Below are 57,671 nucleotides of genomic sequence, written 5' to 3'. Positions count from 1 at the left end.
TATGCAGATTAAGTTAATAAAGAATAGTATAATACCTTTAAGCCTTGACACTAATTTTCGTTCACCATACATCCTGCTGTGCGATCTGAAGAAATAAAATATAGTATAAATAATTGTAACCGCTACCGTAATGGAATTTATAGTATCGCTAATACCTTCAGAAACATATAATAAAGGAATACTTATAAGCATATTGATAGTACTTACCAGCAATAGCAACGAAAAGTAATGTAATGTATAAATGCCATGATCAAAAAACAGCCAGCGCTTTTTGCCATGAAACAGCCATAACCAAAAAGCAAAGATTGGCATATAAATAAATAATATTTTGGGCAGTGTATGAAAAAAGGTGTCGTTCACTTTTTCCCAGGATATATCCTTATTTCTGAGCTCTATCGCTTTTTTGCTTAACCAGTATTCCGAAGCATTCATGTTTTTATCATGCTCCTTTATAGAATCAAGCTGGGCAATCGTTGTGGGTAGCCGCTGTCCATCGTTTTTATACTTTTCATTTGAAATGGAATCGGTTATAGAAGAAAAGCTCTCTTCCTTTGTTGCGGTATGTTCCTTCTCAAGACTGTTATTGTGTTTATCATCCTTACTCTCATGTATTACACCTTCTTTTGGCATAAAGCTGAGGAGCAGGAAAGTAACAAAACTTATAAAAATATACAGTTTTACCGGAGGAACATAGATTTGCCTTTTTCCGGCAAGATATTCTTTAGTAAGCTTGGCAGGATTAAATAGCAATGCTTTAATGGTGCGCCAAAAACCACTGTCATAATGGGTTAGGTCTTCGGCAAAGTGTGTAATTAAATGATGAAAGCTTTGGCGCGTTTCTATGTTTTTTTGCCCGCAATTAGTGCAAAAAATTTGTTCTACGGTATGTCCGCAGTTTTGGCATACTGTATCATTACGCAGTTTGTCGTGTCCCATAAGGTAAAAAAAGTAAAGGCTCTGTTAAGAGCCTAAAACTATTAAAAAAATGCGAATATTTTACTTACTGTTAAAAATTTCCTTTAAAAAATCTGTAAAATAGACCCAGGATCTTTTGTCTGCTTTTTCGTTATAGGCCGCACCTTTGCTGTTGTCGTTGCCTGCTTCTTTCTCAGTAAAGGCGTGTACAGCATTGGGTAAATATACCAGTTGCCAGTCGGCTTTGGCTTCTTTCATTTCGGCAATAAAACCATCAATATCTTTTTGAGGTACAAACGGGTCATCAGCACCATGAAGCACTAATACTTTAGGCTTAATAGTACTGCCTGTCCTTGCAGCATCTTTACCCAAACCGCCATGAAAGCTTACAACACCTTTTATATCAAGACCGCCTCGGGCAGCTTCAAGAGCACCCGTACCACCAAAGCAATAGCCTATAACCACAATATTATTAGCATCGGCACCACTTTTTACAAGTTCTTTTAATGCAGCAGAGATCCTGCTTTGATACCTGTCGGCATTTTTTTTGTAGTAGCCCGATTGTTCCCCGGCTTCTTTAGTTGTTGCAGGATATTTGCCCTCGCCATAAATATCGGCAATAAAAGCATGGTAGCCCATGGCCGATAGCTTTTGTGCCACCTCTTTAGAATGGTTGTTTATACCCATCCAGGCAGGCAATATCAGTACCCCGGGCTTTTGTTTTAATGACTTGGCAGGCACTGAAGCAAAGCCATTTAGTTTTTGTCCGTTTTCAGAATATGATACTGCTTTTAGCTGTGCACTAAGCTGTGATGCAGTAAACATAAGTGTAATTGCAATAAATTTTTTCATTATGTATTTGTTTTATGTAAAGGTAAAAAAGAAAGCTTTTACGCCAATGGCATAAAAGCTTCTCTGCTGCATTAATAAATCAACCTTTACAATAACTTATTTAACTGTGTTGCAGCTCGTGTTTACCTTCTTTAATTTCTTCCACCAGTTTTTTATTAAAAGCAGGCAGGTCATCAGGGGTACGGCTGGTAACAAGGCCGTTGTCTACCACAACTTCTTTGTCTATCCAATTTGCTCCGGCATTAATAAGATCCTGCTTGATAGATGGGTAGGAGGTAAGCTCCCTGCCATCTACTACCCTTGCATTAATTAGTGTTTGCGGCCCGTGGCATATTGCGGCAACAGGTTTCTTTTGGTCAAAAAACTGTTTTATAAAGGCAACAGCATCTTCACTTAGCCTTAGCTTATCGGGGTTTATTACACCACCGGGCAGCACAAGTGCATTATAATCTGCTGCCGATGCCTGGCTAAGAGTTTTATCAACTTTATATTCTTTCCCCCAATCTTTATCTGCCCATGCTTTAATACTGCCGCTTTCGGGGCTGATAATCTCGGTTGTCCAGCCCTGTTGTTCTAAAAATTCTTTTGGCGATTTTAGTTCGCTTTCTTCAAAACCGTGGGTTGCCAGTATGGCTATCCTTTTGCTCATAACTTTAATTTTTTAGTTAGTAAAATAGCTTTATATAAAATTACAACAGCGCATCTGTAATAGCTTTAAAGGCATACTAAAGTTGTGCTAATGTTTGTTAACTAAGTATTTAACATTGCAAAATGGAGTATTTTTATGATTAAAACACATCTACTAAAATGAATGATATTTTTGAATGGAAACGCCTGTTTTTTAACGATCTCCCTATTAAGTTTTTGGCAGAGGTTATTTTTCGTACAGTAATAATGTTTATTGTGGTGCTACTCACTTTAAAGTTTGCAGGCAAAAGAGGGGTAAAGCAATTATCTGTATTCGAGGTGGTAATCATCATATCGTTAGGTTCGGCTGCCGGAGACCCTATGTTTTATGAAGACGTTGGGCTCGTTCCCGCAATTACTGTCTTTTTGATCATCCTCATAATGTACAGAACAGTAACCTGGCTTTTGGGTAAGAGCAAACGCTTTGAAAAATTTATTGAAGGCAGTGTGCAGTGCATTATAGAAGACGGGCAGTTTTCTATAAGCAGTTTTGAGCGTGAAGACCTCGCCCAGGATGAGTTTTTTGCCGAGATGCGTTTAAAATCTATAGAACATCTTGGACAGGTGCGCAATGCCTATATAGAAACCAATGGTACTATAAGTATCTATTTTTATGAAGATAAAGATATAAAATATGGCCTGCCTATACGTCCGCAGCTATTTGCATTAAAAAGCAGTATAATACCCAAGGCAGGTATTTATGCCTGTACTTTTTGCGCCAATACCCAAAAGCTTGAACCTACAGAAGGCACCTGCACAGTGTGCGGCAAAAAAGAATGGGTGCTTGCCATAAATACCCGGCGTATAGTTTAAAAAACAAGGGCAGCTTTAAATTGCTGCCCTTGCTAAACTAACTAACTGTAAACTAATCTAAAAATATTATCTGTTTTAATTGCCTCTCCTGCCACCACCTCTTTGGGTTGGGGCTGAAGGCGAAGCCTGTCTTTGAGGTGCAGCAGCCGGAGTACTCCTTACGGTTGGTGTGTTTTGAGACCTAACCGAAGAAGAAGGGTTACTCCTGACAGAATTGTTGTTACTTGCCGGGGTATAGCTCCTTACTGTTGATTGTTGGTTGCTTCGAACACTATTGTTATTTTGAGGGGCGCTATATGTTTTTGCAGGAGAACTGCTCCTAACTGTTGTACTATTATTGTTATAATTGCGAACAGTATTACTGTTATTGCTCCTTACATCAGTGCTGGAATTATCATTGAATTTCGTATTCCTCGATACTCCGCTATTTCCTGTTGATGGCGTGCTCCTTACAGAAGTAGAGGTATTATTTACCCTTACATTGTTGCCATTATATCTGCTGCTGTTGCTAAAGCCGTTTGTGCTTTTACTGCTGTGCAGTGTTGCATTGTTAAGAGACCTCGTGCCACGGTTTGTAACAGCGTTGCCTCTTGTTTGCTCTAATTGGTAACGGTTTACAGCATTATTATTCCTGCTGCTAAACGAATTGTTAGGGTGCTGTCTTTCATAGGCATTTGTCCTTCGGGTGTTGTAAATCGCTACAGCACGGCTACTTCTTCTTGTGTTTACATACACGTATGTATTTCTAACATTTATGTGGGTGTGTATGTGATTTCTGTACCTGTATGGTGCACATGGTGCCCAGTAGGTGTAATACGTAGGGTAGTAACCATAATACCAAGGAGAATAATACGGGCGGTAGCTGCTTACCCAAAACACATTAAAAAGCGGAGGCCTTACTACATATACAGGTTCATAAATATAGTTAGACCCATATATATAAGTATCTCCAACAACCTGTACTGTTACGTTATTATCGTTATCGCGCTCAACCTCAATAGTGGCTACGTCCTGGAAAGTATCTTCGCCAAGCACGCTTTGAAGTATAATTACATGTGTGTTATTTTCGGTAACCTCAATAACCCTCAAATAGTCTACACGATTGTCACCATTAAGGTCAAGGTTAGAAATTTGCGCATCAGGATCATTTAGCCTGCGTTCAAAATCTTCAAGGTCGCGCGAGTCTCCAAAAATAGAGGCTACTGCCTGCAGGTTAAGATTATCGCTAATATCGCTGTTGTTTGCCCTTACGGTTGTTACGTCCTGAGCAAAAATTTCTCCTGCAAGTAAAAAGGAAAAAAGAACTGTATTTATTAATTTAGTTTTCATGGCTAAGTAATGTTAAATACACTAAATATCGTTTTTGTTGTTTTGTATTATTCAATATCCAATTACTGTGCCAATAATTAATTTGTACTTTTGCCTTTTATAAAAGCCCTGTAAAACAACAGGTTTGCCCGAAAAATATTTTTAATGAAAATTATAAAAGCTTCTCTTTCAGATTATAATGTAATACATGCAATTGCCCTTACCACCTGGCATGCTACCTATAATGATATTCTTAGCCCGGATCAGATGGAATATATGCTTGAAATGATGTATAGTAATGAGGCTATTGCAGACCAAATAGCAATTAAAGGACACCATTTTTTGCTTGCAGAAGAGGAAGGCGAATATTTAGGGTTTGCATCTTATGAGCTTAACAGTCTTAGCGAAACCACCAAGCTGCACAAGTTGTATGTTTTGCCACAGGCACATGGCAAAGGAGTAGGCAAAGCACTGGTAACCGTTATTCAAAATGCTGCCAAGAGCAATAACAATAATAAAATTATACTAAACGTAAACAAACATAATCCTGCAATAAATTTTTATCTTAAAAGCGGCTTTATCAATAAGGGTGAAGATATTATAGATATTGGTAATGGCTATATTATGGATGATTATTTGATGATGAAAGAGTTATAGGTCGTAATTTTTAAGAGCCTTAGTAAGTTTATATTTAATACGGTTTTGTAGTTTTTGCGGTGCAACTACTTTTATGCCCTCGCCAAAGCCAAGAATTATCCTTTCCAACTCCTGGTTAAGTTTTAATTTTAGGCTGACAACAATACTTCCATCTTCATTTTGCTGCTGCGTTTGTTGTGAACTGTGAAAAGGTTTAGTAATAACATAAGGAGCATTTGCTGCATCTACCCACAGTTGCACAGTTTCAGTGCGCAGCCCCTCGTTAACCGTAACACCAATAACATCTTTATAAAAATCATCTGCCTCAAAACCAAAATCGTTATAAGGCAGATTGAAATCAAAATCAACATTAATTATCCTGTCTAATGCAAGATTAGAAACTGTTCGGCTGTTGCCTCTTTTGCCCACCAAAAACCATCGGTTATTATACTCTTTAAGTATATAAGGACAAAATTCAAACTTGTTTGGCACAGATGATTTAAAGGATTGATATGTAATAACCACGACTACTTTTTTTATAATTGCCTGATAGAGGGTATCTAAAAAATGAAGCCCTTTCAGGTTTTCATTCTTATCAAGGTAAATAACAGGGTTGGTATGTTCTTTTTCGGCATAGATCTTATCTTCAAGCCTTTGAAGAATATCAGACACATCATTAAAAAGCGAAAAGTCTTTAAACTGCTTCAGCATCGATACTGTTTCTGTCAGAACATTAATATCTGTTTCTGTTATAGGTATGTTAGTAATGGTATATTCTTCATCTTCATACCTGTAAAACTTTTTGTCATATACCACTATAGGCGCGTTATATCCCAGTTTTTCGCTTCGCATTAGCTGTATGTCCATTTGTATGGTGCGTCTGCTTACATTGTTTTGCTTTCCTTCATATTCATATAATGCATTGCTACAGGCCTCTATCAGGTCATCAAGCGTCCATTGCCTGTATTTGTTTTGAAGGCATTTATCTATAGTTTTGTAGCGTATTAAAGCATTTTTATTTTGAGACATGTTGCTTTTTTTTGCCTAAAAATACTGTTTAAATTTTACTGCGCAAAAACATTGCGTAGTTAGGCATGCATCTTTGCATCAATAAAAACACAAAGAGTCATGAACACACAAATTAATGGAAACGACCTTATTGCATTAGGCTATACAGAAGGAACAATTTTGGGTATTGCATTAAAAATAAACCGTGGAAGAAATGGTTTAAACCGCCAGCAGATGATAGATTATTATGCAGCCGTGCTTGCAAACCCTGCAGAATATTCAGAACATCCTGTTTTTAAAAAACTTGCCCTTGCAATGATAGAAGAGGCTTATGAAAAGCCGCAAGATTTTATTGCTCTTAATCCTAACCCAACTGAGTTTACAACATTTGGCGCAGAGAATATTGAACAGGGAGCTATAGATCAAATGAATGTTGCCATGAAACTGCCAATAACTGTTGCTGGTGCGCTTATGCCCGATGCGCACCAGGGCTACGGATTACCTATAGGCGGTGTACTGGCTGCTAAAAATGCCATTATTCCTTATGGTGTTGGTGTAGATATCGGTTGCCGTATGGCATTGTCTGTATATGATATTACAGAAGACTATTATTATGCCAACGAGCATAAATTTAAGAGCGAACTTATTGCCAACTCTAAGTTTGGTGCGGGCCACGGTTTTCACGGTCAATACAAGTCAGACCATGCCGTGCTGCAAAACACAGCATTTAACGATAACCCTTTTTTACAAAAGCTTAAAGATAAAGCGTGGTCTCAATTAGGATCCTCTGGTGGAGGTAACCATTTTGTTGAATTTGGCATTTTAGAATTTGAAAAAGATGATGCAGCCCTAAATATTCCTAAAGGACGATACGTAGCCCTACTTACGCATTCCGGCTCCCGTGGCCTAGGGGGTATTGTTGCCAATCATTATACTAAACTGGCTAAAAATGTTTGCAAATTGCCTGATGCGGCTAAAAACCTTGCTTATTTTGATATGAACTCTGCCGAAGGACAGGAATATTGGATAGCGATGAACCTTGCCGGAGATTATGCCTCTGCCTGCCATGAGGTTATACATACTAAAATGAAAAAATCTTTGGGAGCAACAGTACTGGCAACGGTAGAAAACCATCACAATTTTGCATGGAAAGAACACTATAACGGAGAAGAAGTTATTGTGCATAGAAAAGGAGCAACCCCTGCGGGCAAAGGTGTTATGGGTATCATTCCGGGTAGTATGACCGCCCCCGGATTTTTAGTAAGGGGTAAAGGGCAGGAGGCTGCTATAAATTCAGCATCGCACGGGGCCGGCCGTCAAATGAGCCGTACCAAAGCAATAAACAGTATTACTAAAAATGATATGGAAGCCATGCTTAAAGATCATGGTGTTACGCTAATAGGTGCGGGGCTCGATGAGGCACCTATGGCATATAAAGATATAAACATGGTAATGGCTGCGCAACAGGAACTTGTAGATGTGGTAGCTAAGTTTACGCCTAAAATGGTGCGAATGGCTGATGATGGCAGCCGTGAAGATTAAAAACAGGAACATGATATTTATCAGGTTTTAAATGATAGGTAAGGAGCATATTTGCACGATAAATTTGCATATATGGCCTTACCTAAACCACTACATACCTTTCACATACCTGTAATGGGTCTTGCCTATACTATAGACACCCCTATAAGGGTAGCCCAGTATGGCATAGACTCGGTAGTATCTATTGTAGACGATGAACTAATGGAAAAAATGAATGCATTTTACAGCCAAAAGTTTGAACTACCGTATAAAGAAATTACGCAAAAACTACATGATTACAGGGCAGAACGCATTACGTCTTACCTGAATACAGTAGATGCTATCGTAAAGAAAAAGTATGCCGCTTTTTGTGCCGAACTGGCTACCAGTAAAGAAGTACTAAACAATTTTATACAAATGCTGCCACAAATGTGCGACGTAAAGCGTGCATTACAGTTCTATGCCTCAAGCCCTTTCGATAAGACTAACGAAATTCGTAGCTATGTAGCACAGCACTTAAAACCCGGTGCTATAGATGTTAATATAATGACCAAGGTAGATAAAGCCAATTTTGTTAAAAAAGAGGCTCTGCCTGCCGAGTTTAACGATGCCCATGCCGCCCTGCGTGGTTTTGCAAACAGCAATCTTTGCTCGTCTTTGGTGCTTTCTGCCGGGATGAACCCATCATTGTACAGTTATATTGCAGAATTCAACGATTTTTTGCCGGATGCCAATGGCAGGCTTAAAAAGAAAGTAATACTAAAAGTAAGCGATTTCAGGTCGGCTATGATACAGGGCAGTTTTCTTGCCAAAAAAGGTATTTGGGTTAGCGAATACCGCATAGAATCCGGGCTTAATTGTGGCGGGCATGCCTTTGCTACCGATGGATTGTTGCTTGGACCCATAATGGAAGAGTTTAAACAGCGCAGGCAGGAACTTGCCGATGCTGCACACCAGCTTATGGTGAAGGCTTTATTACTGAGAGAATTGCCGGTGCCTGCTGAACAAATGGAATTAAAGATAACGGTTCAGGGTGGTGTGGGCACTGATCAGGAACACGAGTTTTTACTACAACAATACAACACAGATGCCATAGGCTGGGGTTCGCCATTCTTATTGGTCCCCGAAGCTACTGCTACCGATGCGGCCACCCGCAGCCTTCTGGCAAATGCTACAGAAGACCATTTTTACCGAAGCGATATTTCGCCTCTTGGCATTCCTTTCAATACAGTTGAGGGCACCACAAACGAGCATTTTAAATCCATGCGTATTGCCCAGCACAAAGCAGGCAGTTCTTGCCCCAAAAAGCTGTTGGCTCTGAGCCGTGAATATGATGCTCAGGGTATTTGTACTGCCTCCCGCAAGTACCAGCAAATAAAACTTGAAGAACTGGAGCTTATTAAAGATACTTTAACAGCACAGGCATATAAAGAAAAACAAGACTGTATAACAGTAAAATCGTGTCTGTGTGTGGGGCTTGCCAACACGGCCTATCTTGAAAACCACATACCTATTAAAGGAGAGGCACAGGGCGTAGTAATTTGCCCCGGACCTAACATGGCCTATTTTGATAAAGAGGTTTCTTTAAAAGATATGGTACGCCATATTTATGGTTACGCATCGGTACTTGCGCAGGGCTACAGACCTAATGTTTTTATAAAAGAGTTGCAATTATATGTAGACTATTTTATAAAAGATATAGGCAATACAGCCAATGAAGTTACAAAAGCGCAAACCAAAAAATGGAACACCTTTAAAAATAACTTACAGGAGGGTATTACTTATTATGAAAGCCTGTTCGATACAAAAGGCTTTTTTGAGAAAGGTAAAAAAGATATTTTAGAGAAGCTTATAGTGTATAAAGAAATATTGGAAAATACCACTATTCCTGAAACAGCATTGGTATAGAACAACCATTACAGAATAGTGCCTGGCCACAGTTGTAGTATCTTAGTTTGTGCATTTAAAGATACTGTGATTGTGGCTTTTTTTAGGTTGTAAGTCTACTAAGTTTTGTAATATCTGTAATGGTAATTTTTTTACCGGAAAGTTCTATTACCCCCAATTTATTAAACTCAGACAATAAACGGATACAGCTCTCTGTAGCGGTGCCTACCATTCCTGCAATTTCTTCGCGAGATAGTTTTATTTTAAGGCTTTTATCCGGATTAGTGCCAAAAGTTTCAAACAAATAAATAAGGGTCTCTGCCAGCCTTTGCCTTACCGATTTTTGTGCCATAGCTACCAAATGGTCGTCAGCCTCTTTAAGGTCGCCGCAAATGGCTTTCATAACGTTCATCGAAAAATTATTGTTCTTATTAAAGAACCCCATTATTTCAGTTTTCGGAATAAAGCAAACCTCCATATCCTCCAATGCAATGGCACTAAGGTTTACAGGCTCTTCACTAATCATAGAGCGTTGTCCAAGCAGCTCGCCTTTGGCAATAAGCTTCACTATCTGGTCGTTTCCGTTAGGGCTAAGTTTTGTAAGTTTACATACACCGTCTTTAATACAAAAAATGCCGTTCACATTTTCGCCTTCGCTAAAAATGGGTTCGCCTTTTTTAATAATGTAAGATGATTTGCATTCGGCTATGCGCAGCAACTCGTCTTTATTCAGTGCCTTTAACGAACTGAATTCCCTTACTATGCATTGTTCACATTTACTCATAGCCTATACTTAAAATATACTGCAAATTTAAGCATTTTGTATGATAAATGTCATACTTTATTTTGTGCATCATGAGCAATTTTGCATCAGGTAAAATGAGTATAGTATGAGCACGCAAAATTGTTTTCATTGCGGGTTAGATATTGTAAAAAAAGATGAGATCGTTTTTGATGAAAAGCACTTTTGCTGTAATGGCTGCAAAACGGTGTACGAAATTTTCAGTCTTAACGGCCTTACCGATTATTACAGTTTTGAAAAAGCACCCGGCGCAACCCCAACCGATAGTAACGGTAAATTTGATTTTTTAGACAACGAAGAAATTGTAAACCGCCTTCTCGATTTTAAAGAAGACGGCACACACATCGTTTCGCTTTACATTCCGCACATTCATTGCAGCAGTTGTATATGGATACTGGAAAACCTGAACAGGCTTAGTGTGGGCATAAGCAGCTCGCAGGTTAATTTTTATGAAAAGAAGGTACGTATAATTTTTAATCCGTTTAGCGTATCCCTCAAGCAAATAGTACATCTGCTCAACTCCATTGGCTATGAACCCTACATAAGCCTTGAAAATTATGAGAACAAAAAGCAAAAGGTTAGCCGCGACCTGATTTATAAAATAGGGGTGGCATTTTTTTGTTTTGGTAATGTAATGCTGCTTTCGTTTCCAGAATATTTTGAGGTAGAAGAATATTGGCTCAACAACTATCGTGGTTTTTTCCGTTGGCTTGTGTTTGCATTGGCATTGCCGTCGTTCCTTTATTCGGCGAGCGGATATTATGTATCGGCCTTTAAAAGTATACGTGCCGGGTTGCTCAATATAGATATACCTATCGCGCTCGGCATTGTTGTAATGTTTGTGCGCAGTACGTTTGATATAGTGTTTGGCTACGGGCAGGGCTTTTTTGACAGCCTTACAGGTTTGGTGTTTTTTATGCTTTTAGGAAAGTTATTTCAGCAAAAAACCTACAATTTTCTTTCGTTTGAAAGAGACTTTAAATCGTATTTTCCAATAGCGGTTACTAAAATTTCTAATAGTGCAGAAACGTCGGTTCCGGTATATGATGTAAAAGCAGGAGATAGGTTACTCATCCGCAACAGCGAACTTATCCCTGTAGATGGTATATTGATGAGCAATGCAACCGAGATTGATTATAGTTTTGTAACCGGAGAGGCGCAGCCGATAGCCAAAAAAAGCGGCGATAAAATATATGCCGGAGGCAGGCAAATGGGCAGTGTTATAGAGATGGAAGTTTTAAGCTCTGTATCGCAAAGCTATTTAACACAGCTTTGGAGCAGCGATGTGTTTGCTAAAAAAGGCAACCGCGACTATAAAACCCTGACCGATACTATTAGCCGTTATTTTACACCGGTGCTGTTACTCATTGCAGCAGTCTCGTTAAGTATCTGGATATTTATAGATACCATTATTGCCTTTAATGTATTTACTGCTGTGCTAATTGTTGCCTGCCCGTGCGCCCTGGCTTTGAGTGCACCTTTTACGCTTGGTAATGTGCTGCGCATTATGGGTAACCGAAAGCTTTATCTTAAAAACGCCACGGTTATAGAGCAAATGGCTAAAATAGATACGATAGTTTTCGATAAGACAGGAACCATTACTACTGATAAAAAATCGGCTATAAAATATGAAGGTGAGGCTATCGATACCAAAGAGCTTGCCTTTATAAAAACATTGCTGAGAGGGTCTAATCATCCGTTAAGCAGGAGGTTATATGACTTTTTACCTGCAGCACCACTATTTCAGGTCGACGATTTTAAAGAAGTTACTGGTAAAGGTGTTCAGGGTATAATAGATGGTACATTAATAAAAATTGGATCGGCATCGTTTGTTGGGAAAGATGCAGAAGCTTCAGGGCATACATTGGTTCACGTATCCATCAATCGTAATTATATTGGCAGGTATGTTTTTGATAACCAGTATCGTGAAGGTTTACGTGATCTGTTTTTTGAACTGGGTAAAAACTATAACCTTAAGATCCTGAGCGGAGATAACGAGGGCGAACGCGAAATACTGCAAAGCCTGCTGCCACAGGGAACGGAACTGGTTTTTAATCAAAAGCCACATCAAAAACTGGCCTTTATAGAAAAATTGCAACAGGAGGGAAAGAATGTAATGATGGTGGGCGATGGCCTTAACGATGCAGGTGCATTGGCACAAAGTAATGTAGGTATTTCAATATCCGAGAATGTAAATGTGTTTTCGCCTGCGTGCGATGGCATTATGGATGCTACACAGTTTAAAAAACTGGGCTGGTTTATGCGTTTTTCTAAAAATACCATCAAAACAATTAAGATGAGCTTTACACTCTCTTTATTATATAATGTAGTTGGGTTGTCTTTTGCCGTTACAGGAAAGCTGGAGCCGCTTGTAGCTGCCATTATAATGCCTTTAAGTACGGTTACTATTATAAGTTTTGTAACACTTATGAGCAATTATTATGCGAGAAAGTTTAAAAATTAGATGGCTGTTATTACATAGTGTTGGGATTAACCAAGTTTTACTCAGCCCTCATTTAGTGGAGGACTGAATATAATTGAGTTGGTGTAAAGCAGGAAAAAAATAATAAGACTAAGCTTCTTTCATAAATATGATTTTTTAAATCAATAAAATTTTTATATATTCAATAAATATGTAAATTGCATGCATAAAATTGAATATATTTCAGTATGGAACAAGCTAAGCCGTATATTCCTAAAAATAAAGTACGAATAGTAACCGCAGCTTCGCTCTTCGACGGGCATGATGCAGCTATAAACATAATGCGCCGCATCATACAGGCAACAGGGGTGGAGGTAATACACCTTGGTCATGATCGCAGTGTAGAAGAGGTTGTAAACACAGCTATTCAGGAAGATGCCAATGCCATTGCACTTACATCTTATCAGGGTGGGCACAACGAATATTTTAAGTATATGTTCGACCTGCTAAAAGAAAAAGGAGCAGGGCATATCAAAATATTTGGCGGCGGCGGCGGCGTTATCCTTCCTGATGAAATTAAGGATCTGCATGACTATGGCATTACCCGTATTTATTCGCCGGATGATGGCCGCGAACTTGGCCTTCAGGGTATGATAAACGACCTTGTAGAAAGAGCCGATTATCCTGTTGGCAATACACTTAACGGTGAGGTAAAGCATCTTGCAGATAAAAATCCAACAGCTATTGCAAGGGTTATCTCCTCGGCAGAAAATTTTCCTGAAGTTGCCAAAGAAACTCTCGATACTATTCATAAGCAGAATGAAGCGGCCACCATACCTGTATTGGGAATTACAGGTACCGGCGGTGCAGGAAAATCGTCTTTGGTAGACGAACTTGTGCGCCGTTTTTTAATTGATTTCCCTGAGAAAACATTAGGCATTATATCGGTAGATCCTTCTAAGCGCAAAACGGGCGGTGCATTGCTGGGCGACCGTATACGCATGAATGCAATTAATAACCCAAGGGTATATATGCGTTCGCTCGCCACACGCCAAAGTAATCTGGCATTGTCTAAATATGTATCAGAAGCTATACAGGTACTTAAAGCTGCCAGGTATGACCTTATTATTTTGGAAACGTCGGGTATTGGGCAAAGTGATACGGAGATACTGGAGCATAGTGATGTATCGCTCTACGTAATGACTCCTGAGTTTGGTGCGGCTACCCAATTGGAAAAGATCGACATGCTCGATTTTGCCGACCTTGTTGCCATTAATAAATTTGACAAACGGGGCGCCCTTGATGCCCTGCGCGATGTTAAAAAACAATATCAGCGCAACCACAACCTGTGGGATGCCAAACCCGAAAGTCTTCCTGTTTTTGGCACAATTGCCTCTCAGTTTAACGATCCGGGTATGAATACACTTTATAAGGCTGTAATGGATAAAATTATAGAGAAAACAGATAACGGCAGCCTTAAAACTACTTTTGAAATTACCCGTGAAATGAGTGAAAAGGTATTTGTAATACCGGCTCACAGAACGCGCTATCTCAGCGAAATTGCAGAAAACAACCGAAAATATGATGCTACTGCTTTGAGTCAAAGAGAAGTGGCACAAAAACTTTATGGTATTTACAAAACTATAGAATCAGTTGCCGGTAAAGAGATCGCTATTACAAAGTCGGGGCTTGATGATGCACTCCTTGCAGATTCATCAGATAAAACAAATACTGAATTTTTAAAACTATTAATAGCTGAATTTGATAGGGTTAAAATGAACCTTGATCCTTATAACTGGGAGATACTTTACACCTGGCAGGATAAGGTAAAAAAATATAAGGATCCTGTTTACAGCTTTAAAGTAAGGGATAAAGAAATAAGAATAGCTACACATACAGAGTCGCTTTCGCATTCGCAAATACCAAAGGTTGCATTGCCTAAATATCAGGCATGGGGCGATATACTGCACTGGTGCTTACAGGAAAATGTTCCAGGAGAATTCCCGTTTGCATCAGGACTATATCCGTTTAAGCGTGAGGGAGAAGACCCATCGCGCATGTTTGCCGGGGAAGGCGGACCTGAGCGTACAAACAAACGTTTCCACTATGTAAGTGCCGGATTGCCGGCAAAGCGTTTATCTACAGCTTTTGACAGCGTTACCCTATACGGAAATGACCCTCATATTCGCCCAGATATTTATGGTAAGATAGGCAATGCGGGAGTTTCTATTTGTTGTCTTGACGATGCCAAGAAATTGTATTCAGGGTTTAATTTGGCGCATCCACTAACCTCAGTAAGTATGACCATAAACGGGCCTGCACCAATGCTGCTGGGCTTTTTTATGAACGCCGCCATAGACCAGCAATGTGAGCTTTATATTAAAGAGAACGGTCTTGAAAAAGAAGTAGATAAAAAAATAAGCGATCTGTACAAAGCTAAGGCTATAGAACGCCCCCGTTATAATGGCGAACTGCCACAGGGTAATGATGGTTTAGGTCTTATGCTGCTTGGCGTTACAGGAGATGTTGTGTTACCACCTGATGTTTATAACGATATAAAAATTAAAACATTAAGCCAGGTACGCGGCACTGTTCAGGCTGATATTTTAAAAGAAGATCAGGCGCAAAACACCTGTATTTTCTCTACCGAATTTGCGCTTAGGCTCATGGGCGATGTTCAGGAATATTTTATTACCAGCAACATACGTAATTTTTATTCGGTTTCTATATCGGGCTACCATATTGCCGAGGCAGGCGCAAACCCTATAACGCAGCTTGCGTTTACACTCTCAAACGGTTTTACCTATGTAGAGTATTATTTGAGTAGGGGCATGAATATCAATGATTTTGGTCCCAACCTGTCATTTTTCTTTTCTAACGGTATTGACCCTGAATATGCAGTAATTGGGCGTGTAGCACGTAAAATTTGGGCTAAAGCACTTAAGTACAAATATGGAGCAAACGAAAGGGCTCAAATGCTTAAATATCATATACAAACAAGTGGGCGCTCGCTACATGCACAGGAAATCGATTTTAATGATATTCGCACCACATTACAGGCACTTTATGCTATTTATGACAACTGTAACTCTTTACATACCAATGCTTATGATGAGGCAATTACTACACCAACCGAAGAAAGCGTGCGCAGGGCAATGGCTATTCAGTTGATAATAAATAAAGAACTTGGTCTTGCTAAAAACGAAAACCCTATACAGGGATCATTTATAATTGAGGAATTAACCGATCTGGTTGAGGAGGCAGTACTTGCTGAATTTGACCGCATTACAGAGCGTGGCGGTGTTCTTGGTGCTATGGAAACCATGTATCAACGCTCTAAAATTCAGGAGGAAAGTCTTTATTATGAAACTCTTAAACATACAGGGGAGTTCCCTATTATTGGTGTAAACACGTTTTTGAGCTCTAAAGGATCGCCAACAGTTATTCCGGCAGAGGTAATACGTGCTACCGAAGAAGAAAAACAGGATCAGTTACATACCCTTGAAATATTGCATACTGCTCATAAAGACAAAGTTTCAGAATCTTTACAGGCTGTACAGGAAGCTGCAATTCAAAATAAGAACATCTTTGAAGCACTTATGGAGGCCACTAAAGTATGCTCCCTTGGTCAAATAACAACAGCATTGTTTGAGGTTGGAGGGCAGTACAGGAGAAATATGTAAAAGAGACTTCTTATAGATAAGATAATTAAAAGCCTTTCTATTACGAAAGGCTTTTAATTATTTTTAGATAGTATGTTGTCAGTTATAAATAAGATATTAAGTAAGTATAATTATATAAATAAATACTTTAAACTAAAATCAATAAATATACTGATTAATAGATGTTTATTCTAAAGTATTTACTTTAACTCCTGTTTCTTCGCCCAATACAAAAGTTGTTCCGCTAACGGTTATGGTCTCTCCAATCTTTACTGCTCTGAATTGTTTAGGGTCGGTCATGTTAGGTATGCTAATAGTTGCAGTGTACAACTTTCCCTGCTCGTCCTTAATCTTGGCCATGTAACCGTCTTTGCCATTAATAATTTCAGTAACTACACCTTTAACTGTAATATTAGTTCCCTCTGCAATAGCAGGAGGCGGTACTGATGCTTTGGCGGTGTCATTAACTGCTGTAATGGTATCTGTAGCATTAATAGCATCGGTAGGATCTTGTACAGAAACAGCATCTTTTTTCTCAGAACAGGCAATTACTGCTAATAAGGCAGCAGCAGCCAAAATGGGTTTAATTTTATTTTTCATAGGTCATATTTTTAAGCAAAGTTAGGCGTTTTCGTAAATGTGTATGTTATTAAAAACAAAAACCGGCAAAAATGCCGGTTAATTTATAACATCTATATAATACTAAAATTAATGTCCGCCACCGGAAACCGCACTAAAATCGATACCCTGACGTTTAAGTATACCTTTAACGGTAAAAGCATATACAGCTAAATATACAAAACACAATACACCTACAATGTAGCTGGCCTGTATGCCTATAATTCCTGCAAGATATCCCTGGAACAGGCTTACGATACCGCCTCCCATAATCATCATTATTAAAAAGGTACTTCCCTGAGTGGTTTGCTTGCCAAGGCCTGCCACGGCAAGTGTAAATATACAAGGCCACAGCGTACTGCAAAAAAGCCCCACGCTGGTAAAAGCATAAACACTAACAATGCCGTTTGTAAACATGCCAATAATGAGCGCTACTACTCCTAAAACAGAGAACAGTCCAAGCATAGTTGCCGGATTGCCTTTAGTAATAAAATCGGCAATAATGAGTACAATTATAATATATGCATATACATAAAATGGTGCCAGGCTGTGCCCCATAAGATAGTTAGCACCTAAAAACACACCAAAGGCAAGATAAGGTGCTACAATTTTAAATATGGTTTGTAATACTGTATTGTTCGTAAAAGCACCAATAGCACCTCCCCAACGGCCAATCATCAGGCTGGCCCAGTAAAGCGATACATAAGGGCCAACGGCACTCTCTACAAAGCCTAATTTTTCTACAAGATAGGCAGGTAGGTTGCTTGCAGTAGAAACTTCTACACCAACATACAAAAATATGGCTATCATTCCCATAATAAGCTGCGGATATTCTAAAGCCATTTTGTTTGTTACAGGTAATTTTTCTTCCACTTTAGTCTCTTCGACTTCGGGATGGTTGGGTAGTGAAGAAAATTTAAGGAATAATGCCACTGCTAAAAAAGCTGCTCCTAAGATGAGATAAGGACCTTTAACGGCATTGATATCTATAGTTGTTGAAGCTGATGAGGCCGAACCGAATATGGCATAGCTAACCAATAAAGGACCAATGGTAGTGCCAAAATTATTTATGCCTCCCGCAAATGTTAACCTTTGTGAACCTGTAGAAATTGGCCCAAGTGCAATGGCCAAAGGGTTTGCTACCGTTTGTTGCAATGAAAAGCCCAGGCCTACAATAAACAGCCCCGAAAGCATTAAAAAGAACGATCCGGTTTGGGCAGCCGGATAAAAAAGTAGCGTGCCTAATGCAGAGATGCAAAGGCCAAGGGCAAGCGAATTTTTATAGCCCAGCCGTTCTATAACATCTTTGCCGCTTACGGCAGATATAATTATGTACAAAATAGAACCTACTGTGTAGGCTACATAAAAAGCAAAGGACACTAATTGACTTTGCCATGGTTGCAGGCTAAATGCCTTTTGAAATACAGGAATAAGGATGTCATTACTAGCAGCAACAAATCCCCAGAAAAAGAAAACAGAAACCAGTGGGACAAACTGACTCCATTTTGTTTGCTTCTCGTTACTCATAAATTTTGGTTTGTTTGGGTTAAAATGGTTTATGGTTTTAATGCAAAACAATGTTACACACTATAATTTTTTTAGAAATTATAATTGTGCCAAATGTATAAACATAAAAAGCAAATATGATAAAAAATATCTTATAAAAGGGGGAAATGTGTACGGGTAGGGGAGAAAACGTATATAAATATCAAGTTTATGACTATTGGCTGTACATAAACTTACTGTTTACAATGAAAAAAAATGTGCCTCTATAGGTGAGGCACATTTTCATGAATATAATCATTCAGGTATTTAAACTTCTCGGTGAGCCTTCCTTTTTCGGCAATTTTGGATCTCTCAAGTATTCTGTCTTTATCGTTATTATAAAACGCCGGAATTACATGGTTAAGGAACATTTCGCCGAAGCCTTCGCTGGCATCACGTGGCAATTCACAAGGTAGGTTGTCTACTGCCATAACCACAATGGCTGCCGGGTGATGCATATCAGTCTCAGTATTTGTAGATGCATTGTAGCCATAAAAAGGCTCAGCAATGGTAGATGAACGTAAAGTACAGGCCACAGGTCCTTCAACATCACAAGATATATCGGCAACTATCTTAATTTTATTATTCTTATCGCGAAGCATGTCACGGCTCAATATCTGTGGTGCACCATTTCCATAAAAATGCCCTGCAATATACATATCGGCAGCATTAGCAAAACGTGCAAAGTCAGACACATACTCTCCCGGATTTTTAAAGAAATCGCTGTTGTCTACGTCTGTATTGCCGTCTTTACGTTTATTATATTCCAACACATCAATTTGAGTATATACTGGCTCAGTATATTTTTTAGAAAGAAAATTATCGGCACTAACTTCTTTAACCTTCATGGCGTCGAGTATTTCTTTAGCACCCATGCCTACTTTCCCTTTACCGGTAAGCACGATCTTAATAGGAGGTAAAGTCAGTCTTTTTAAGCGAGCCACAAGAGCATCCCTATCAGTAAGGCTTTCGGCTTTTGGCAGTTCATAAAGTTCATATTTTTGCCCAAATGCCCTAAAGCCATTATAAGTGCCCACAATACCGGCATAACGGCCAAAACCTATCAGTCGCCTGTTAGAAGTATCAGTAACAGTTTCGTGGTCGTAAAGAGTAATGTCGTTATCTATAATTGCCTGCAGCATTTCTTTATTATGCGGTTGCCTCTTTATAGTATGCGAAAAAAAGAAATAGTTTTTGTGCGGTATCAATGCATCCACCGGAACTTCTTTTACACCAATAAGTACATCACAGTCGCTCACATCTGTCACAACCTCAAAACCTGCTGCTTTATATTCCTCATCTTTAAATATACGAACGTCAGACGATTCTACCCTAATCTCGGCCTGCGGAAATTGTTCTTTAAATGCAGAAAGCATGGCAGGAGAAAACACAACCCTTTTATCCGGTGGTGATTTTCTTTCTTTTATAATTCCGAATTTCATAGCAAATTTAGTTTTAATGATTCAATGCTTTTTTTTGTGAGTTTAACAACTACGAAAACGATACACTGATAAATTATCACTCAATAATGTTTAATAACGTCCAAATATAACATAAATTCATTTTCCAATCAATTTATAGGTTAAAAAAATATTGTTATATTTGCACTCCTTTTCGTCATTATATTTTGATGATTTAAAGGTACTACTGGGGTCGACTGGTTTTGACAGCAGGCCGAACTGAACAGTAAGCACGTCGGGAAATGAGGCTGTTCCCGTATATCATTGCTTCAAACATTTAAACGGCGAAAATAACTACGCTCTTGCTGCTTAATTCTGAACTATAGTAAGAATGGCCACGTCCCTGCAAGGCAGGGAGGCGGGATTCTCCTGAAAAGCCCCGGTTTATGGCGTTTCGAATAGGAGAACCGTAAAAATAGACCTGGGGGTTGTTTTGCTTCGCGGCAGCCCCGAGACAACAGAAGCTAAGTAATGTGTGGCGGTTTCCGGCCTTGCACATTATCGAAAACCCAAGCGGAAACTAAGCGTGTAGAAAGCTCTTTGCTTCCCTGTTTGGACCCGGGTTCGATTCCCGGCGATTCCACACAAACAAACAACGCCACTGGAAACAGTGGCGTTGTTTTTCTATTTTCAGTATTTAAAAATAGAAAAAGCCTTCCTATAAGACGGCTTCTATATGGCGGGGCACTGGCATTGAACCAGTTCACTAACATATAATATTTAAATTTTGACACAAATTATTGGTTTGTTGACCGACCCGCCTGCAATGCCAACACCTCCGCAAATTTGCATAGAACTCATGCTTAAAAAAGTTAGGATAAATCCTATTGTTATATGTACAAATACTGTTTTTGCTATTTCCATGAAATTTACATTTTTAGGGTGAATAATAAAGTGACTTATCGATACAATCAAAACCTCTTTTAAATGCCAAACTTTAAAGAACTCTGTTAGGGCTCCCAGATTTTTAGATTTCCTAAATTGAAACATAAATATACAATAAAATATATAAATAAAATTATTTTATTGTTTCAAAAAACATCAAAATAGGTGTCAAGTGTTCGATAGAAATCCCACTCACTCCACATAAAGACAAACAACGCCACTGGAAACAGCGGCGTTGTTTTTAGAATATTGGATCTATTAAAATATCTTAATAATCTATTGAAGTTATTTACAAAGTAGTAGCAAGAGTCTGATTTTTTAAGATTGGGCTAAGTTTACAGCATAATGTTTTCCTCTTAATTAAACCGGTATCCTAAACTCAGCCAGAACTTTGCAACAATATTATGTTGTGTTTTCTTTGCATTGAACAAGGCCATCATAACCCACGTTCGCTTCAATAAGAAATCTGCTTCTACTTACCCATTTCCAGCCTCTGCCTGCTCCAAGGGCAAAATTAATATCATCGGGATTTTTTGTATATATTGGATCTTCTGATGTATAGTTGAATCATTTCTATTTGTCATAATTATTCTACACAACACACCTCTAACCCCTCTCAAGAGGGGAATACTCAGATGTACTTATTCAGACTTTTAAACATAGTCGCTTTTATCAGCAAGAGTGAAGCTATTCCCCTCTTGAGAGGGGTTAGGGGTGTGTCTTTTAGATTATGACATTTTTTATAGATTTGGCTATATATATTAAGTTTTAGAAAAAGAAATAACCAACAGATAATTGAAATACGCTGTTTTTATTTTTACTGGGAGAATTCTCTAAATTATTGATGTCTGTTAATCCCAGATTATATCTGGCAGCAAAATTAAGTCCGCTATTAAATTTATAGCCTAAGCCAAAATTAACACCAAAATCAAAAGTATTATAGGAATCTTTTACATCTGTCTTATCATTTTTAGCAGAAAATAAAAAACCTATTTGCGGTCCGGCTTCAACACTCAATCCTTTTATTAAATAATATTTTCCCATTAAAGGAACGTTTAAATAACTTAAGGCAATGGTATCATCATTATAACTATATCCCTGACCGGAATACATTAATTCAGGTTGAAAAGAGAATTTTTCGGAAATTGGAATTTCAGATACAATACCAAAATTAAATGATGTAACAACATCGATACCTTCAGTATTATCTCCGCTTACAGATGCAAAGTTTAAACCTCCTTTAGCACCAAATTTAATTTCCTGGGCATTAACTTTGTAAATCCTAAAACTGTAACTACAGCTAGTAATAAAATTTCTTTCATAAAAAGTGATTTGAATTATTTCGATCCAAAATTCACATGATTAAAACTTTAAGAAGTTTCAAAAACTTAAAACTGTACAAAATGGTACTTATTTGATTGTGTTTTTATACTCATTTGGCGTTTGGCCGGTAACTTTTTTAAAGGCTTTATAAAAAGTTGTTTTAGAAGTGAACCCGGATTCCAGTCCCATTGTCAGCAAATTATAGTTTTCATATTCAGAATCTGATATCATTTCCTTTACAGCTTCAACCCGGTACTGATTAATATAGTTGGCAAAGTTATCACCTGTTATGGTGTTTATAATTTGTGAAACATATCCGGCGCTTATACCCAGTTTTTCGGCCACTTTTTCCCGGTTTAATGTACTGTCTGTATAAATGTGCTGTTCTTTACAAAGAAGTTCCAGTTTTTGATAATAAAGATTATCCATCGTGATAGATTCTTTGTGTTCTTTTATAGCGTAATTTTCTTGCGTTATGGTTTTTTTTATAATTGGTAGCGTGGCAGACGAGACAGCCAGATCGTTGTTTAGAAAACTGTAAATGGCATCTTTGTTTTTGGCGAGCTTGTATTTGTAGATGCCTATGTAAGCTGTCCAGTGCATTATAAATGTTGCAGCTAAAGCCAGCCCACTCATGGCAGAGGAAATGTCTAAACCAAGGAATAAAGCAACCAAATAAGTCGTAAGCCAAGTAAGCAACAACAAATAGAGAATAGTCAGTAAAGTAATTATCCATTTTTTCTCTTTAGGATCTTTTAAATGCCTTATCATAGAATAAGAATAAAGAGGCAGAAAAGCAATGATGATAACTGCGAATAAAAGCTGAGTAAGTCTAAGTATATTGATTAGGTATATGTACGACTCAGTAATTTTATAAATTTCTGCTACATTACTAAGATCATATACAATACTAACAATAGATGAAAAGGCAAATGGAATATAACACAAATAAGTCTTTTGTCTGTTCTTTACCGTATTATCAATACGGTTTATAATAAACAAGAATATGAAAACAGGTAGTAGAAATATCCACTCTATATCATCTATAAAACGTAGAAAAGGACAGGAAATAAATGCACCTTCAATTTCAAAAACATAGTTTAGTAAAACAATGGAAAGCGCAAACAGTAAGCAGGCCAGGTATTTATTAGAATTACTATTGAATAAGGAAGACTTTAAAATAATTAAGCCCAAGACTATTCCCTGAAAAATCGCAATATTTAAAAGTGTTGTATAAATCAATTTCTTAATATAAAAGTTTTCTTTAATATCTGTTTTGTAATTAATACTTTTTAAACATGGCTTATTTCCTGCGAATTGATAAATAACTGACGCAAATATAGAATATTTAAAACTACTAAAAGATCAGCTTTTTTGTGTAAATAAAAAGACTGACTCCTATATTATTTCAAGATATTTCATTTTGTTGTTTCGATAAACATCAAAACAGGTAATTCCACACAAACAAAAAACCTTCAAAAACTGTTGAAGGTTTTTTGTTTGATTTCAACTTAGTTAAACGTATTTAAATCAATATTTTACAATTAAGCAATAGGATTAATTGTCAGTCCCCTGTACCAAGTCTGCTATTTTTCTGTATTCCAAAGGTGTGCAACCTACTTTTTGTTTAAAAAGTCTTGTAAAATGTTGAGGGTATTTAAAACCAAGTTCATAGGCTATCTCACTTACTGATTTGTTTAGGTCATAAACACGTTCTTTAGCTATATTAATAATCCTGGACTGAATATAATCCTGTGCAGTGCGGCCTGTTTCTTTCTTAATTAAATCTCCAAAATAATTAGATGAAAGATGCAGTTGATCAGCACAATATGAAACTGTGGGCAGTCCTAAATGCTGTGCTTTATTCTGACTGAAAAACTCTGTAAGCAGGCTTTCAAACCGCTCCATAATTCCTCTGTTAGCATTTTCGCGGGTTATGAATTGGCGGTCGTAAAAGCGGTCACAATAATTAAGCAGAAGTTCAATATTACTGCTTATCAGTTTTTTACTGTGTTTATCTACATCGTGCTGTAGTTCTACTGCAATTTTATCAAAACAGTCTAAAATAATCTGGCGTTCTTTTTCAGACAGATGCAGTGCCTCACTTGTATTGTATGAGAAAAAACTGTAATCGTCAATTAACCTTCCCAATGATGTGCCTGCAAGTAAGTCCGGATGAAAAATAAGTGCATGCCCATATGGCTGATATGTAATGCCTACACTTTCTACCTCAACCTCTACAACCTGTCCTGGAGCAAAGAACACGAGGGTTCCTTCCTGATAATCATAATATTCTTTCCCATATTTTAGATCGCCACATTTTACATCTTTCAGTATTACAGTATAAATTCCAAAGTTCATCTTGTAGGCACTTCTCGGTGAAGCTTTAGACAAATCCAGAATACTTACCAAAGGGTGTAATGTTTCGTGGTTATTGAAAGTATTATAATCACTAATGCTCTCAAAATTTACAATCCTTTCCATTGTCATTATCATTTAATTCAAATTCAAAATTAATTGTTTTTTATTCAGTTGATTACTATTCATAACGCTATCAGTAAAAATGGTAGGAGAAACAGTAATATATATACAAGCGCTGGCTTTTTATCTTAACAAAACTTTAAAGCCTTACCCGTAATATTGGTAGTTAATTCAGTAATCTGTATACAAGTGCCTGCTGAATAAGTCCTGAACTTTGTATTGTTGTTTTAACTTATAAGAATCATATGTTCTAAAATGAAGAAAATAGTAATAATAGGGGCAACGGGAAGCCTGGTTCCATATGTAGCAGAAGCTTTATTAAAATTGGACAATATTCAGCTAACACTTTTTGCACGTTCTCCAAAATATATAGATAAAAACCTAACTGATAAATGTACTATAATACAGGGTGACGCTCTTGAATATGAAAGTATTAAAAAAGTAGTAGCAGGCCAGGATGTTGTGTATGTAAACCTGACAGGAAACCTTGAAGCTATGGCAAAAAATATAGTAAAAGCCATGCATGAAGAAGGAGTTAATAAAGTTATTGCCATAAGTTCTATAGGCATTTACAAAACACCCTTAAAGCCAATACTAAGACCTTACAGGGCATTGGCTGATAGTATTGAGGCATCTGGACTGGATTACACCATTTTGCGCCCGAACTGGTTTACAAATGGCAGTGAAATTGACTATCATATAACCCACAAGCCGGATCCGGAAATTGGCGGATCACTTTCCCGCAGGGGCATTGCCAATTTTGTAGCAAAGGTAGTAGCTAATCCGGAGCAATATACTAATGTAAACGTAGGCATTAGTAAAATATAAATCAAGAAATAAATTTCATAAACATACATATCATGGAAAAAAGAAAATTAGGCAGTCAGGGGCTCGAGGTTTCAGCTTTAGGTTTTGGGTGCATGGGGTTAAATTTTTCATATTCACACAGTATAAGTAAAGATGAATCCGTTAAACTGATAAGGGCTGCCGTAGAAAGGGGTGTGAACTTTTTTGATACAGCCGAAGTATATGGACCTTACACCAACGAAGAAATAGTAGGCGAGGCACTGGCGCCTTTGCGAAGCGAAGTAGTGATTGCCACAAAATTTGGGTTTAATATTGTTGATGGTAAGATGGCAGGGGTAAACAGCCGCCCTGAACAGATACGTAAAGCAGTAGAAGGCTCACTGAAAAGACTTGGTATAGATACTATAGATTTATTGTATCAGCACAGGGTAGACCCTAATGTACCTATTGAAGATGTTGCAGGTGCCGTAAAAGACCTTGTAACTGAGGGTAAGGTTAAATATTTTGGTCTTTCGGAACCTGGTGCAGATACTATCCGTAAAGCACACGCAGTGTTTCCGGTATCGGCATTGCAAAACGAATATTCATTATGGTTCCGCAAGCCCGAACTCGAGATAATCCCGCTTCTTGAAGAACTGAATATTGGCCTTGTGCCATACAGCCCGCTTGGAAAAGGCTTTCTTACCGGGGCTTTTGATGAGAATACCAAGATTGGAGATGACGATTTTCGTAAAAATTCGCCCCGCTTTAACGATGATGCCCGTTTGGCAAATCTTGCTTTTGTAGACCTGCTTAAAAGTTTTGCAGCAGACAAAAACACAACCCCGGCACAGATAGCCCTGGCATGGCTGTTGGCTCAAAAACCATTTATATCTCCTATACCGGGCACTACTAAATTACACAGGCTCGAAGAAAACATTGGTGCTGCTACTGTTAACCTGACAGCCAAAGATATAAAGGACATTACTGAGGCCGCAGATAAACTCGAAGTTGTAGGTGGTCGTTACATCGAAGCCATTGAAAAAACTACCGGACTATAATTAATATAAAGAAGTAGCATTAAACGGCTGCTTCTCTCTTTCTTTAAAATTATGAAAAACGTAATATTAAACAACGGCTTAGAGATGCCTATCCTGGGGTTAGGTGTGTATCAGATTCCAGATTATGATGAATGTAAAAAAACAGTACTCAATGCGCTTGAAGTAGGGTATCGTTCTATTGATACGGCTGCAGCTTATCAAAATGAGACAGCAGTAGGCGATGCCATTAAAGAAAGCGGTATTAATAGAGAGGAACTTTTTGTAACCACGAAGCTTTGGATTTCAGATACAGGATATGATAAAACTAAGAAAGCCTTCGAAACGTCATTGAACAAATTACAATTAGACTACCTCGACCTATACCTTATCCATCAGCCGTATGGCGATATACATGGCTCATGGCATGCTATGGAAGAGTTGTATAAAAAGGGCAAGATAAAAGCCATTGGTGTAAGTAATTTTCATCCGGACAGGGTTATGGACATTATTGTAAACAATTAAGTGGTACCTGCTGTAAACCAAATAGAAACACATCCGTTCTATCAGCGTACAGAAGACCAGCTTTTTTTGGAAGAAAATGGTGTACAGACAGAAAGCTGGGCATCTTTTGCTGAAGGCAGGAATAGTTTGTTTAGTAATAAAATCCTTGAACAAATAGGCAAAAAATATAACAAATCAGTGGCACAGGTAGTACTGCGCTGGCTGGTACAGAGAAATGTTGTTGTAATACCAAAATCAGTACGCAAAGAACGCCTTATTGAAAATATTGATGTGTTCAATTTTGAGTTAACTTTTGAAGATATGGCAGCAATTCAGACTATGGATACAAAAGAAAGCCTTTTCTTCAGCCACAGAGATCCGGCCATAATTAAATGGTTTTCGAAAATGGCAGTCAAATAAATCTGTAATAATGGTAAGTAAAACCGTAATTGGTATACAAATGTTCAGACTAAATAGCCTGAGATTTGCTCCAAATTAATAATACAATTTATAAACAAATGAAAAAAATAGTAACTCTAATAATAGTATGTATTTCTGCTTTTGCAGCTGCCCAACAAAAGCCGATACCTGCCAAGGGTCTTGCCATGACAGGAAAAGAAGTAAAATTTGGCCCGCTAAAATTTAATCGTCATGCCGTAGGCGATAATGACGTACTTATCGAAATTATGTATGCAGGTATATGCCATAGCGATATACATACGGCTAAAGGCGAGTGGGGTGATATACAATATCCGATAGTACCGGGACACGAAATAGCCGGGAAGGTAACGCAGGTGGGCAAAAACGTTACAAAATTTAAGGTAGGTGATTATGCCGGCGTGGGGTGTATGGTAAACTCATGCGGCAAGTGCGAGTATTGTAAACAGGGGCTGGAACAATATTGTCTTGAAGGTAACATCGGCACGTATGCCTCAGTAGACAAATATCATAATAATGAGGTTACCCAGGGAGGCTATTCGGATAAGCTGGTTATAACAGAGAATTTTGCAATTAAAATTCCGCCAACTGCCGATATGAAAAAAGTTGCCCCACTGCTTTGTGCTGGTGTAACTACCTATTCTCCCATAAAGCATAAAGAGGTTAAAGCGGGCGATGTGGTTGCCGTTGCCGGTTTTGGTGGTTTGGGTCACATGGCAGTGCAATATGCAGTAAAACTTGGTGCTAAAGTAACAGTATTTGACATTACAGAAGATAAAAGGGCAGATGCACTTAAAATGGGTGCAGTAAAATTTGTAAATGTAACTAACCCTGAAGAATTAAAAGGACTTGATAATACTTACAAGGTTATCATCAGCACTATACCGGCAAAGTATGACCTCAATATGTATCTTAAAATGCTTAAACTCGATGGCGATTTGGTAATCCTTGGTTTCCCGGCACAGGAAAATCTTCCTAGCATCAATTCTGGTCAAATACTTTTTGGAGGTACGCGAAAAATATCGGGCTCACTTATAGGGGGCATAGCAGAAACTCAGGAAATGCTGGACTATTCTGTAGCCAACAACATTTACCCTGAAGTTGAAGTGATTAAAGCCGAACCTAAAGTTATAGATCAGGCATATCAAAATGTAATTGATGCCAAGGTACGTTATCGATACGTTATCGATATGAAGACTTTAAAATAAGCTAATCTTAAAAATAAAATGCAAAAACCGTATGTAATATGCCACATGATGGCATCGATAAACGGAAAGATACTTTCTGAAAACTGGGGTACAGCTTCAAACTCAGATCAGTTTGTGGGAGTATATGAAAAATGTCATGAGTCGTTTAATAGTAACGCATGGTTTTGTGGCAGGTTAACTATGGAAAAAGATTTTTCTAATGGTATCAAACCGGAATTTCCTATTCCCGAAACACCTATAGCAAGAGAAGCCTATATAGCAAACCCTACTGCTAAAAGTTTTGCTATTGCACTAGATGCAAGTGGTAAATTAGGATGGGAAACTAATGAAATTTATGGAGATCATATTATTGAGGTACTTACAGAACAGGTAAGTGATTCCTACTTGTATTATCTTCAGCAAAAAGAGATCTCGTATATCTTCGGAGGTGCTAAAAGCATTGATTTTAAACTTGTGCTTCAACAATTGTATGAGCTTTTTAGCATTGAAAAACTAATGCTTGAAGGCGGAGGCCATATAAACGGAGCTATGCTCGAAGCCGGATTGATAGATGAGCTGAGCCTTATACTGCTTCCAATAGCTGATGCCACGGCAAATACACCAACGATTTTCGAGCATCTAAAGAATGATACCATAGCCGTACCGCTAAAATTAAAAACGGTCGAACCGTTGCAAAATGGCGCACTATGGCTAAGATATAAATTTTAAAAAACAAATAAAATATATGGAAACAATACAGGTAAAAGCTTATGGAACAGCCCAACCGGCTACTTCATTGCATGAAATTACAATTAACCGTCGCGCTATACAGGCGCACGATGTAGAAATGGAAATTTTATATTGTGGTATTTGCCACAGCGACCTGCATCAGGTAAAAGGCGATTTTGGCCCTTTTGCAGCACCTATAGTTCCCGGCCATGAAATACTGGGGCGTGTAACTGCTGTAGGTGCACATGTAAAAAACTTTAAAGTAGGCGATCTTGCCGGAATAGGCTGTATTGTAGACAGCTGCGATCATTGCGAGTACTGTAACGAAGGAATAGAACAGTTTTGTGATGAGGGGGTTACATTCTCTTTTAACAGCCCTGATAAAGTTTCAGGTGGGCATACCTATGGTGGTTTTTCTAAAACCTATGTATGTAACGAACGATATGTATTAAAAATGCCCGCGTTTGAAAATCTTGCAGCCGCCGCACCTTTACTTTGTGCAGGTATAACCGTTTATTCGCCATTAAAACATTGGCAGGCGGGTCCCGGTAAGAGGGTAGGAGTATTAGGTATAGGTGGACTTGGCCATGTGGCCATTAAAATAGCTAAAGCTATGGGTGCTGAAGTTACTGTATTTACTACATCTCCTGAAAAGGTTGAAGATGCTAAAAGACTTGGGGCAGATTATGCAGTATTGTCTAAAGATAAAGAGACAATGGATGCTTATGCACGCAAGCTACATTTTATAATAGATACTGTTTCTGCTAAACACGATATCAATACATATCTTAACCTCTTGCGTCATGATGGTACAGTGGTACTGGTAGGACTTCCTCCTGAACCACTTGAAGTAGGCGCATTTAATGTGGTTATGGGTCGCCGAAGCTTTGCCGGGTCTAATATTGGAGGTATTGCCGAAACTCAGGAAATGCTGGATTTTTGCTTCAAACACAATATAACTGCCGAAAGCGAAATAATTAATATTGAGTATGTAAACGAAGCTTTTGAACGCCTTGAAAAAGGCGATGTAAAATACCGTTTTGTTATCGATATGGCTTCCTTAAGCTAATTCCTACCTTACTATATATTGTTTTTAAAGCCGGTTTTTTACAAAGAAACCGGCTTTAATTTTCCAGTTGAAAATCTTTTTTATTGTGAATCGTTTATCCTTAATATTTCTATCGTATTAATTTTTACTTTTTGAAATCTTATAATGCACAGCATCTTATTTTACTATATTTGTTGTAAATATTTACCGCTTTTATGGCCGATGATTTTGAATATAATCCACTATATGAAAAAGTAATAGATGGATTACTTGAGGAGCACTATTGTGTTGCTGATGATTTTTTCTCGAAAGAGGAAGTTGGCGGTTTACGAAAACTACTCTTACAAAAATATGAAGAGGATTTGTTTAAAAAATCTGCAATTGGAAATTTGACTAACGAAAAGGTAATTAACTCTGTTAGGGGCGACTTTATTTTATGGTTGGACGAAGCAAATGCCACAGGTGCAGAAGCCTATTTTTTTAATAAAATCCGTGATTTTGTTCAATATCTTAACCGTACCTGTTTTATGGGGATTGTAAAACAGGAGTTTCATTATGCTTTATATCCTGAGGGGACTTTTTACAAACGGCACCTTGATACATTTAATAATGATAGCAGTAGAAAGTTAAGCATAGTTTGCTATTTGAATGATGAAGACTGGCAAACGGAGTATGGAGGAGAGTTAACTATTTATTTTAATAATAACGGTATTGAAACGAGCAGGGACATTTTTCCACTACCGGGTCGTGTGGTAATTTTTGAAAGCCAGCTTTTGGAACATGAAGTAAAGCCGGTAATTAAACCCCGACTCAGTATAACTGGCTGGCTTAAAACACATAGCATGTAAACTCGAAAAATAAACTTATTTTTTAGGTTTACTATTGGAGAATACTATTTTTTTACTCTATATTTGCCAACGCAAAAAGGGGATGTAGCTCAGCTGGCTAGAGCGCTTGCATGGCATGCAAGAGGTCGTGGGTTCGACTCCCATCTTCTCCACAGCAAAAACCCCTAACATCACTGTTTTGCAAGGTGTTAGGGGTTTGCTTTTAAATTATTTCCCGATATTTTTCCGACTTTCAGTATAACTATCTTATATGCTTTTTGCTAATTTTGTAATTGTTATGACTGAAAGATTTAACAAACATATTATTTTTGTCAGGTTAAGGTATACCCATTAGTAGGTATTTTTACCTGAATTAAGGAAACACTTATTTTTATACATTAACTTTTCTTTAACTTTATCAGTGTTAAAAAAATACCTGATAATGAAACACCTTTTACTACTCCTATTATTAAGCTGTTCGTCAGCTTTTGCACAAAACACAAAACTATTGGTCAGCTATGCAGCACCAGTGGTTAGCGAAACCCTAAATGTGCACATAGGCCCCGGAACAGCCTACGACGTTGCCGAAACCATTGCTCAGGGCGATATGCTAACCTACATCTCCCACCATGGCGAATGGATATATTTACGTGTAAACGAATCAGGAACCAATGGGTGGGTGAATTATAAATTTGTTAAGTAAATGTTTGCAGACTTTTTTAACAGCATTTCAGATTACGCTAAAACCCGTTTTACTAATCCTTTACTTGGTACTATTGTAGCAGTATGGTTTATCCGCAATTTCGACTTCGTATTCGCTTTATTCAATTTTGCTGATGGAGTTACCCTTACCCAAAAAGTAGACTATTTCCATAGATATTTTAAAGTACATGGTACTACTACAGAATTATGCACAGTTATAATGTATGCATTTTTTATCCTTTTGGGAACGTTTTTACTACTATTGTTTTCAAGAGGTTTGACTAATGGATATATAGTATTGCTTAATTTGGTAAATAAGAGTACTGATGTAGGCACGGTAGTGTCCAGGTCTATGTACGATGAATTAAGAAAAACGTATAACACGGTTAAGAGTGAAAGAGATACTTTAAGAAGCAAGGAAACATCGCATGATGAAGCACTAAAAATACTAAAATTAGAAATAGAATCTAAAGAGAAACAATATAGTGAACTAAATGATGAGTTCTCTAAGAAAACTGCAGAGTCAGATTTAATATACGAAGAATTAAGTGCTAAACATATATCGCTTGATGAAAGCCATAATAAATTAAAATCAGAATTACAGTATAAAACGAATGAAGCTGATAAATTTCAAGCAAAGTATCTTCTAAATAAGATTCAAGATTCAGAAGTTATTAAAGAGATTTTTACAGCTGATTCTATCGAAATTCACCTAAATCAATATAAAAGTAGCCAAGTGGAAATTGGCATTACAGAACTCGAAAAAATTGAGCCTGCGTTACGGCTTTTATTACAAGAAAATGAAATTAAAAACTTCATCGAAATATCTCTATTAGCCGAAAATTTCAGGTATTTTCCAAGCGAGCTGGCAGATTATCAACTTGTAGTAAAGCTAAGAGATTTCAAATTATTATTGACAGAAGCAAACATGAAAGTTGTAAATAACAAAGTAAATACTAAAGACTTGGATTTATCAGATTTAGGAGAACATGTGTCTAAAATTTTTAAAATAATGTTATTGAAATAATTTCTAAAAAATTATATGAACGATTCCATACAACAAGCCTTTATTCGTATAGAAAGGTTACAGTGCCAAGTTGATTCTCTAAGATCATCAAATAATATGAATGAAATTATTCTAAAGGCTCGATTAGAACAGGCTTCTGATGTTATAGCGGATTTTAGTACTATTTATACTATAATATCTGTATTTATAGCCTTAATAGCGATTGTAATACCAGTGTGGGTATACTTCGCTTCAATTAAACCTTCTAAAGAAATACTCAAAAATTTTGAAGATATCATGGATACAAAAATCAAAGAGTATTTAGATACTAAAAGTAGCGCAGACGCTGAAACGGCATTATTAAATCTGGAATCAAAAAATATGATACAGAAAGACCATGGATATTTTTATATTAAAAATAATCGGCTTATATCCTTGAATGAATCTCAGCAAGCAAGGCTCATATCTATAATTGATAACAAAATAATGAATGATCCAGAAAGCGCATTGTCATGGGCGTTATGTTCATCCAAGAAATCAAAAGTTTTAGAAAATTACTATAGCAACATACTCAATACCCAAGATTCATTAGATCATAAATTTCCCTTTGCAATATTTTATTTTATCTTAAATTATAACCATGAAGATCGAATGAAATTTTTGAAACCCATTATTATAAAAGTTTTTAATAAAGAGGCTATAGCTAATATACTTAGATATTTGGCAGTTGCAGATGATAAAAAGGGTACGACTGCTTTGCTAAACGACTCCGAACTATTAAAGTTAATAAACTCATTCCATGGTGAAGATTCCGAAAAATTGAATAGATTCAAACACTACATATCTTACATCTTAAAAGATGTGGTTGCATTGGAATCTTTGAAATCAACATTGTTATTTAAAGATTATGATATACCAATGGAGGAATATGTTTATTAGTCCATTCCAGCGGGTTTTTTTACACCTCCCCATCAATAGGTATTTTCATCCAAATTAAGGGAATCCTCATTTTTACATTTCACGTTCTTGCTACGTTGGTCAACTATTACTTTTAAAACTAAACTGCAAACCTATCACTTATGAAAAGTAATAATTTATTCTATTACATTTCAACATTATAAAAAAGCCGGCTCAGAATTGAATCGGCTCTATAGTATTTATTGATAATCTAATGAATTAAAGATTATTTTTTCATGTGTAACTTATATCTATACAAATTAGGCTTATAAGGAATTCCTTGCATTCGATTTGGATTGCCTTGTTCAATCTCAAATTTCAACACCTCTGCCTTTAAATTAATTTATAATACTACGTATTAATAGTTTATGTTTAAAACATACTGATATATTATATCTATAAAAAAATAGATTAAGTTATACTACTCCCATCTTCTCCACATAAATCAAAACAACGCCATTGGAATCCAATGGCGTTGTTTGTTATATCTACGCTTATTACATTCTGTTTGTTTCCTCATCAAGAGAAGTAGCTTTTACTTCTTTGTTTTTTCCTGAACCAAAATAGTAGGTAAGCTGTACAAAAAAGCGGCGTGTTTCCCATTTATTAGTCCAGTCGGTAGCTATGTTGTTTACACGGGTAGTATGATTATATAGACTCTTCTTTAAAATATTAGAGCATCCGGCGGCAATTAGGAGTTTTTTGTTTAGCAAGCTTTTTTTACCGGAAAGGCTTACATCATAGGTAGCTTTAGAAAAACCATTTGGCGTGGTAGATCGCCCAGTATAAAAACTACTCATTACTATTTTCCAATCGCCTTTTAAATCTGCGCTTTGGTAAAAATTAACATCATAGCCAAAACCCGTACCGCTGTATGAAAAGTTCTCAATGTCAGAATTTTCACTTTGCAGGTACGTGTCAAAACTAAGCTGCATTGTCCACCAGTCAGTAGGCTTATAGGGCATTGAAGCTGAAAAGCCAAACCTGCTGCCTTTTGCGGCATTGGCATTATAAGTAATATTATAATTTTGATCACGTTGATAGTCTATAACCTGTGTAAAGCCGTCTTTATAAAGGTAGCCGTATAAGCTAAGACTTAACATGCTTTTATATACATAACTTAACTGCAGGCTGTTGTAATATTGGGGCTTTAGTGCCGGATTTCCGGTTTCAAGCGTGTAGGCATCCATATATTGATAATAAGGGTTCAGCGACAAATAATCGGGCCTGCCTATGCGTCTGCTGTAGCTAAACTGGTATTGGTTATTTTCATATTTGTAACCAAATGATAAAGAGGGGAACAAATTTGTGTACTCACCTTTATTAAACTGGGCACTTACTAAAGACGATGCTGTATATCTGTAATATTCTGCCCTTAATCCTGCCTGTATATTCCATTTACCAAATTCGGCTGAAGCCTGTACATATCCTGATGCGAGTTTTTCATCGTACTTAAAATCATTAATTAACAGACTGTCGGGTATAAACAAAAGTTCAGTATTGTTAGCTTCATAGCGGTTGTAGTAATCCATTTTTACATACGCATACTTGGCACCTGCCTCAAAATTGATAGTTTTGGAAAGCTTCTGGTTAAAATCTGCCTGCACATTGGCAATGGTGTAAGTGGTTTTATTTTCGCCATCAAGGTTCATAAAAATACTATCGGCATAATCATTATGCTGAAAACCGTTTTTCCTGGTGCTGTAGCGTGCAAAGTTTGCCTGTATGTCTAGTTTTGTTGTAGTACTGTCTGACGTAAAATTATAAAACACATTACCGGCTACACGCTTTTCAGGCGCATCAAAGCGCTGGCTTAGGTTTACTCTATTCTGTAGTATGTTGTTTAGATATTCATTAGTATAACCTCTGGTAGTTTCTTTACTACTGTCATTATAATATTGCCATTCAGTACTTAAAACCTGGTTTTTGTTTATTTTTCTTTCGGCTGCAAAATTAAAACTTCCTGATTTTGTAACCGGTAGCCAAGTGTTGTATTGGTCTATAACTTTATCTCCACCTTCCACCGCTATGGTTTGTTTTATGTGTCTATGATTAACTGACTGCCCGTTGTAATAAGAACCGTTTGCGGTAACTGTCCAGAGTGAGTCGTTATAAAATAGCCTTCCGCCTTGTTGGCTTTTAAAATACTCTCCATAATAGGCAGCAGTATTCACACTGCCTGACAACCCGGCTTTACGGTTCTTTTTGAGTACTATATTTATAATTCCGGCAGTACCTGCCGCTTCATACCTTGCAGACGGTTGCGCTATAATTTCAATATACTCAATATCTGACCCTTTTAAAGACCGAATGTATTCGCGAAGGGCATCGCCTGTAAGCATGCTTTTTTTACCATTAATCATAAACTGTATATTGGTACTGCCTCTATATACTAGATTCTCATCTTTATCAAGGCGAATACCCGGCACCAGACGTATGGTTTCAAGCCCATTATTGCCGTTGCCTATACCGGCTGCCTCAATATTAAAAATTGTTTTATCGCCCTTCATGATCATCGCCTTTTGGCGCACATCTATTACCACTTCATCAAGTTGTTCCTGCTGCGGCGTCAGGATAACATTTATTTCCCGGGGCAGGTTTTTAATGCTTATTTCCTTTGTAAATGTTACAAAGCCAAAGTAGCTTACTGTAAAGGTTCCACTTATAAATGTATCCGGAATGGTTATTAAGTAGCTTCCGGTGTCATCGGTTTCTGTATAGGCAACTGTAGTGTTTGTATTGGTAATATATACAGGGGCAAAAGCAACAACGGTAGCATCCTGTTCTTTTATAACACCTTTAATGGTAATTTGTGCCACCACCTGTAAAGTGGTACAAAGAATAAACGCAATAAGCAGTAATTTTTTCATGATGTTTTATTGATTTTATACTGCAATATTATGATGCGCGCTGGTGGGTAAATTCCATTTGGTATCAAACCGCCTGTTTATAAAACAAAACGGTTACTGATTGTCATTTATATGTTTGTTGTCTTAAAAACGGTATTTGTCCTGTATTTTTGCCTGTTTAAACAATATTCCTGCATAGGTTTAGTATAAGCACTACTTTAGCACTATGAGCAAGAAAAAAGAAATACTGTACCACATAATATTTTGGCTCCTATTTGTGGGGTTGGAACAATTATTAAAAAGTATAACGGTATATAAAGATTTAGATAACACATGGAGTATACTTCAGAACATTGGTTTTCTTATTCTAGAACTTTTTATTTTTTACCTTAATTATCTTTTTATTTGTCCTAAGACAATCCCTAACAAAAAATGGCGATTATTAGTTTTGGGACAATTTGGGCTCATAATACTGTTTCCTGCCATACGCTTTGTATATGAGGAAATTGTGCTTTTTAAGATAACCGGTTTTCATAATTATGACATTAGAGACCTGAGCATACTGTATTACATCTATGACAATTCTTATTTTTCAATAAGGATACTGCTCTTTAGCCTTGTAGGATATTTCATGAAATACCTTTGGAATACCACAATACAGGTTAATCAGCTAACATTAGAGAAAAAACAGGCAGAATTACAAGCTCTGAAAAACCAATTGAGCCCTCATTTTCTGTTTAACTCATTAAATGGTTTCTATTCAGATCTATATGACACTAATCCTGAAGTGGCTGCCGATATATTAAAACTATCTGAAATGTTGCGCTATGTTACTTATGAAAGTGAAAATGAAATGGTACTGCTGAAAGATGAAGTCATGTTCCTGCAAAATTACATCGACCTTTTTAAAAGGCGTTTTGACAGTAAAGTGGCTGTAAGCTTTACACATCCGGATGATTTGAAAAATTATAAAGTGCCCTCCTTACTGCTGATTCATTTTTTAGAAAATGCTTTTAAGCACGGTATTACCGACGATTTTGATACCCCAATAACCATAACTATTATAGCTAAAAACGGAAGGCTTATCTTTACATCGGTCAACAAATACCGAATTACAAAAAGCTATGATGAACATGGCATAGGAAATAAAAACATACGTCAGCGACTGAATATAATGTATCCTGAAAATCATACTCTAATGTTAACTCAGGATGCTAACTATTATAATGTAACACTCAATATTCCTTTAAACTAATGAGCCGGCAACTTACCTGTATAATTGTTGATGATGAACCGCCTGCTATAAGGCTTTTACAAAAATATACCGAACAATTGCAAGGTATAGAATGTATTGGCACCTGCACACGGGCTGTAGAGGCTCTGGTGCTAATAGAAGAGCATAAACCGGATGTTGTATTTCTTGATATACAAATGCCCGACCTTACCGGTATACAGCTTTCTGCAATAATTAAAGACAAAGTAAAAATTGTATTTACTACCGCGTATCCACAGTTTGCTATAGAGGGCTTTGAAATGAACGCTGTAGACTACTTGCTAAAACCGATACCGTTTAATCGCTTTATAGCAGCAGTAGAAAAAATACATAAGCAAAGTACAGAACCTGCCGCTGTAAAGCTGACCGCTGATAATACTACAGATAGCTATTTTTTTGTAAAAACAGACGGAAAAAACCGCTATCAGCGAATAGAAATTAAAGATATTAATTATTTAGAGAGTATAAAAAACTATATAGTGCTACACACCACATCAGAACAGGTAGTAACCTATAATACACTGAAATATTTTGAAGAAAACCTGCCTGATAATCAGTTTATAAAAATACACAAATCATTTATCGTTGCTATTGGAAAAATTGAAAGAACTGATAATAATGAGGTAAGGGTGTCAGGCAAAAGCCTGCCATTGGGCGATACATTTAAAAATGTTTTTTTTGAAAGGATAGAACGATTTAAGATTTAAAATTAATAAAATTGTATTATTTACCCTATTCAAAAAAGAAAAACAGGTGTTCTACTGTAATTCCGTTCAATCCACAATAAAAACTACTATTATGAATGTGAGTCAGTTAAATGGTATCTGTACTCAAATTCTACACTTACAACCGTACCAATTTCATTATATATTTTAAAAATTCCATCAAGGTCTCCGCTAAGGCCATTCATAAGCCTCATGCCAAGAGAGTTTATTTTTCGGTTATCAAAATCGTGTGGCAGGCCAACACCGTTATCGGCAATTTTTAAAATAAAATAATCGTCCACAGAATTTTGTAACGAAATGCTTATTATACCTTCACTGTTACCCGGAAAAGCATATTTAATGGCATTAGTTATGGCCTCATTTAAAATTAATCCCAAGGGCACAGCCTGAGAAACATCCATATCCATATCTTCAACATCCATTTCAAATGTAAGGTAGCGCGCAAGGTCAAAACTATCTTTTAGGTATTGTGTAAGTTCATTAATGTATTCGGGCATGTTGATAGCTGCCATATTATCAGACTTATATAGTTTTTGATGTATAAGAGACATAGAATGTACACGATGCTGGCTATCGCGAATGGCGGTTAAGGCGACTTTGTCTTCCAGATAGGCACTTTGGGTGTTGAGCAGGCTCATTACTATTTGCAGGTTATTTTTTACGCGGTGATGTATTTCTTTAAGAAGCCACTCTTTTTCAGAAACCAAATTTTGAAGTTTAATGTTCTTGGTTTCAATTTCTGCCTGTTTTAATTCTAATTCTTTTTGTTTAGTTTCCAGTATACGCTGGTTTTTTTGTTTAATTCTGTAACGGTTATACAACAATGCAATAATTAGAATTAATAAACCCGAAAAAGCAATTATAATGAGGCGTGTAACCCTGTCTTTTTCAATTTTTTCATCCTGTAGCTTTTTCTGCTCAGTTAGTAGCTGTATATTTTTAGCTTTCTCATTAATATCTTTGTCCTTTTTTTCGGTTTCATACTGTATCTGCATCAGGTTTATAAGATTGCCTTTAGACTCATCTATAATGCTATCGTTTACAGCCTTGTATTTTTGATAGTTTTTTATAGCCGATACATAATTTCCCTGCGCAGAGTCTATTTTAAAACCCCAGTTGTAGATACGTTTCCAAAAGGTTTTTGCATCTCCTTTTCGGGCATGTTGGTCTATAATTTTAAGATGCTTTTGGGCCTCATTAAAATTTTTTATTGCAAGATAATATTCAATAGAGCATTCATGCATTATAAAAACTCCTATTTCTCCAAGTTCTTCGGGTGCTTCTTTTGCAGTCGAAAACATTTCGTCAGTATATTTCTTTGCAATACCATATTTTCTTAATTTTAGGTTAATATTTTGCAGCCTACGTTTTATTGTGAATTTTTCGGTTACAGTTCCCGGTTTATAATTCTGTATCACATTATTAAAAAAACGGTCTGCCTCTTTATACTTTTTTTGAAAAAGCATAGCATTTACAATATTGCTCGCAATAGTATAAATCAAATAAGTATCTTTATTTATTACAGCATATTCATAGCCTTTTTCATGATATTTTTGAGCAAGGGCATAGTTTTGTAAATTAAAATAAGACATACCAATACTGTTGTAAAGAATTCCCATTGAGGTACTTTCATCGCCATTCTCTTCACCAAGTTTTGCTCCCATAAGTTCATATCTAATGGATTCTTGATGAATACCAAGATAATTATAGCTCATTCCCATTACAGAGTATAAAAGCACTTCACCTTTTAACTTGATTTGATTATAAACCTCCAATGCTTCTAATCCGATAATAATACATTTGTTATATTGTTCTATAGAGAAATACGTCATAGAAAGTTCGCCCAATCCATCAGCAAGAGCCTTTTTATTTGTCCCTTTTCTGTACTCTGATACGGCATTTTCGCTATACTTAATTTTCAAATCGTTATCAGGCCCATAATCGTAGTAATTGTTAAGTTCGCGGTAGGCATCTCCTAAAGTTTCGTGTGCATTTGTTTTTTTTTCTCCGTTAATTACTTTTAATGCAATTTCGCGTGCCTTATCTACATTTCCCTGAACATATTGTATTCTGGACTGTATAATATTATATTTAGCAAACCCTCTGTGATATTTTATTTGGGTACTTAATTTTTTTGCATGGTCACAATATACCATTGCACTATCTATATGATTTTTATTTACTTCTGTACCGTATAAAAAAGATCTGCTAATTTCTAACAGTGTTTCTATGCGGGCTGAAGTGTCCTGCTTATGTTTAAGCTGTTTTTTTAACTCTACAATTTTTTTAGTTTCCTGGGCTGTGCACAAAAAAGATGACAGAGCGATAACTACCAACATCAATATTTTTTTCATATGATATAATTTATGAAGGAACTTAATTGTAAGAATATAAATGTATATGTAATATAAAACTCTAAATAACATTTATTTAAATAAAGTAATTAACAAGTTAAATGTATTAAAAAAGTTGCAGCTTTTTTAATTTTCCTAAAATTCATCTATATAAAGCTGTATAAAACAAGCATTTAGCGAAATGTCGCTGCGAATTATTTTATATTTTTTCTATTTTATTGAAAAACAGTTGTTTATAATAAAGGCATAATGCTTGAAAATTACTGTGATCAGAAATCACTATTAGTAATATAAAAAAAGTATTAAGCGATGGATACAACATTTGATATTGTAGTAATAGGCTCCGGGCCGGGCGGATATGCCGCCGCTATAAGGGCATCTCAATTAGGCTTTAAGACCGCAATTGTAGAAAAGTACAACACATTAGGTGGTACCTGCACTAATGTGGGGTGTATACCAACTAAAGCATTGTTAGACAGTACACAATATTACCACACTGCAGCCACAAAATTTGCAATACATGGCATTAACCTAAAAGATATAAGTCTTGACTTTACTCAGCTTATTAACCGAAAGGCCGATGTAGTAAAACAAAATACAGCAGGTCTTAACTATTTAATGAGTAAAAATAAAATTGAAGTTATTACTGGTACAGCTTCTTTTGTTGGTAGCACAGAAATTAAAGTTTCGCGATTAAATGAAGAACCAATACTTATTAAAGGTACTTATTTTATTATTGCCACCGGTTCAAAACCTTCCACAATTCCGGGAGTGACCATAGATAAAAAGAGAATTATCACATCTACAGAGGCCTTGTCGTTAACTGAAAAGCCTAAAAGCATAACTATTATTGGCGGTGGTGTTATAGGTGTTGAAATGGCATCAATCTATTCGCGCATTGGTACGGAAGTTACAATTATTGAGTACTCTGATAGCCTTATACCAACAATGGACAGAGAGTTCGGTAAAGAACTCAAAAAACTATTTGCTAAAAACGGTATAAAAGTATTGCTTAACCATAAAGTTCAGGGAACGGTTAATAATGGAGATACTGCAGCAGTTACTTTTCTTGATACAAACAATACATTACAGGAAATCACAACTGATTATTGCCTTGTTGCTGTAGGCAGAAAGCCATATACAGAGGGTCTTGGTCTAGAAAACACTTCCGTAAAACTTGATGATAGGGAGAGGATTTCAGTTAATGAAAAACTGCAAACAGCCAACCCTAATATTTATGCTATTGGCGATGTGATAGCCGGGCCCATGCTGGCTCATAAAGCGGAAGAAGAAGGAGTTTTTGTAGCTGAAACCATCAACGGGCAAAAACCACACATTAATTATAATCTTATTCCGGGAGTAGTATATACCTGGCCAGAAATTGCTTCTGTAGGTTTTACCGAAGAAGAACTTAAAAAACAGGGAAAAGACTACAGGGTTGGCAAATTTCCGTTCTTGGCCAGCGCAAGGGCAAGGGCTGCAATGGAAAAGGATGGTTTTGCTAAAGTACTTACCGACCCTAAGTATGGTGAAATTTTAGGCATACACATTATTGGACCACGCGCTGCAGACCTTATTGCTCAGGGGATTATAGGTATGGAATATGAAGTTACAGATGAAGATATGTTCCGTATATCTTACGCACACCCTACATATTCGGAAGCATTAAAAGAAGCCTACTTGATTTCATCAGGACAGGGAGCCATAAACATATAACATCAGAAAAAAGTAACACCATAATTTTTTATATCATGAAAACTAAGAACAATACCATACTTATTACCGGAGGCGGCTCAGGAATAGGATTTGAAATGGCTAAATTATTTTCTCAGGAAAATAAGGTTATTATTACAGGTCGCAGCCCGGAGCGTTTGCAAAAAGCAGCATTACAATTAAATAATGTTACAACTATTGCAGCAGATATTACTAATGAGGCAGATGTTAAAAACTTAGTGCAAAGGCTCGGGGCAGAATTTCCTGAGTTAAATATTGTAGTAAATAATGCAGGGCTTGCCCATTACTACAAACTAACCGATGATAACGCCGATGCCTATACTAGGGCATCGCAGGAAATTCAAACCAACTATCTCTCTACGGTTCGTTTAACAGAATTACTCATTTCACAGTTAAAAAAACAGGAGGAAGCTGCTTTTGTAAACATATCTTCTATTACAGCGTTTGCTCCCGGAATGTCGTTACCAACCTATGGCGTCAGTAAAGCTGCGCTGCACAGCTACTCTCAGGTGTTGCGCATCAGCCTTGAAAAAGTGTCAAATATTAAAGTCTTCGAAATAATGCCTCCTTTCGTAGATACTGATTTTTCTGCCGAAATAGGTGGCAGCAAAGGCATAAGCCCTGTATATGTGGCATATGATGTTTTAGATGCCTTGAACAAAAATGAATATGAAAAGCACGTTGCAGGTACTGCCGATTTTTACAAGCTATTCCTCTCATCTCCGGCAGCAGCACTGGAGGCTTTAAATAGTGGATCTAATTAAATAACAATCAATAATATAAAATTTCATGAATACTATAAAATCTAAAACAATTGTTTTTGTAACCGGGGCTTTTGTAACACACGAAGGCTGGGGTAACTGGGTAAATTATTTTGAGAATTTAGGATACAAATGCATAAACGAGCCTTGGCCTTTTAAAAAAGGTACGGCAGCGCAATTGCGTTTAAGGCAACCTAATGATACAGACCTGGCAGATCTTAGTTATGGGGAGCTGGTAGATTATTATGCAAATATTATTCTTAAGCTCGATGAAAAACCAATACTCATAGGTCACTCTCTGGGAGGGTTAACAGTCCAGATGCTTTTGCAACGCGGACTTGGAGTTGCCGGTATTGCAATACACTCTGTTCCTCCACAGGGAGTTACAACATTTAAATTTTCATTTTTCAGGTCGTTATGGAAACCCCTCGGGCTCTTTAGTTCACTTAAAAAAACACACTTAATGAGCTTTTCCGAATGGCAGTACGCTTTTACTAACGGTATGTCGTTAGAAGAACAAAAAGAATCGTATGAAAAAAACACCATACCCGAATCACGTAGGGTACTAAGAGGCCCACTAGGAACCGAGGGTAAAATAGATTTTAAAAAACCGCATGCACCGTTATTGTTTATTGCCGGTAGTGCAGATCATATTATGCCAGCATCTTTAAACTATAGCAATTATAAGAAATATAAAAACAGTAACTCTATCACTAATTATAAAGAGTTTGAGGGTAAAAATCACTACGTGCTGGGATTGCCGTCATGGCAGGATGAAGCCAACTTTGCTAAAGACTGGATTAATGGACTTTAAGAATAAGCAAATTAGTATATAAACAGCCACCTCAACAGGTGGCTGTTTTTTTTAGGAGTCTAAAAACCAGTGTTTTATATTGTGTTTAATCAGCTAAATATCAATATAAAACAACGAAATAACGTGGTTTAGAAAAGTATGTTAAATTATAAACATTTGATTTATAGGTTTTTGTGATTTTGGTAAGCTGTTTGGAATTACTTTATCGAGCATGAAAATTTAATCAACCAAACTTAAAAATCAGAAGATCATGGCAAAGATAAAATGGATATTAGACACTGCACATTCCGAAATTGGATTTAAGGTAAAACACATGATGTTTACCAATGTATCTGGCAAACTACAAAATTTTAATGCACTGATGGAAACCAATATCGATGTTTTTGAAAATGGAACTGTTGAATTTGACGGGGCTATAAACTCTTTAACAACAAATAATAAAGACAGGGATGCACATTTAATGAGCCCTGATTTTTTTGATGCGGAACAGTTTCCTAAAGTAACATTTGAGGCTACATCCTTTATAAAATTAGACGAGGTTAACTATAAACTTACAGGCAACCTTACTATAAAAGGAATAACACAGGAGGTAACTTTTGATACAGAGTTTAGCGGACTGTTGAAAGATCCATGGGGAAAAATAAAAACGGGTTTCATCATTACCGGAAAAATTAACCGTAAAGACTGGGGTCTTACATGGAATGCCGCACTCGAAACCGGCGGAATGCTGGTGGGTGATGATGTTCGTCTTGATATAAACCTACAGTTTATAAAACAATAATTAATCAATTCTTAAACAATAATTTATCTTAAAATTTTAAATCATGAAAAATCTAATTTACTCAGCGGCATTATTGCTAACAACATTTGCAGGATTTGCACAGAAACCAAGTGCACAGTTATTAACTCCAAAAAACCATACACTTGTTTTGGTTGATCATGAAAGCCAAATGGCGTTTCCTATTACTTCTATCAGTATCGACCAGTTGCGCAACAACACGGCATTGGTGGCAGGAGCTTCAAAAATCTTTAAAGTACCAACCATTGTTACCACTGTAGCAGAGAATACCTTTAGTGGCCCTGTATTTCCTGAAATACAGGAAGTCTATCCTAAAGCAACATCTAATTATATAGACCGCACTACCATGAACTTTTGGGAAGATGTCAATGCTTATAAAGCTGTTGGAGCAAAAGGAAGCAAAACCCTTGTCATTGGGGGCCTGTGGACATCTGTGTGCATCGTTGGACCAGTATTATCGGCTATAGATGAAGGCTACACTGTATATGTTATTACAGATGCCTGTGGCGATGTTAGCAAAGAAGCACACGATCAGGCCATAACCCGTATGGTACAGGCAGGGGCAAGGCCGGTAACATCGTTGCAATATCTTTTAGAGCTTCAACGTGATTGGGCAAGAGCCGAAACCTATAAAGCGGTTACAGACCTTGTAGTAAAATATGGAGGTGCTTATGGTATAGGCATACAATATTCAAGGGCAATTATTAAACACTAATTTTTACTGCCGGGGCTGCTTATATACGGCCCCGGCATCTTTAAAAACCATCACTATAGAAAACATTACATCTTAAAATATACATCATGAAACCAACTAACAACACTATACTTATTACAGGAGGCTGCACCGGATCGGGGCTGGCTATCGCTCAAAAATTAGCAAATAGAGGTAACAAAGTACTCATAACAGGCATTTGTAAGCACAAACTTGCCGATGCTGTACTGCACAACCCTAACATTATTCCGCTACACTTTGATGTAAGTACCGAAGAGGGAGTTAACCAACTGGCCGATAAAGTGCTTGCAGAATATCCTCAGCTTAATATTTTTATAAACAATGCCGGGCAGGATTACCGCAATTCTCAAATATTTGAGGCAACACCCTGTAAAGAGCGCCTGGCGTCAGGCTATCTTGCAGGAATATATATAAGTGAAATGCTTTTACCGCTTTTGCAAAAGAACAGGAATTCGGCCATTATAGACCTTTCTCCAGTTACTATATCGCACACTTTAAATCAACAGCCTTTATTTTCGGAAGTTGTAAAATCTATAGTTTCCTACTTCAATATGCTCCGATATTCTCTAAGGCAGGTGGCTAACATTAATATTTTCGATGCCGTTTCTTTGGGAATTACAGAACTATCCAAACAGGAAACTATTGCTACACGGGTAAGTGAGCTTTTTAATCAGGAACCTTTTGTACTGGCAGCTACCGGGGTAGAGGCATATTTTCATTACAATAACAATTATTCATTATTAGCAGAAAGTAATTAAAAGCCTGTTGCATAAGAGAATGAATATTAAGAAAAGGTAAAACCTTTTTTATAACTGTTTTTCTCAAATTAAGGATTTCCTCAGTTTGTCGGAAAATATTTTATATACTTTCACTCCCTTAAAAATTTTATATGCTGATAAAAGTTTTCGGGAGTGCTGTATTTGGGGTAGAAGCCACCACCATAACCGTGGAAGTTAATATTGATAAGGGGGTGGGGTATCATCTTGTAGGTTTACCCGATAATGCAGTAAAAGAAAGTAGTTATCGCATAGCCGCAGCGTTAAAAAATAATGGCTATCAGTTACCTGTAAAAAAAATAACCATTAACATGGCTCCCGCAGATATGCGTAAAGAAGGCTCTGCTTACGATCTTACCTTGGCAGTAGGCATACTTGCGGCATCCGGCCAAATAAAAGCCGATGAGGTTGATAAGTACATCATAATGGGAGAGTTATCACTCGACGGGTCTTTACAGCCCATAAAAGGAGTGCTACCCATTGCCATAAAGGCTAAAGAAGAAGGGTATAAAGGTTTTTTCCTGCCAAAGGCAAATGTAAAAGAAGCTGCTATTGTTGCCGGACTTGATTGCTACGGACTTGAAAATGTTACTGAGATCATTAACTTTTTTGAAGGCCGCGGAACAATACAGCCAACCGTTATAAACGTTCGTGAAGAATTTTACAAAACCCTTGATTTTCCTGAATTCGATTTTAGCGATGTTAAAGGACAGGAAAGTATAAAACGTTGTATGGAAATTGCTGCATCCGGGGGGCACAACATTATTCTTATTGGGCCTCCGGGTGCAGGTAAGACCATGCTGGCTAAACGACTGCCCAGCATATTGCCACCCATGACATTGCGTGAAGCACTTGAAACCACAAAAATTCACAGCGTGGCAGGTAAGCTTAAAAATGTAGGATTAATGAACCAAAGGCCTTTTCGAAGTCCGCACCACACCATATCTAATGTGGCGTTAGTGGGAGGAGGGAGCTTTCCGCAGCCGGGAGAGATCTCTATGGCACACAATGGGGTACTGTTTCTTGATGAACTGCCCGAATTTAAACGCGAAGTGCTCGAAGTAATGCGCCAGCCGCTGGAAGACCGAGAGGTTACTATAAGCCGTGCAAAATTTACAATAACATACCCGTCAAGTTTTATGCTGGTTGCCAGTATGAATCCAAGCCCGGGCGGATATTTTAACGATCCTGATGCACCTGTAAGTTCGTCACCTCACGAAATGCAGCGTTACCTTAGTAAAATATCGGGGCCGCTTTTAGACCGTATAGATATTCATATCGAAGTTACTCCTGTGCCTTTTGATAAACTCTCTGATAATCAAAAAGCTGAGAGTAGCGTAAACATTCGTAAACGGGTTACAAAAGCACGGGAAATACAAACAAAGCGTTTTGAAGAGTTTGAAAACGTGCATTATAATGCTCAAATGAGCGCCAAGCAAATACGCGAATATTGCCAGCTTGACGATGCTTCTTTACAGTTATTAAAAAATGCCATGGAGCGCCTGAACCTCTCGGCGCGGGCATATGACAGGATACTGAAAGTTAGCCGTACTATTGCCGATCTTGATAATAGTTTAAATGTGCAACCCAATCATATTGCTGAAGCAATACAATACAGAAGCCTGGATAGAGATGGATGGCTGGGATAGAGGGATTTAAGATTTTTGATTTCAGAATTAAGATTTTATCTTTACCTTTATTGAATAAAACACATACAAGCCATGCTAAAACAGGAATTAAACGATCTATTTGCATCAATGCCGCAATTAGTTAAAGATAAACTGCAATCCGTTATGGATGTTATTCTTGAAAGGGCAGAAGACCTTGATAATGAAACTGACAAAACATCTGAATATTATGCCGAAGAGCACGAATTGATAATGAAAGAAGTACATAAGGTAAAATACCTTAACGATCAGTGGCAAATAATGAATGCTAAAAAAAATAATTAAGTAGAACAAAAAGCATTACTTTCGATTATAATTATTTATCTGATATTCTAAACCACAATCACAAGAGATTATTGATTGCTAACAATAATCTCAAATTAAAACAATACAAATATTTAAAGTTTTGAACAATAAAGTAAAGTCACTTTTATACAATTTTTTGGGTTTTGCACCCGTATTTTTACTGGTATATTTTCTTGCTGAAAAATTTACAGGATTGAGTGGTATATGGATACCCCTTGCAGCATTTGTAGCCTCTACCATACTCTCTCCTAAATTTCAGGTTGCGAAATTTCAGGGAGAAGAAAAAATATTTATGCGTTGGATATTTTTATCCGGAATTAAAGAAGTAAAATAACAACTTCAGAACTCTATATGCAAGAGGCTGTCTTTTAGACAGCCTCTTAATTTTTGAATTTATTCGTATATTCTATTTCTGTACCTTAGTATAGGTTTCCACTGTCATACCATCGGTTTTATCATCATACGTCTCTACAACAAAATCTCCCGATGCATTAAAATATCCAACAGATGTTGATGTACCTGTCCTATAGATATATTGCCCGTTAGACGTTTTGCGAACCTTGGCATAATCTTTATTATCAGGGGTAGCTATCCTGTAACCTGCTTTTTCTGTAACGAAAATATAGTCATTTCCACCCATTTGATAATTGCTTATTTGCCCAACTCTGGCGTTAAATCCATTATCCCTTTCTACAGTAGTAGAGGTTGTTACAACAGGAGTTCCTTCAACTGATTCTTTATTTAGCTTTTTAGAATCGGCATCTTTAATCTGGATTTGATTAACCGATTCGGTATTGTTAGTTTTAACCAGTTTTTTGGTTTTACCGCTACCGTCATTTACCTTTACAGTAGTTGTGGTACTTTCTTTTGTAACGTTCTGATTTACCTGTGCCGTGGCTGCAAGCCCCGTAGCAAACAGTATGGCTATTGCGATATTTTTCATTTTAGTTGTCTTTAAATGTTTATACCACAAAATTATAAGTCTATTGTTAAATAAATTTTTACAAAAATATAATGTATTTATAAAGTTAAAGAGATTTATTATGGATATCTCTATATCATATACAGTGCCTTAAAAGAATATAAAAACTGAACATCTTAGTAACTATTGTATTAAATGTAAAACCCCTATATTTGCAGCCTTAAAAAACAGTATTTTCATGAAAGCAGGAATAGTAGGATTGCCAAACGTGGGCAAATCAACACTTTTTAATTGTTTGTCTAACGCTAAGGCACAAAGTGCTAACTTTCCATTTTGTACTATAGAGCCAAATGTGGGTGTAGTAAATGTTCCTGACCCAAGGCTTGAAAAACTGGAACAACTTGTAAATCCTGAACGTGTACAGCCTGCAACGGTAGATATTGTAGATATTGCCGGTCTTGTAAAAGGGGCCAGCAAAGGTGAAGGGCTTGGCAACCAGTTTTTAGGTAACATTAGAGAATGTAATGCTATTATACACGTGCTTCGTTGTTTTGATAACGACAATATTGTACACGTAGACGGTAATGTAAACCCTATTAGAGATAAAGAGACCATAGATATAGAGCTACAGCTAAAAGACCTTGAAACGGTAGAAAAACGTCTTGAAAAATCTAAAAAAGCGGCAAAGGTAGGCAGTAAAGAGGCTCAGGCAGAAGTTGCTTTGTTAGACCGTATTAAAGATGCTTTATTACAGGCAAAATCTGCGCGTACAGTAGTACCACAATCTGCAGATGAAATTGCTTTAATAGAAAGCTTCCAGCTTATTACTACAAAACCTGTACTATATGTTTGTAATGTAGATGAAGGTGCTGCTGCTACAGGTAATGCCTATGTAGAGCAGGTGCGCGAACTTGTTAAAGATGAAAATGCAGAGGTTATGTTTCTTGCTGTAGGCACTGAGGCAGATATTACGGAGCTTGAAACTTATGAAGAGCGCCAGATGTTTCTTGAAGATCTTGGACTTAAAGAACCGGGAGCATCAGTACTTATTCGCTCAGCTTATAAATTATTAAACCTGCAAACATATTTTACTGCCGGGGTTAAAGAGGTTAGGGCATGGACCATTAATATTGGAGATACGGCACCGCAGGCTGCCGGTGTTATACACACTGATTTTGAAAAAGGCTTTATTCGTGCTGAAGTAATTGCGTATGATGATTATGTAACTTATGGTACCGAAGCTAAGGTTAAAGAAGCAGGCAAGCTGCGTGTAGAAGGCAAAGAATATATTGTTAAAGATGGTGATGTAATGCACTTTAGGTTTAACGTATAATATAATTTTAAACAATAACAAAAACCTGGAGCATTAATTTACTCCGGGTTTTTTGTTAATATGCTGTATGTATATTTATTTATGATAGCTTGCCTCTGGGCGTCGTCTATTTGTAACTGGTTTTTTATATAATTATCGATACCTCCAAATTTTGTATCTATAACATTAAAGGCCGCATTTAAATAGCGCTCATCTACCCCCATGAGGTTTTGTATAGTTTCTGTGGCGAGTTTTGGTTTAATAATCCTTGCTACTTTTACTTTTTTCATTATACCTTCAAGTTTTTCGCAACGGTAATAATCAGACATCAAATATTCGTTCACAATAGTCTGTCTGTCTACTTTAAGTATTGAGAGTATCAAAGCTGTTATAATACCTGTACGGTCTTTTCCGGCAGAACAGTGGTAAAGTACAGGCGTGTCTGCTTCAAATATCTGCTGTAAAGTACTGCGAAGTTGAGGGATATTATCTGCTATTATCGTTGTATACAGTTCGGTCATAAATTGAAATGACTGAGCCGCATCTACATCTCCTTTTATAACTTTCTTTTTTATAGTGCCAAGTTCGTTCAGGCTGTCCTGCACAATAGGTTGATGTACATGTTGCACACTTTGCGGCAAATGGTCGTTCTTTTCATATACTTCATTGGCAGTCCTTAAATCGAAAACAGTTTTAATACCTAAACCCTCAAACTTTTCAAATTCATTTTTTCTGAGTTTAGAAAGATTGTCAGACCTGTATATAAGTCCCCATTTAACTGTTAACCCATCTTTTGTTTTAAGTCCGCCAATATCCCTAAAGTTATTAGCATGCTTAAAATAAATATGGCGGTTAGAAAGCACAGCAATACCGCTGTCAGTATTTATAGTATAATAAGGCCTCGTATTTAGGTCTCTTTCAGCAAAAACTGTATCACTATTTATCGTAAACCGTTTTCCTGTTGGGTCTTTAATTTCGGAAGTACTATTTATTCCATTTAAATGCAGTTCGTACTCCCCCTTGCGATTTTCAATATAATTGTTTTCCTTAAGTGGAGGTGTGTAAAAGCGTTCGGGCAGTTGTGTACTGCACGATGTTAAAAGCACTAAACCAAAAGAAACGTAGACAATTTTCATGATATTATTTTCCTGCTGCTAACAAATTAGCCATGATCCTGTAAGCACCAGACACACCTTCAGGCAATTCCCTAAAAAAGCTTAGTCCGGTATAAATATAATGGCCCTTGCCATATTGCGCTACAAGCAGTCCGCCTTTTAAGGCTTCTTCGCCCTTATCATGAGAAGAAAATACAGGAGTAAATTCCTTAGCCCAGTCATCAGGATAATATAATCCCTGTTCCTGAACCCAGCCTTTAAAATCGTTAGCAGTAATTTTATTAGGATAGTTTAAAACCTTTTGTGCAGGATCTAAAAATTTAACCGAAGCGTTCTCATCTGTTACTCTTTTTCCGGAAATTCTAAGCGGGTAGGGGGCAATATCTTTTACTGCGAGCCTGCCCGGTGTATTATATTGTACAAGCATAGTGCCGCCATTATGCACATAGTCAAACAATATTTGTTGTTTAAATGCCAGGTCTTCCTGTACATTGTAGGCACGTATTCCCATCATTACCGCATCAAAACCGTTAAGTTTTTCGGCAGTGATATCTTCTGTAGTAATAAGCGTTACATCATAGCCCATCTGCTTTAAACTTTCAGGGATATTATCACCAGCGCCCATAACATAAGCTATTTTCTTACCTTCAATTTTAAGATCTACTTTGGTAAATTTTGCGGTAGATGGCAACAATACATTTTGCTGGTCTATGTGCGGATAGTCTATTATAGTCTGCTCACGGTCATATTCTTTACCATTTATAACGGCAATGCTGCGCCCTGTAGCCTCCATTGGCGTTTCCGGTGGGGTAACTTTAAAGCTTACAACCGTTTCACTCCCTTTTATTTTAAGGTCGAAAGGAATTGCAGCGGGCGAAACTTTCCACCCTTGTGGCAGTTCAAATTTAAGTTCGCCTTTGCAGTTGTCCTGTCCTGCTTTTATTTTGATACTAACCGTTTGCTCTTTTGTGTCGGTAAACAATTGCACTTTATTAAGTATGCGTGTTGTAACAGCAGGAACAACATCTAACGGCTGATAAACTTCACCTTTAACAGGGTCGTTAAATTTGTACACTATAGTGCGCTCAAAAGGTATCTGCACTCCGTTAATATCTATAGTAAACATTACAGCCAACTCGCGTATAATGTCTGCCTTGCCAATATTGAGCTGGTCATTTACCTTATACATGCCCGATGTTCCTTTTTCGGTTAGCCAGTATGGAGATGTGTAGGCAATATTCTCAGGCAATTGAACGTCAAGAGTCGTACCCTGATCTACATTGTTATCTAAGGCTACATTTTGAGATAAAGATTTATTTTGCGGAAGTAACGTTAACGAAGACAGTTTCATAGTAACATCACTACGGTTGATAGCTTCCCAACGCACTTTAAGGTTACTTCCGGGTGTAACTGATTGTTGCTCGGCAACAGCTTCAAGATATAGGCCTGCGCATTCAGCAATGATTTCTTTAATTTCTTTAAGCTTTTGTTTTTTCCAGTAACCGTCTTCAAGCTGGCTTATTTGCGAATATACTTTAACCAATGCCGGTATAGATGCTGCCGGATTTTTAAAGTCGTAGCTTTTTAATATTGCGGTAATGGCTTCTCCTATATTTTTTCCACCCTTAACGCGGTTCCATGAAGTGTCGATTCCTTCAAAAAGGTTTTGTTTGTCATTAAGCTTATCACCTTTTATAAGCTCTAAATATTCCATATCGTCGCCACGCTCTCCGGTGCTTCCAAATCCCTGTGATTTATGCCTGCTGCGGCTAAGTGCTGCTATTTCCTGATTTGATTTGCCTAAAAGCGGATAGTAGGTACCTGTGTGCAGGTTTACATATTTAGATTTATCTGCCTTTTCAAATTTATCTTTTCCTCCAAAAAACCACCAAGACACATTAAACAGTACCCGTTTTGGTTGCCATGTTTGGGTATATTGCAGTTGAGAGGGTTCATATTTAGCATCATTAGCCAAACCGAAAGCCTCCTGCGTAAGCATGGCCGATGAAGTGTGATGCCCGTGTGTAGTGCCAGGTGAGCGGTGGTCAAAGCGGGTAATGATCACATCGGGCTGAAAGTTGCGTATAACCCAAACCATATCCTGAAGCACTTGCTTTTTATCCCATATTTGCAGGGTTTCGTTGGGCAGCTTAGAAAAACCAAAATCGTTGGCACGGCTAAAAAACTGTTCGCCGCCATCTATATTACGGGCTTCTATAAGTTCTTGTGTACGTATAACCCCTAATAATTCTCTTAATTCCAACCCTATAAGGTTTTGACCGCCGTCACCACGGGTTAATGACAGGTATCCGGTGCGTGCCATGGTGTTATTTGCCAAAAACGATATAAGTCGGTTGTTCTCGTCATCGGGGTGGGCGGCTATGTATAATGCCGACCCAAGAAAGTTGAGTTTTTCTACTTTGTGGTATATTTCTGCCGAAGTAGGTTTTTCGGGCTGGGCATGGCAAAGAGTGGTTATTAATAGGAGAGAGGCAACTAATCTTTTCATAATACAAAATAAGGCTTTGGCCTTTAATCAAAAAATTCTTTATCGTCCTGCTTTATGGGTACAATGCTTACGCCCTTTTGCAAAAGCAGGCTGTTTGGATAGGTAATAAGCTCACCTTCGCGGTTACGCAAAATAGTATGGAATGTTTTTATGTCTTCTATCTGAGCTTCTATAGGAAAATCTTTATCGTGTATGCGTATTACATCTCCTATCCTGAAAGGGAATGTAAAGAACATAATGATGCCTGAGGTAATGTTGCTTAGTATAGACCATTGTGCAAAAAAAGCAACACCAATTATGGTTAGGGTGGTGCCAATAAATCCAAAAACATCGTCAGACTTAATACCCCAAACTGCAAATATTATAATGCAGATGAGGGCGAACATAAAAAAGTCTATATATTTGGATATTAAGTTAGTGCGATGTTCAGATAAATGTACTCCTTTAGCATATTTTCGGGTGAGTTTTTTTACCGAAAAATTGATGAGTACAAAGGAAAGCACCACTATTAGGGTACGCAAAATTTCTCTGTTATACTCTGTATCCAACATATTTATAGGCTTTCTGTAAATTTACATAAATATTGGTAAACTTTGTCTACCGGCATGCCTACAACATTGGCATAGGAGCCTTCTATCTTGGCAATGGCTACCAAACCTATCCATTCCTGTATGCCATAGGCTCCTGCTTTATCAAATGGTTTATAATTATCAAGATAATATTTTATTTCACCATCCGATAGGTTATTAAAAGTAACCCTTGTAGTTTCATTAAAAACATCTGTTTTGTTAATGCTTTTTATGCATACTGATGTAATTACCTCATGTGTTTTACCCGAAAGCGAACGCAGTATGCCAAATGCATCATCATAATCTTTTGGTTTCCCCAAAGCTTTATTTTGATGCCAAACAATAGTATCGCTGGTAATAGCAATTTCGTTCTCAGAAAGTGTATTATCTAAAGCTTTCGCCTTCAGTAGTGCTAAAAAATCAGTTATTTCAGTGCCCTGTAAATAGTCCGGATAAATTTCTTCTACATCCTTAACCCTAATTTCAAAATCTACATCAAGGTCACGCAAAAACTGTTGCCTTCTTGGTGATCCCGAAGCAAGCACGAGCCTATAGTTTTTTAATTTATCCTTTAGCATTGTACTGTATATTTAAGGTTATAACCGTGATTGATAACAACGTAAAGAACAATGCAATTTTTAGCACCGTTTCTAAATGAATAAAGTCTTTTTGCGTTTTGGCACTCCAGCCTTTTAGTATAAAATATACCAACGGCCCCGCAATGAACAACAAACCGTAACCCAATGATATTGTGAGGTCGATAATATATTTATTACCATAATAAAACAACATTAATAAAGGTACAATGGTAAAAGCAAGAGCTACTTTAAGTGCACGTGCCCTGCCAAGTGCTATGGGCAGGGTGGTTATACCGGCATTATAATCTTCATCAATTGTTGCAAGATCTTTTACCATAGTAATAAGCAGCCCAATTGCAAATACAAAAAGAGCATAGTCCAACATAAGGTCAAATAATGTTGCCAGTAGTACACGGTTATGGTCGGCCAGCATAGGGAACAATGTAAACACTCCAATGGCAACAAATGGCAAAGCTATGGTTAGTGCAATAAGGATATTGCTTACCAATATGGTTTGTTTAAGGCTTGTAGCATAAATATATAATGTAGCAGCCCCGGCAATAAATACTCCTGAAAACATTGGTCTACCTGTAAAATTGGCTATATAATAGCCAAGACCAACGCCAACCAAAGTAAGGGCAATGTAAATATTATAAGCCGTAGACTCTGAGTATTTTGTGGTATTCTCTTTTCCTACTCCTGCAACATTATTAATAAAAGCACCACCTGCAGCAATAAGCATAAAGGCTAAAACCATCAGCCCATATTGCCACTGGTTAAGAGCCAAATCAGTACCCGCCTGCAAATCTAAAAAGCCATATTTAAAAATAAACATGCCTAATGCCAGCAATAACACATTTTGCAGGCCAAACAATTTTATCAGTTTCATTTTTAATCTATCTGTTAACTACAGTCTCTTATCTTTTTATCTGAAATCTCTTTTTTATTAGTCGTAACGGGCATTAAAATGCTCCATCCATTTGCCCTGAACTTTCATAACCTGTTCAATAACATCGCGCACGCAGCCTTCGCCTCCTTTAATGTGTGATATATATTTACTTATTCCCTTGATCTCGGGTGCAGCATTTTGCGGACAGGTAGGCAATCCAACTAACTTCATTACATGATAGTCAGGAATGTCATCTCCCATATACAACACCTGTTCAGGCTTAATATTGTAAATATCCGTAAACTCATCAAAAGTCTCCACTTTGTTAGCTACTCCCAAATAAATATCTGTAATGCCTAAGTTTCGCAGGCGTATGCGAACACCTTCGTTTAATCCACCCGATATAATGCATACTGTATAACCATTTTCTACAGCGGCTTTCATGGCATATCCATCGCGAATGTTCATGTTTCTCAGCATTTCGCCATTTGGTGCAATATGTATAGTACCATCGGTAAGTACCCCATCCACATCAAAAACAAATGTGGTAATATCATTCATTATTTCTTTATAGCTTTTGCTCATGTGCTTTTTGTATCGATTGGGTTAAAAGTGTATAAATTTCTTTTTGATTTTCGTCCTCTAAAAAATTAAGATGGCGCTGTAATGTTGCCGTATCGTTACGCACAGCAGGCCCTGTTTGTGCCTCTAACGGACTTAAATAGTTTATTTTATCGGCGGTTTCCTGTATTAAAGGTTTAAGGATACCGAACGGTATATTCTTTTCATTACAAACATCGTTACCAATTTTATAAAGGTGGTTTACAAAGTTGCAGGCAAATACTGCGGCAACATGCAACGATTGCCTTTGTGCAGAATTTATTTGGTAGACACTATTAGAAAGCGCATGTGCCAGCGTTTGCAGTATAGCATAATCACT

The 57,671-nt window shown here is 37.2% G+C and carries 49 protein-coding genes, 1 tRNA gene, 1 other RNA gene and 1 pseudogene (2 of these 52 running past the window's edge); 30 read left to right on the top strand and 22 right to left on the bottom strand.

What is annotated here, in order from left to right; genetic code table 11:
• From GR160_RS04755 to GR160_RS04745, 3 genes are all read right to left on the bottom strand, one after another.
• A protein-coding gene (locus GR160_RS04755) for a DUF3667 domain-containing protein (protein WP_160748676.1) crosses the window boundary here: on the bottom strand, positions 1 to 936 show its 5' portion. 51 nt of this gene lie to the left of the window's left edge; 936 of the gene's 987 nt are visible here — the first part of the coding sequence; its start codon is at positions 934 to 936; its stop codon lies beyond the left edge, outside the window.
• 60 nt (positions 937 to 996) lie between these two features.
• Positions 997 to 1,767, bottom strand: coding sequence for a dienelactone hydrolase family protein (locus tag GR160_RS04750; RefSeq protein ID WP_160748675.1), 771 nt, complete (start codon positions 1,765 to 1,767; stop codon positions 997 to 999).
• Positions 1,768 to 1,867: 100 nt separating this feature from the next.
• Entirely contained in the window at positions 1,868 to 2,416 is a 549-nt protein-coding gene (locus GR160_RS04745; RefSeq protein WP_160748674.1) for a type 1 glutamine amidotransferase domain-containing protein, read from the bottom strand.
• Between the two features lie 158 nt (positions 2,417 to 2,574).
• Here GR160_RS04745 and GR160_RS04740 point away from each other — a divergent pair, with 158 nt between their 5' ends.
• Positions 2,575 to 3,267 (top strand): DUF421 domain-containing protein, encoded by a 693-nt coding sequence (locus GR160_RS04740; RefSeq protein WP_160748673.1) that lies wholly within the window; start codon positions 2,575 to 2,577, stop codon positions 3,265 to 3,267.
• A 75-nt stretch (positions 3,268 to 3,342) separates the two neighbouring features.
• Here GR160_RS04740 and GR160_RS04735 read toward each other — a convergent pair whose 3' ends face one another.
• Positions 3,343 to 4,596, bottom strand: a complete 1,254-nt coding sequence (locus GR160_RS04735; RefSeq protein WP_160748672.1) for a hypothetical protein — start codon at positions 4,594 to 4,596, stop codon at positions 3,343 to 3,345.
• 144 nt (positions 4,597 to 4,740) lie between these two features.
• Here GR160_RS04735 and GR160_RS04730 point away from each other — a divergent pair, with 144 nt between their 5' ends.
• Positions 4,741 to 5,232, top strand: a complete 492-nt coding sequence (locus GR160_RS04730) for a GNAT family N-acetyltransferase (protein WP_160748671.1) — start codon at positions 4,741 to 4,743, stop codon at positions 5,230 to 5,232.
• On the opposite strand, the gene GR160_RS04725 is transcribed toward GR160_RS04730, so the two are convergent.
• Positions 5,227 to 6,240 (bottom strand): YafY family protein, encoded by a 1,014-nt coding sequence (locus GR160_RS04725; protein ID WP_160748670.1) that lies wholly within the window; start codon positions 6,238 to 6,240, stop codon positions 5,227 to 5,229. The two genes, GR160_RS04730 and GR160_RS04725, sit on opposite strands and share 6 nt — an antisense overlap.
• 99 nt (positions 6,241 to 6,339) lie before the next feature.
• Here GR160_RS04725 and GR160_RS04720 point away from each other — a divergent pair, with 99 nt between their 5' ends.
• Together GR160_RS04720 and GR160_RS04715 are read left to right on the top strand one after the other, a co-directional pair.
• The gene (locus GR160_RS04720; RefSeq protein ID WP_160748669.1) at positions 6,340 to 7,761 is read left to right on the top strand and encodes an RtcB family protein; all 1,422 of its coding nucleotides are present in this window, start codon (positions 6,340 to 6,342) and stop codon (positions 7,759 to 7,761) included.
• A 72-nt stretch (positions 7,762 to 7,833) separates the two neighbouring features.
• The gene (locus tag GR160_RS04715; protein WP_160748668.1) at positions 7,834 to 9,648 is read left to right on the top strand and encodes a hypothetical protein; all 1,815 of its coding nucleotides are present in this window, start codon (positions 7,834 to 7,836) and stop codon (positions 9,646 to 9,648) included.
• 82 nt (positions 9,649 to 9,730) lie between these two features.
• On the opposite strand, the gene GR160_RS04710 is transcribed toward GR160_RS04715, so the two are convergent.
• Complete coding sequence (locus GR160_RS04710; RefSeq protein ID WP_160748667.1) at positions 9,731 to 10,411, bottom strand: Crp/Fnr family transcriptional regulator; 681 nt, start codon at positions 10,409 to 10,411, stop codon at positions 9,731 to 9,733.
• A gap of 106 nt (positions 10,412 to 10,517) precedes the next feature.
• Between GR160_RS04710 and GR160_RS04705 the strand changes: the two genes are divergently transcribed.
• Positions 10,518 to 12,893 carry a heavy metal translocating P-type ATPase metal-binding domain-containing protein gene (locus GR160_RS04705; protein WP_160748666.1) on the top strand — a complete coding sequence of 792 codons (2,376 nt, stop codon included), beginning with the start codon at positions 10,518 to 10,520 and terminating at the stop codon, positions 12,891 to 12,893.
• 206 nt (positions 12,894 to 13,099) lie between these two features.
• Positions 13,100 to 16,534 (top strand): methylmalonyl-CoA mutase family protein, encoded by a 3,435-nt coding sequence (locus GR160_RS04700; RefSeq protein ID WP_160748665.1) that lies wholly within the window; start codon positions 13,100 to 13,102, stop codon positions 16,532 to 16,534.
• Between the two features lie 165 nt (positions 16,535 to 16,699).
• Here GR160_RS04700 and GR160_RS04695 read toward each other — a convergent pair whose 3' ends face one another.
• From GR160_RS04695 to GR160_RS04685, 3 genes are all read right to left on the bottom strand, one after another.
• On the bottom strand, positions 16,700 to 17,113 hold the full coding sequence (locus GR160_RS04695; RefSeq protein WP_160748664.1) for a hypothetical protein: 414 nt from the start codon (positions 17,111 to 17,113) through the stop codon (positions 16,700 to 16,702).
• 108 nt (positions 17,114 to 17,221) lie between these two features.
• Positions 17,222 to 18,658, bottom strand: a complete 1,437-nt coding sequence (locus GR160_RS04690) for an MFS transporter (RefSeq protein WP_160748663.1) — start codon at positions 18,656 to 18,658, stop codon at positions 17,222 to 17,224.
• A gap of 242 nt (positions 18,659 to 18,900) precedes the next feature.
• On the bottom strand, positions 18,901 to 20,118 hold the full coding sequence (locus tag GR160_RS04685) for an NAD(P)-dependent oxidoreductase (protein WP_160748662.1): 1,218 nt from the start codon (positions 20,116 to 20,118) through the stop codon (positions 18,901 to 18,903).
• 207 nt (positions 20,119 to 20,325) lie between these two features.
• Between GR160_RS04685 and ssrA the strand changes: the two genes are divergently transcribed.
• Positions 20,326 to 20,722, top strand: a transfer-messenger RNA (tmRNA) gene (ssrA, locus tag GR160_RS04680).
• 1,067 nt (positions 20,723 to 21,789) lie between these two features.
• Here the strand turns inward: ssrA and GR160_RS04675 are convergent.
• The 3 genes from GR160_RS04675 to GR160_RS04665 form a co-directional block, all read right to left on the bottom strand.
• Complete coding sequence (locus tag GR160_RS04675) at positions 21,790 to 22,278, bottom strand: porin family protein (protein WP_370519207.1); 489 nt, start codon at positions 22,276 to 22,278, stop codon at positions 21,790 to 21,792.
• 153 nt (positions 22,279 to 22,431) lie between these two features.
• Positions 22,432 to 23,115: an AraC family transcriptional regulator gene (locus tag GR160_RS19365; RefSeq protein WP_237421163.1), complete on the bottom strand. Its 684-nt coding sequence runs from the start codon at positions 23,113 to 23,115 to the stop codon at positions 22,432 to 22,434.
• Positions 23,116 to 23,901: 786 nt separating this feature from the next.
• Positions 23,902 to 24,828, bottom strand: a complete 927-nt coding sequence (locus tag GR160_RS04665; protein ID WP_160748660.1) for an AraC family transcriptional regulator — start codon at positions 24,826 to 24,828, stop codon at positions 23,902 to 23,904.
• 252 nt (positions 24,829 to 25,080) lie between these two features.
• Here GR160_RS04665 and GR160_RS04660 point away from each other — a divergent pair, with 252 nt between their 5' ends.
• From GR160_RS04660 to GR160_RS04610, 11 genes and pseudogenes are all read left to right on the top strand, one after another.
• A complete protein-coding gene (locus GR160_RS04660; protein ID WP_160748659.1) occupies positions 25,081 to 25,653 on the top strand; it encodes an NAD(P)H-binding protein in 573 nt (190 codons plus the stop codon).
• Positions 25,654 to 25,685: 32 nt separating this feature from the next.
• A complete protein-coding gene (locus GR160_RS04655; protein ID WP_160748658.1) occupies positions 25,686 to 26,672 on the top strand; it encodes an aldo/keto reductase in 987 nt (328 codons plus the stop codon).
• A gap of 51 nt (positions 26,673 to 26,723) precedes the next feature.
• Positions 26,724 to 27,572 (top strand): annotated as a pseudogene (locus GR160_RS04650) (aldo/keto reductase).
• 98 nt (positions 27,573 to 27,670) lie between these two features.
• On the top strand, positions 27,671 to 28,798 hold the full coding sequence (locus tag GR160_RS04645; RefSeq protein WP_160748657.1) for an NAD(P)-dependent alcohol dehydrogenase: 1,128 nt from the start codon (positions 27,671 to 27,673) through the stop codon (positions 28,796 to 28,798).
• 18 nt (positions 28,799 to 28,816) lie between these two features.
• A complete protein-coding gene (locus GR160_RS04640) occupies positions 28,817 to 29,506 on the top strand; it encodes a dihydrofolate reductase family protein (protein WP_160748656.1) in 690 nt (229 codons plus the stop codon).
• A gap of 16 nt (positions 29,507 to 29,522) precedes the next feature.
• Positions 29,523 to 30,575 carry an NAD(P)-dependent alcohol dehydrogenase gene (locus tag GR160_RS04635; RefSeq protein WP_160748655.1) on the top strand — a complete coding sequence of 351 codons (1,053 nt, stop codon included), beginning with the start codon at positions 29,523 to 29,525 and terminating at the stop codon, positions 30,573 to 30,575.
• 194 nt (positions 30,576 to 30,769) lie between these two features.
• On the top strand, positions 30,770 to 31,402 hold the full coding sequence (locus GR160_RS04630) for a 2OG-Fe(II) oxygenase (protein WP_160748654.1): 633 nt from the start codon (positions 30,770 to 30,772) through the stop codon (positions 31,400 to 31,402).
• A gap of 78 nt (positions 31,403 to 31,480) precedes the next feature.
• Positions 31,481 to 31,554 (top strand) — tRNA-Ala (locus GR160_RS04625).
• A 269-nt stretch (positions 31,555 to 31,823) separates the two neighbouring features.
• Positions 31,824 to 32,084 carry an SH3 domain-containing protein gene (locus GR160_RS04620; RefSeq protein ID WP_160748653.1) on the top strand — a complete coding sequence of 87 codons (261 nt, stop codon included), beginning with the start codon at positions 31,824 to 31,826 and terminating at the stop codon, positions 32,082 to 32,084.
• Positions 32,085 to 33,110, top strand: a complete 1,026-nt coding sequence (locus GR160_RS04615) for a hypothetical protein (RefSeq protein ID WP_160748652.1) — start codon at positions 32,085 to 32,087, stop codon at positions 33,108 to 33,110.
• Between the two features lie 15 nt (positions 33,111 to 33,125).
• Complete coding sequence (locus GR160_RS04610) at positions 33,126 to 34,028, top strand: hypothetical protein (protein ID WP_160748651.1); 903 nt, start codon at positions 33,126 to 33,128, stop codon at positions 34,026 to 34,028.
• A gap of 515 nt (positions 34,029 to 34,543) precedes the next feature.
• Here GR160_RS04610 and GR160_RS04605 read toward each other — a convergent pair.
• Entirely contained in the window at positions 34,544 to 36,916 is a 2,373-nt protein-coding gene (locus GR160_RS04605; protein ID WP_160748650.1) for an outer membrane beta-barrel family protein, read from the bottom strand.
• A gap of 205 nt (positions 36,917 to 37,121) precedes the next feature.
• On the opposite strand from GR160_RS04605, the gene GR160_RS04600 reads away from it, so the two are divergent.
• Both GR160_RS04600 and GR160_RS04595 read left to right on the top strand, forming a co-directional pair.
• A complete protein-coding gene (locus tag GR160_RS04600; RefSeq protein ID WP_160748649.1) occupies positions 37,122 to 38,150 on the top strand; it encodes a sensor histidine kinase in 1,029 nt (342 codons plus the stop codon).
• A complete protein-coding gene (locus GR160_RS04595; RefSeq protein ID WP_160748648.1) occupies positions 38,150 to 38,875 on the top strand; it encodes a LytTR family DNA-binding domain-containing protein in 726 nt (241 codons plus the stop codon). Before GR160_RS04600 ends, GR160_RS04595 begins: the two co-directional genes overlap by 1 nt.
• A gap of 89 nt (positions 38,876 to 38,964) precedes the next feature.
• Here GR160_RS04595 and GR160_RS04590 read toward each other — a convergent pair whose 3' ends face one another.
• Complete coding sequence (locus tag GR160_RS04590) at positions 38,965 to 41,247, bottom strand: histidine kinase dimerization/phosphoacceptor domain -containing protein (RefSeq protein ID WP_160748647.1); 2,283 nt, start codon at positions 41,245 to 41,247, stop codon at positions 38,965 to 38,967.
• Positions 41,248 to 41,556: 309 nt separating this feature from the next.
• Between GR160_RS04590 and lpdA the strand changes: the two genes are divergently transcribed.
• From lpdA to GR160_RS04545, 9 genes are all read left to right on the top strand, one after another.
• Positions 41,557 to 42,963 (top strand): dihydrolipoyl dehydrogenase, encoded by a 1,407-nt coding sequence (gene lpdA / locus GR160_RS04585; RefSeq protein WP_160748646.1) that lies wholly within the window; start codon positions 41,557 to 41,559, stop codon positions 42,961 to 42,963.
• A gap of 35 nt (positions 42,964 to 42,998) precedes the next feature.
• The gene (locus GR160_RS04580) at positions 42,999 to 43,745 is read left to right on the top strand and encodes an SDR family oxidoreductase (RefSeq protein WP_160748645.1); all 747 of its coding nucleotides are present in this window, start codon (positions 42,999 to 43,001) and stop codon (positions 43,743 to 43,745) included.
• 25 nt (positions 43,746 to 43,770) lie between these two features.
• Positions 43,771 to 44,556: an alpha/beta fold hydrolase gene (locus tag GR160_RS04575; protein WP_160748644.1), complete on the top strand. Its 786-nt coding sequence runs from the start codon at positions 43,771 to 43,773 to the stop codon at positions 44,554 to 44,556.
• 250 nt (positions 44,557 to 44,806) lie between these two features.
• Complete coding sequence (locus tag GR160_RS04570; RefSeq protein ID WP_160748643.1) at positions 44,807 to 45,337, top strand: YceI family protein; 531 nt, start codon at positions 44,807 to 44,809, stop codon at positions 45,335 to 45,337.
• Between the two features lie 43 nt (positions 45,338 to 45,380).
• Positions 45,381 to 46,070: a hydrolase gene (locus GR160_RS04565; protein WP_160748642.1), complete on the top strand. Its 690-nt coding sequence runs from the start codon at positions 45,381 to 45,383 to the stop codon at positions 46,068 to 46,070.
• Between the two features lie 86 nt (positions 46,071 to 46,156).
• Positions 46,157 to 46,846: an SDR family NAD(P)-dependent oxidoreductase gene (locus GR160_RS04560; RefSeq protein ID WP_160748641.1), complete on the top strand. Its 690-nt coding sequence runs from the start codon at positions 46,157 to 46,159 to the stop codon at positions 46,844 to 46,846.
• A gap of 131 nt (positions 46,847 to 46,977) precedes the next feature.
• On the top strand, positions 46,978 to 48,513 hold the full coding sequence (locus tag GR160_RS04555) for a YifB family Mg chelatase-like AAA ATPase (RefSeq protein ID WP_160748640.1): 1,536 nt from the start codon (positions 46,978 to 46,980) through the stop codon (positions 48,511 to 48,513).
• A gap of 72 nt (positions 48,514 to 48,585) precedes the next feature.
• Positions 48,586 to 48,816 (top strand): hypothetical protein, encoded by a 231-nt coding sequence (locus GR160_RS04550; protein WP_160748639.1) that lies wholly within the window; start codon positions 48,586 to 48,588, stop codon positions 48,814 to 48,816.
• A gap of 121 nt (positions 48,817 to 48,937) precedes the next feature.
• Positions 48,938 to 49,171, top strand: a complete 234-nt coding sequence (locus GR160_RS04545) for a hypothetical protein (RefSeq protein WP_160748638.1) — start codon at positions 48,938 to 48,940, stop codon at positions 49,169 to 49,171.
• 72 nt (positions 49,172 to 49,243) lie between these two features.
• Here GR160_RS04545 and GR160_RS04540 read toward each other — a convergent pair whose 3' ends face one another.
• Entirely contained in the window at positions 49,244 to 49,780 is a 537-nt protein-coding gene (locus GR160_RS04540; protein WP_160748637.1) for a hypothetical protein, read from the bottom strand.
• A 217-nt stretch (positions 49,781 to 49,997) separates the two neighbouring features.
• On the opposite strand from GR160_RS04540, the gene ychF reads away from it, so the two are divergent.
• Positions 49,998 to 51,092, top strand: coding sequence for a redox-regulated ATPase YchF (ychF, locus tag GR160_RS04535; protein WP_160748636.1), 1,095 nt, complete (start codon positions 49,998 to 50,000; stop codon positions 51,090 to 51,092).
• A gap of 38 nt (positions 51,093 to 51,130) precedes the next feature.
• On the opposite strand, the gene GR160_RS04530 is transcribed toward ychF, so the two are convergent.
• The 7 genes in view from GR160_RS04530 to GR160_RS04500 are tightly spaced (at most 57 nt apart) and all read right to left on the bottom strand, a layout consistent with a single transcriptional unit that may run on beyond the window.
• Positions 51,131 to 52,207, bottom strand: coding sequence for a tyrosine-protein phosphatase (locus GR160_RS04530; protein ID WP_160748635.1), 1,077 nt, complete (start codon positions 52,205 to 52,207; stop codon positions 51,131 to 51,133).
• A 4-nt stretch (positions 52,208 to 52,211) separates the two neighbouring features.
• On the bottom strand, positions 52,212 to 54,695 hold the full coding sequence (locus GR160_RS04525) for a PIG-L family deacetylase (RefSeq protein WP_160748634.1): 2,484 nt from the start codon (positions 54,693 to 54,695) through the stop codon (positions 52,212 to 52,214).
• 23 nt (positions 54,696 to 54,718) lie between these two features.
• Complete coding sequence (locus tag GR160_RS04520) at positions 54,719 to 55,246, bottom strand: mechanosensitive ion channel domain-containing protein (protein ID WP_160748633.1); 528 nt, start codon at positions 55,244 to 55,246, stop codon at positions 54,719 to 54,721.
• Between the two features lie 2 nt (positions 55,247 to 55,248).
• Positions 55,249 to 55,842: a Maf-like protein gene (locus tag GR160_RS04515; RefSeq protein WP_160748632.1), complete on the bottom strand. Its 594-nt coding sequence runs from the start codon at positions 55,840 to 55,842 to the stop codon at positions 55,249 to 55,251.
• Positions 55,829 to 56,731 (bottom strand): UbiA family prenyltransferase, encoded by a 903-nt coding sequence (locus GR160_RS04510; RefSeq protein ID WP_160748631.1) that lies wholly within the window; start codon positions 56,729 to 56,731, stop codon positions 55,829 to 55,831. Before GR160_RS04510 ends, GR160_RS04515 begins: the two co-directional genes overlap by 14 nt.
• A 57-nt stretch (positions 56,732 to 56,788) precedes the next feature.
• Positions 56,789 to 57,316: an HAD family hydrolase gene (locus GR160_RS04505; protein WP_160748630.1), complete on the bottom strand. Its 528-nt coding sequence runs from the start codon at positions 57,314 to 57,316 to the stop codon at positions 56,789 to 56,791.
• Positions 57,300 to 57,671: the 3' portion of a Rossmann-like and DUF2520 domain-containing protein gene (locus GR160_RS04500; RefSeq protein ID WP_160748629.1), read on the bottom strand. The gene runs 393 nt beyond the window's last position; 372 of the gene's 765 nt are visible here — the last part of the coding sequence; its start codon lies beyond the right edge, outside the window — the gene reads right to left on this strand; the stop codon is at positions 57,300 to 57,302. Before GR160_RS04500 ends, GR160_RS04505 begins: the two co-directional genes overlap by 17 nt.

The sequence above is a fragment of the Flavobacterium sp. Sd200 genome, from assembly GCF_009826935.1.
GTDB lineage: Bacteria > Bacteroidota > Bacteroidia > Flavobacteriales > Flavobacteriaceae > Flavobacterium.
The sequence above is the reverse complement of the archived record's forward strand: the minus strand, read 5'-3'. Positions and strand labels throughout refer to the sequence as shown.

Bases quoted from the DNA above. Each gene is read 5' to 3' on its own strand.
- GR160_RS04750 (WP_160748675.1), bottom strand. From the start codon at position 1,767: ATGAAAAAATTTATTGCAATTACACTTATGTTTACTGCATCACAGCTT.
- GR160_RS04745 (WP_160748674.1), bottom strand. From the start codon at position 2,416: ATGAGCAAAAGGATAGCCATACTGGCAACCCACGGTTTTGAAGAAAGC.
- GR160_RS04740 (WP_160748673.1), top strand. From the start codon at position 2,575: ATGAATGATATTTTTGAATGGAAACGCCTGTTTTTTAACGATCTCCCT.
- GR160_RS04735 (WP_160748672.1), bottom strand. From the start codon at position 4,596: ATGAAAACTAAATTAATAAATACAGTTCTTTTTTCCTTTTTACTTGCA.
- GR160_RS04730 (WP_160748671.1), top strand. From the start codon at position 4,741: ATGAAAATTATAAAAGCTTCTCTTTCAGATTATAATGTAATACATGCA.
- GR160_RS04725 (WP_160748670.1), bottom strand. From the start codon at position 6,240: ATGTCTCAAAATAAAAATGCTTTAATACGCTACAAAACTATAGATAAA.
- GR160_RS04720 (WP_160748669.1), top strand. From the start codon at position 6,340: ATGAACACACAAATTAATGGAAACGACCTTATTGCATTAGGCTATACA.
- GR160_RS04715 (WP_160748668.1), top strand. From the start codon at position 7,834: ATGGCCTTACCTAAACCACTACATACCTTTCACATACCTGTAATGGGT.
- GR160_RS04710 (WP_160748667.1), bottom strand. From the start codon at position 10,411: ATGAGTAAATGTGAACAATGCATAGTAAGGGAATTCAGTTCGTTAAAG.
- GR160_RS04705 (WP_160748666.1), top strand. From the start codon at position 10,518: ATGAGCACGCAAAATTGTTTTCATTGCGGGTTAGATATTGTAAAAAAA.
- GR160_RS04700 (WP_160748665.1), top strand. From the start codon at position 13,100: ATGGAACAAGCTAAGCCGTATATTCCTAAAAATAAAGTACGAATAGTA.
- GR160_RS04695 (WP_160748664.1), bottom strand. From the start codon at position 17,113: ATGAAAAATAAAATTAAACCCATTTTGGCTGCTGCTGCCTTATTAGCA.
- GR160_RS04690 (WP_160748663.1), bottom strand. From the start codon at position 18,658: ATGAGTAACGAGAAGCAAACAAAATGGAGTCAGTTTGTCCCACTGGTT.
- GR160_RS04685 (WP_160748662.1), bottom strand. From the start codon at position 20,118: ATGAAATTCGGAATTATAAAAGAAAGAAAATCACCACCGGATAAAAGG.
- GR160_RS19365 (WP_237421163.1), bottom strand. From the start codon at position 23,115: ATGATAAGGCATTTAAAAGATCCTAAAGAGAAAAAATGGATAATTACT.
- GR160_RS04665 (WP_160748660.1), bottom strand. From the start codon at position 24,828: ATGGAAAGGATTGTAAATTTTGAGAGCATTAGTGATTATAATACTTTC.
- GR160_RS04660 (WP_160748659.1), top strand. From the start codon at position 25,081: ATGAAGAAAATAGTAATAATAGGGGCAACGGGAAGCCTGGTTCCATAT.
- GR160_RS04655 (WP_160748658.1), top strand. From the start codon at position 25,686: ATGGAAAAAAGAAAATTAGGCAGTCAGGGGCTCGAGGTTTCAGCTTTA.
- GR160_RS04645 (WP_160748657.1), top strand. From the start codon at position 27,671: ATGAAAAAAATAGTAACTCTAATAATAGTATGTATTTCTGCTTTTGCA.
- GR160_RS04640 (WP_160748656.1), top strand. From the start codon at position 28,817: ATGCAAAAACCGTATGTAATATGCCACATGATGGCATCGATAAACGGA.
- GR160_RS04635 (WP_160748655.1), top strand. From the start codon at position 29,523: ATGGAAACAATACAGGTAAAAGCTTATGGAACAGCCCAACCGGCTACT.
- GR160_RS04630 (WP_160748654.1), top strand. From the start codon at position 30,770: ATGGCCGATGATTTTGAATATAATCCACTATATGAAAAAGTAATAGAT.
- GR160_RS04620 (WP_160748653.1), top strand. From the start codon at position 31,824: ATGAAACACCTTTTACTACTCCTATTATTAAGCTGTTCGTCAGCTTTT.
- GR160_RS04615 (WP_160748652.1), top strand. From the start codon at position 32,085: ATGTTTGCAGACTTTTTTAACAGCATTTCAGATTACGCTAAAACCCGT.
- GR160_RS04610 (WP_160748651.1), top strand. From the start codon at position 33,126: ATGAACGATTCCATACAACAAGCCTTTATTCGTATAGAAAGGTTACAG.
- GR160_RS04605 (WP_160748650.1), bottom strand. From the start codon at position 36,916: ATGAAAAAATTACTGCTTATTGCGTTTATTCTTTGTACCACTTTACAG.
- GR160_RS04600 (WP_160748649.1), top strand. From the start codon at position 37,122: ATGAGCAAGAAAAAAGAAATACTGTACCACATAATATTTTGGCTCCTA.
- GR160_RS04595 (WP_160748648.1), top strand. From the start codon at position 38,150: ATGAGCCGGCAACTTACCTGTATAATTGTTGATGATGAACCGCCTGCT.
- GR160_RS04590 (WP_160748647.1), bottom strand. From the start codon at position 41,247: ATGAAAAAAATATTGATGTTGGTAGTTATCGCTCTGTCATCTTTTTTG.
- lpdA (WP_160748646.1), top strand. From the start codon at position 41,557: ATGGATACAACATTTGATATTGTAGTAATAGGCTCCGGGCCGGGCGGA.
- GR160_RS04580 (WP_160748645.1), top strand. From the start codon at position 42,999: ATGAAAACTAAGAACAATACCATACTTATTACCGGAGGCGGCTCAGGA.
- GR160_RS04575 (WP_160748644.1), top strand. From the start codon at position 43,771: ATGAATACTATAAAATCTAAAACAATTGTTTTTGTAACCGGGGCTTTT.
- GR160_RS04570 (WP_160748643.1), top strand. From the start codon at position 44,807: ATGGCAAAGATAAAATGGATATTAGACACTGCACATTCCGAAATTGGA.
- GR160_RS04565 (WP_160748642.1), top strand. From the start codon at position 45,381: ATGAAAAATCTAATTTACTCAGCGGCATTATTGCTAACAACATTTGCA.
- GR160_RS04560 (WP_160748641.1), top strand. From the start codon at position 46,157: ATGAAACCAACTAACAACACTATACTTATTACAGGAGGCTGCACCGGA.
- GR160_RS04555 (WP_160748640.1), top strand. From the start codon at position 46,978: ATGCTGATAAAAGTTTTCGGGAGTGCTGTATTTGGGGTAGAAGCCACC.
- GR160_RS04550 (WP_160748639.1), top strand. From the start codon at position 48,586: ATGCTAAAACAGGAATTAAACGATCTATTTGCATCAATGCCGCAATTA.
- GR160_RS04540 (WP_160748637.1), bottom strand. From the start codon at position 49,780: ATGAAAAATATCGCAATAGCCATACTGTTTGCTACGGGGCTTGCAGCC.
- ychF (WP_160748636.1), top strand. From the start codon at position 49,998: ATGAAAGCAGGAATAGTAGGATTGCCAAACGTGGGCAAATCAACACTT.
- GR160_RS04530 (WP_160748635.1), bottom strand. From the start codon at position 52,207: ATGAAAATTGTCTACGTTTCTTTTGGTTTAGTGCTTTTAACATCGTGC.
- GR160_RS04525 (WP_160748634.1), bottom strand. From the start codon at position 54,695: ATGAAAAGATTAGTTGCCTCTCTCCTATTAATAACCACTCTTTGCCAT.
- GR160_RS04520 (WP_160748633.1), bottom strand. From the start codon at position 55,246: ATGTTGGATACAGAGTATAACAGAGAAATTTTGCGTACCCTAATAGTG.
- GR160_RS04515 (WP_160748632.1), bottom strand. From the start codon at position 55,842: ATGCTAAAGGATAAATTAAAAAACTATAGGCTCGTGCTTGCTTCGGGA.
- GR160_RS04510 (WP_160748631.1), bottom strand. From the start codon at position 56,731: ATGAAACTGATAAAATTGTTTGGCCTGCAAAATGTGTTATTGCTGGCA.
- GR160_RS04505 (WP_160748630.1), bottom strand. From the start codon at position 57,316: ATGAGCAAAAGCTATAAAGAAATAATGAATGATATTACCACATTTGTT.